Source organism: Rhodococcus sp. HM1 (assembly GCF_023218075.1).
Classification (GTDB): Bacteria; Actinomycetota; Actinomycetes; order Mycobacteriales; family Mycobacteriaceae; genus Rhodococcus.
Map to the genome: position 1 here is coordinate 57,672 of NZ_JALPTB010000013.1, position 57,482 is coordinate 115,153.

The following is a 57,482-nucleotide window of genomic DNA, read 5'->3' on the forward strand; positions in this document are numbered from 1 at the left end:
CGTCCGCATCCCCAGCGAGTACGAACTGCTGCTCGCCGAATCCGAATGCGGCGGACACGATCCCGCGACCTTCGCCGAGGTCGCCCGCAGCGGGCGGACGGTCGTCCGGGCGTCCGATCTCCCGAGTGCCGACGTCGCGCACAGTCTCCGGCACGGCGCGGTATGGAAACCGCTCGGACTCGACCGCGAGCTGCGGGTCGCTTTCACCGTCGACGGATACTGCTGGGGTGCAGCAGGATTCGTTCGTTCCGGAACGGACTTCAGCGACCGCGAGGTCGAGTTCCTGACGATGGTGGCCCCGGCCCTGGCTACGGCGACGCGCGCCGCCGCCGTGCACACGCTGCGGCCGCACCCCGGGGACGATCCGGGTCCCGCGGTGGTGCTGACCGACCCGTCCGGCGACCCCGTCGGGCTCACCGCGGCGGCCCGTCTCTGGCAGGACCGGCTGACCGGCCCGGTGCGGCTGGCGGTGCTGTTGCGCGCCGCGACGTTCGGGGCACGATCGAGTCCTTCCGGCGTCTTCCGCACGCATATCAGCGACGGGCACGGGTACTGGGTCCTGGTGCGCGCCACCGCGCTCGACTCCGACGGCGACGACAGCCGCACGGTGGTCACCCTCGAACCGGCCCCGGCGGACGAGTTCACCGATCTCCTGTTCGCGGCATACGCGCTCACCACGCGCGAACGGGACGTGTGCACCGACGTGCTGGCGGGTTTGTCGACGGCCGAGATCGCACGTCGCCGGGGTATCAGTGCCAATACCGCTCAGGATCACCTCAAGTCGGTGTACGCGAAGACGGGCGCGGGCAGCCGGGCGGAACTCGCCGCACTCCTGGCCGGACGGCAGGGCTGAGGCGCTTCGCGCCGGTGTGCCGTTGTGGCGGTTGGGACCGCCAGAAGGGCACACGGTTCGAGGCCGCCGGGGAGCTGGCGCCCGGGTCCGATGCGGTTCCGCTGCCCTAACAGATCGCCGTGGTTGCCGCCATCCGAATCTTCACCCCGGACGAGCGAACCGCGGCGGGAAAATGCGCCGAAAATCCGATTCGAGGCTCTCACCTGCGGCGATCCTCCGGGGTCGTGGGCACTGTGTCTTTTCTCCCACCTGGGCAACCTGATGAAGGATCTGCCGTTGTTACGGCTTATAGTGAGTTAGGTAAATGTCATGTAACAGTGTTCTCACAGTCAGGCAGGTGGGCGTGTCGACCTCGGACCGCATCGAAGAGATCTACCAGCAGGTCAAGGCTCGCAACGCAGGTGAACCGGAGTTCCATCAGGCGGCGGCCGAGGTGTTCGAATCTCTGCACGTCGTGCTCGACCGGCATCCCCGTTACTTCGAATCCGGACTCATCGAGCGGCTCTGCGAGCCCGAGCGGCAGATCATCTTCCGCGTGCCGTGGATCGACGACCAGGGCAACGTGCACGTCAACCGCGGTTTCCGCGTGCAGTACAACAGCGTGCTCGGCCCCTACAAGGGCGGCCTGCGCTTCCACCCGAGCGTCAACCTCGGCATCGTCAAGTTCCTCGGCTTCGAGCAGATCTTCAAGAACGCACTGACCGGCCTGCCGATCGGCGGCGGCAAGGGCGGCTCGGACTTCGACCCGAAGGGTCGCTCCGAGCAGGAGATCATGCGCTTCTGCCAGTCCTTCATGACCGAGCTGCACCGCCACATCGGTGAGTACACCGACGTTCCGGCCGGTGACATCGGCGTCGGCGGCCGCGAGATCGGCTACCTGTTCGGCCAGTACAAGCGCCTCACCAACTCCTACGAGTCCGGTGTCCTCACGGGCAAGGGCCTCACCTGGGGCGGCTCGCAGGTCCGTAAGGAAGCGACCGGTTACGGCGCGGCCTACTTCGTCAACGAGATGGCCAAGGCGGCCGGCAGCACCCTCGAGGGCCGCACCGCCGTCGTCTCCGGCTCCGGCAACGTCGCCATCTACGCCATCGAGAAGATCCACCAGCTCGGCGGCAAGGTCGTCGCGTGCTCGGACTCGTCGGGATACGTCCTCGACAAGGCCGGCATCGACCTGGACCTGCTCAAGGAGATCAAGGAGGTCCGACGGGGCCGCATCTCCGAGTACGTCGACGAGCGCGGCGACGCCGAGTTCTACTCGGGCGGCAACATCTGGAACGTGCCGTGCGACATCGCGCTGCCGTGTGCCACTCAGAACGAGCTCGACGAGGCGTCCGCGAAGGTGCTCGTCAACAACGGTGTCAAGGTCGTCGCCGAGGGCGCGAACATGCCGACCACGCCGGGTGGCATCGCGGTGTTCCGCGACGCCGGTGTCGCGTTCGCGCCGGGCAAGGCCGCGAACGCCGGTGGTGTGGCCACCTCCGCGCTGGAGATGCAGCAGAACGCCTCGCGCGATTCGTGGCACTTCGACTACACCGACGAGCGTCTGGCCGGCATCATGCGCGACATCCACAGCACGTGTGTCGAGACGGCCGCCGAGTACGGCAAGCCGGGTGACTACATCCACGGCGCCAACATCGCCGGCTTCGTGAAGGTCGCCGACGCGATGTTCGCACTGGGTGTCATCTGATCCACCCCGATCCACACGAAAGGCCCGCTCGTTCGAGCGGGCCTTTCGTGTCGGTGCAGGTCAGCCGGTGGTCTCGTCGTGGTCGAGTTGCGCCTTGCGCGCAGCCTCGCGCATCTCGATACCGTCGGAGATCCAGTTGCCGATCTCGCGGGTGACGTCCCGCACGGCACCGGCGATGATGCCGGCGATGTTCCCGACGTGCGTCGCGGCGGATTCCGTCAATTCCTGGACCGTGTCCTTGTTGCGTTCGAAGCGTCCAACCATGCGCTCTCCCCCTCAGACGGTGTCGTGGACGAGCGTACGCGCAGCACGGGCCCCTCGCGCTTCCTCGAACTCCTCGCCGGGCTCGGGCTCGACAACCGCCGGTTCCGGACGTGGGCGGCGCTCGATCACGACCGCGGTCTCACGCTGGTCGGACACCCAGGAGGGCGGAAGCGCCAGCCGGAAGATCTTGCCCCACACCGACGCGACCTGCCGGAGCAGTCCCCCGGTGTTGTAGGGCAGGCCGTGCTTCTCGCACAGAGCCCTCACCTGCGGTGCGATCTGCGGGTAGCGGCGGGCCGGCAGATCCGGGAACAGGTGGTGTTCGATCTGGTGGGACAGGTTGCCGGTCATCAGGTGCATCAGCGACGATCCGCTGATGTTCGCACTGCCGAGCAACTGGCGCACGTACCACTCGCCACGGGATTCGCCGGCGGTTTCCTCCTGAGTGAACGACTGGACGCCGGACGGGAAGTGCCCGCAGAAGATGACGGAGAACGCCCACACGTTGCGCACCAGGTTCGCGGTGGCGTTGCCGAGCAGGGTCGGAACGAACAGCGGGCCGCTGAGCAGCGGGAACACGACGTAGTCCTTGAGCACCTGCCGGCCGGCCTTGTGCCACCACCCGCGCGCGAGCGGCCCGAGTTCGCGGATGTCGCGTTTGCCTGCCAGCACGCGGTCGGCCTCGGCGTCGTGCAGCATCACGCCCCACTCGAACACCAACATCAGGACCGCCGCATAGAGCGGGTTGCCCAGGTAGTACGGCTTCCACGGTTGCGCCGGGTCCATGCGCAGGATGCCGTATCCGATGTCGCGGTCCATGTCGAGGATGTTGGTGTAGGTGTGGTGCACGAAATTGTGCGAGTGCCGCCACTGATCCGACGGGCACACCGTATCCCATTCGAAGACAAGAGAATTCAGGGAAGGCTCGCGCATCCAGTCGTACTGGCCGTGCATCACGTTGTGCCCGATCTCCATGTTGTCGAGAATCTTCGACACGCTCAGCGCGGCGACACCGGCGATCCACGCCGGGGGCAGGAATCCGAGGAACAGCAGGCCACGGCCGGCCACCTCGAATCCCCTCTGCGCCTTGATGACCCGGTAGATGTATTCGCGGTCCTCGGAGCCGAGCGAGGCGACGGTGCGCTCCCGCAGGGCGTCGAGTTCACGGCCGATCTCGTCGACCTGATCGCGGCTCAGGATCACCGGATCCGGGTCGGGGTCACGGTTTCCGGACAGGAACGGCAGGAAGGGTATCGCGGGTAGGGACAATCCGAACATGGTGTCCTCCAATGGTTTCGGGCCGATCGATATCGGCCGCGGCTACAGTTCGACCGCGACGTCACCGACCGGGGCGTTGACGCAGATCCGGATGCGCGTGTCGGGTTCGGCGTCGAGTTCACCGGTGCGGACGTCGCGGGTGCAACCGGATCGGCGGATCGAGGTGCAGGTGTGGCAGATGCCCATGCGGCATCCGTGATCGGGTCTCAGACCGGCGGCTTCGGCCTGTTCCAGCAGGGTGGCGCCGGTGTTGTCCGCGACCACGCCGGACGCGGTGAACCTGACCTCGCCGGTGGCGTCGCTCGTGTCGAGGACAGGAAGGGTGAATTCTTCGGTGCGCAAACGATGTTCGGCGCCGACCTCGCGGTAGACCTCGCGGACGCGTGCGGTCAGACCCGCCGGTCCGCACGCATAGGTGGGGGTACCGGCGAACCAGGGGACGACGGCGTCGAGGTGTTCGCGGCGGAAACGACCGCGCAGGTGGCCACCGTCCCCGCGGGTGTAGGCCAGGACGACCTCGACGTTGGCGCGTGCGGCGAGTTCGTCGAGTCGCGCACGTTGCGGCACGTCCGCCGGGGTGCGTGCGTAGTGCAGGAAGGTGATCGCGCCGGTGTGCCCCTCGTCGGCGAGGGTGTGCAGCATCGACAGCACCGGCGTGATGCCGCTACCGCCGCTGACCAGCAGCAACCGATCCGGACGGACCGGCGGGAGAACGAAGTCGCCGTCGGCCGCCCCGAGGTCGACAACGTCACCCGGCCGGGCGCAGTCGTGCAGGTAGCGGGACAACAGACCGTCCGGGTGGGCCCGCACAGTGAGGACGATCCGGTCGTCGTACTGCGAGTTCGAGGGCGAGTAGCAGCGGGTGTGCCGGACCCCGTCGACGACGACGCCGAGCCGGATGTGCTGGCCGGCTTCGAATCGGCAGCGGCGGGCCGGGCGCAGCGTGAGCGTGGCCATCCCGGGCACGGTGCGGTCGATGTCGACGATCCGCGCCCGCGTGTCCTGTGTGGTGAGGAGCGGATTCAGCAGCTCGAGGTAGCGATCCGGGTGGTGCGGCCAGGACATCAGCCGCAGCGCGCCGGTGACCGCCTTCGTGGTGCGGCGGGCAGCGATGGTGCGAGTGAGGGGTGAAGCGACCATGGCGGGACCTCCCGACCGATCGGATTTCTAGTGCACACTTGTACACTGAATCAGTGTTGCAGCACCCACCCGCCACCTGTCAACACGTGAGTGACCCCCGTTACACGGATTTTCGATTCGCGGATGACGCTCTGCATAGACTCGGACCCGTGTCCGTAGTTCCCGTCCCCGAACCCGCTACCCGGGCCGCCCGCAAGGAACGCACGCGCCGCGCGCTGCTCGACGCCGCACTCGAATTGTCGGCGGATCGGAGTTTCTCCACGGTGAGCCTGCGAGAGGTCGCCCGCCGGGCGGGGATCGTCCCCACCGCGTTCTACCGGCATTTCGCCTCGATGGACGAACTCGGCGTCACCCTGGCCGCCGACACGATGCGCGTGCTCCGGCAGGTGCTGCGCGACGCGCGCCGCGCCCGCAACGCCGGCGACAACGCCCGGGCGTCGTTGGCCGTCCTCGTCGAACAGATCCGCGCCCACGAGGCCTCGTTCCGCTTCCTCGCGCGCGAACGGCACGGCGGGCCGCCCGAGGTATCCCGCGCCGTCAACGACGAATTGCATTTGCTCACAGTGGAACTCGCTGTCGACCTCGGCAGCATGGCGGGGCTCGGCGACTGGAGCGACGACGACCTGGAGATGGCCGCCGCCCTGCTCGTCGTCGCCCTGCTCGAGGTGGCCGTCGACCTGCTCGCCGTCGAAACGGGCGGACCGGACGAGGCCGCGGTGGTCGCACGCGGTGAGAAGCAGATGCGCCTGATCATTCTCGGCATGGGGGCCTGGAAACCGGCCCACGAGTGACCGCTACACCGTACGGTGGCGCCATGTTCGAGATCAGCCGCGTCGCGCTCGGAGACCTCACATTCGACGTCCGCGTCGCCGGCCCCGACGACGGCCCTCCGCTAGTGCTGCTGCACGGCTTCCCCGAAACCGGGCGCAGCTGGGAACCGGCGGGCCGGTTGCTCGCCGACGCGGGCCTGCGGGTGATCGTCCCCGACCAGCGTGGGTACTCCCCCGGCGCCCGGCCCACCGAGGTGTCCGCGTACACGGTCGGTGAACTGGTCGGCGACGTCCTCGGCCTGCTCGACAGTTTCGGTATCGAGGCGGCGCACGTAGCCGGGCACGACTTCGGCGCGGTCGTCGGCTGGCATCTCGCGGCGCATCATCCCGATCGCGTTCGCACACTCACCGCGGTGTCGGTGCCGCACCCCGGCGCCTACAGCTGGGCGCTGCAGCACGATGCCGACCAGAAGTCCCGCTCCGCGTACATCAAGCTGTTCCGGATGGAGGGCACGGCCGAGTCGGCGCTGCTCGACAACGGCGCCCGGCGGCTGCGCGCGATGTACAACCCGATGCCCGATCGCGCTGCCGTGGACGAGTACGTGCGGGTGCTCACCGTGCCCGGCGCGATGACCGCCGCCCTGAACTGGTACCGCGCGTTGACCAGGGACTTCCGCAGCATTCCGTCGGTGAAGGTGCCCACCACCTACGTGTGGAGCACCGCCGACGTCGCGGTCGGCCGGGCCGGCGCCGAGCGGTGCGGCGAGTTCACCGAAGCGGACTACGACTTCGTCGTGCTCGACGACGTGAGCCACTGGATTCCCGAGGAGCAACCGGCGGCACTGGCCGAGTCGATCCGGGCGCGCATCGCGGGCTGACCGCCGCCCTCATTCGGTCGGCGTCACCGCTCCCGCGGCCCGGCACAGCAGTTCGAGTTCGCCGACGACCGCGTCGAGCGGTGCCGCACTGCGCTGCGCCTGCGCCAGGATCAGCCCGCCCTCGAGCGCGCTGACGAGCATCGTCGCGAGGGTCGCCGCGCGGGCCGGGTCGACTCCGTCGCCGACGAGCCGCGCGCCGATCATCTCGGTCCAGCGGGTGAACGAGACCCCGGCGATGTCGCGTGCCGACGCTTCGGTGCCGAGCGCCGCTGCCACGATCGGGCACCCTGCGACGTAGTCGGTGGCCTCGAGCACGCGTCGCCACAGGTCGACGATGGACCGGATCGCGGTGACGGTGTCGCCGGAGTCCAGGATCCGCTGGATTCTGTCGGTCAGCTGGTGCGCGGCCGAGCGCGTGGCTTCCTCGATCAACTGACTCTTGCCGCCGGGAAAGTGGTGGTAGATCGATCCTCGGGGGGCGCCGCTGTGGGCCAGGACATCGGCGAACGAGGTCGCGGCCACCCCACGTTCCCGCATCAGGGCCACGGCGCTGGCCGTCATCGCCGCGCGCGGTCCCCCGTCCTGTCGCCGTGCCATGACGCCCTCCTCGATCCGATGGGGATTGCCCTCTCGCATTATGTATGTTGTCATACTTAGAAGACCAGTTCCAGGACGTCAGGAGTCCACCGTGACCGAACTCGACACCACCCGCGACACCGACGTCTGCGGAACCGGCACCCACGTCTTCGACGACGCCGTCGCCCTCGTCGCCGCCGACGCACACCGCTACACGGGCCGCACGCACCCGGCGTACGCGAACATGGTCGGACCGTTCGGCGGCATCACGGCCGCGACGCTGCTGCGCGCGGTCCAGCAGCATCCCGAGGTTCTCGGCGTTCCCCTCTCGCTCACCGTCAACTACTGCGGTGCGCTGGCGGACGGCGACTTCGAGATCGTCGCTCGTCCGGTGCGCACCAACCGCTCCACCCAGCACTGGTCGATCGAGCTCTCGCAGGACGGGGCGGTTACGACCACCGCGACCGCGGTGTTCGGCACCCGACGCGAGACCTGGTCGTCGACCGAGGCCGTCGCACCCGACGCGCCCCCGGCGCAGGACGTTGCCCAGCAGTCGCTGCCGGAATTCATCGCCTGGGCGCGCAACTACGAGATGCGTTTCGTCGAGGGCGCGGTGCCAGACCCGGAGACCGGCGAGCACCCGGATTCGACGACGACGCTGTGGGTGCGGGACACTCCCCCGCGACCGCTGGACTTCGCGGCACTGACCGCGCTGTCCGACGTGTTCTACCCGCGGGTGTTCCTGCGCCGCGGCCAGTACATGCCCGCCGGAACCGTGTCGCTGACCGTGTACTTCCACGCCGACGAGCACGCCCTGGCCCGCCAGGCCGACGCGTCCGTCCTCGCGACGGCGCGCGCGCAGCGCTTCGGCAAGGGCTACTTCGATCAGTCCGGCGAGCTGTGGAGCAGCGACGGCGAACTGCTCGCCACCACTCACCAGCTGGTCTACTTCAAAGGCTGACCACGGCCTCCGGCCTTCAGTGGCTGTCCCACGGCCTCCGGTGCCCGCACGGCCAGCAGCGCCGCGAGGCCGGCGCCCAGCACCACGAGCAGCCCGGCGATGCCCGCGCGGTCCGTGCCGAAACCCCAGGCGAAGAACCCGAACAACGTCGGCGCCAGGAACGACACCGCCCGGCCTGTGGTGGCGTAGAGCCCGAACATCTGCCCTTCCCGGCCCGGCGGCGTGATCCGCGCCAGGAAGGTGCGTGCCGACGCCTGCGCGGGCCCGACGAACAGGCACAAAAGCAGCCCGAAGATCCAGAACAGCAATGGTCCGGACACCGCGAGCAGGACGACGCCGACGACGATCATCGCGGCGAGCGAGACGACGATGACCGCCTTGGGACCGACCCGGTCGTCGATGCGGCCCGCGACGAGCGCACCGAGCGCGGCCACGACATTGGCCGCGACACCGAACAGCAGCACGTCACCCGTCCCGATGCCGTAGACGGTCACGGCCAGTACCGCCCCGAACGTGAAGACCCCGGCGAGACCGTCGCGGAACAGCGCCGACGCGCCGAGAAACCAGACGGTGCGGCGATCCGCGGTCCACAGGTCCCGCAGATCGCGCCACAGCACCCGGTACGCCTCGGTGATGCGGCCCTTTTCGGCACCGGGGTGGACACCGGTCGGCGGCAGTTCGGGAACAGCGAGCAGCACCGGGATCGCGAAGATCCCGAACCACGCGGCGGCGAGCAGCGCGACCAACCGGATGTTGGTGCCGTCGTCGGTGCTCAACCCGAGGAATCCGCGGGTGTCGCCGTCACCGGCGATGAAGCCCGTGTAGCACAACAACAGCAGCACTATTCCACCGAAATAGCCCATGGACCAACCGAATCCGGAGACCCGTCCGATGTTCTGCTCGGTGGAGATCTGCCGCAGCATTGCGTTGTACGGCACCTGGGCGAGCTCGACGATCACCGATCCCACACCGAGCAGCACCAGCCCCAGCCACAGGTAGTGATAGTCGTCGCGCACGAAGTACATCCCGGCCATCGCGGCGACGGTGACGAACGTGAGCACCGCGAGGGAGCGTTTGCGACGGCCGGTCGCGTCGTAGTGTTGCCCGGAGATCGGCGCGGTGACCGCGATGACGAACCCCGCGATGCCCAGGGCCCAGCCCAACCACGTACTCGCCGAGACGGTTCCGGGCAGGTCGTCGCCGACGGCGTCGGTGAGATACACGGAGAACACGAAGGTGAGGATCACCGCGTTGAACGCGGCCGATCCCCAGTCCCACAGGCCCCACGCGAAGACCTGCCGCCGCGTCGTCGCCGTCCCGATTCCCGCCGGCGCGGCCGTGTGTGCGCTCATGCCCGCAGCCTAAACCGGCACTTCGAGAACCGCCCCATATGACGGTTGGTGTATCGATATTTCGTTACGCCAACCGTCATGTCCGTCTTGTACGTGCGCGGGCACGCTCGAAACGCTGTACGACGACGTCGAAGTGGTCCAGCTCCACCCAACTCCACCGGATGACCTCGAACCCGAGGTCGCGCAGGGCGTCCTCCCGGAACTTCTCGGCGACGAGGTCACGCGGGTCGGAGTACTTGCCTGTCCCGTCGAACTCTCCGACGATCCCGAACTCCTCCCAGAAGAAGTCGAGGCGGAAACGGCGACCGTCGCGTGTGACGACCTCGTGCTGGAGGTGTGGACGGGGCAGACCCGCGTCCTCGATCCGTACCCGCGACAACGACTCGCCGACGCTCTCGCTGCGCGCGTCCAGGAACCCTGCGACCGTCCGGGCTCGCGCGATGCCGTTGAGGCCGCAGGCGGAGTCGAGGATGCGCGGTAACGCGGCTGCCGCTGCGGGGTCGCTGCGCAGGAGCGCATCGCCGATGACGACCGCCTGCGGGCGTGGTGCGGTCCGCGCGACGTCCGAGATCGTCCGCGCCACCGACGTCACCGGCACGTCGTCGACGGTCGCGAGGTCTGCCTCCGACAACCGCGCCGCATGGAGATGCAATCGTCCCCGCCGTCGTGCGCCCGCGCTCGGTGGCCGCGACACGTGCACACGTGTGAGCGGAAGATTCCATACCGGCGCCCCGTGCAGGACCGCGGCGGAGACGTGGCTGATCACGTGTCCCGGGCTCAGCGTCGAGCCGAGATGCCGCGCGAGCACGCGGTGCCGGCCGGTGTTGTCGAGCGCGTCGTGGTCGCACCTTCGCAGATGGACGCCGTGCGCGATCGGAACCAGTTCACCGCGTCGAAGGTCGCGCGCGATCTCGAAGGCGGAGACGCCGGCCGCGAGTAGTTGTGCGCGCGTGAGCACTCGTGGATCCCCCATGCGGGTGATCGTGCCGCAGCGTCCGTCGGCGATTCGCCCGGAGACCACCGAATCCGCCGCGCCTGTGGACGGAGCAGCTGCCTGTGGACAACTTCCGGATGAGGACTGCGGCGCCCGAAACAGCGGGTGGTGTACCAGTATTTCGGTACACCAACCGTCGTTCTCGACCTGTCTAGACGGTGGCGCCGGCGAGTAGGCCTGCCACCGACTGCCGCATCACGGCGGTGGCCTCGTCGACCCCGAGCTGCAACTCGTCGCGCAGAACGGCCCACGAGCCCCAGGTCGCGGCAGCTCCGAGCGCGTAGACCAGGCGGTCGCGCCGGTCCCGGTCGAGGTTTGCGAGTTCTCGGGCGAACAGGATCTTCACCTCGTCGGTGACCCGCGCGATGCAGCGCGCGCGATGAATCTTGAGCGCTTCGGAGAACTGCTGGCGCAGGAGCGACGCCCGCGCATACGGAGCGATGAACTCGAGCAGCCACGCGCGCTGCCGGCAGAACCCGTCGATCCGTTCGGACAGCGGCAGGTGCGCCGGCACCGGCTCGAACATTTCGTCCTGGCGGCGCAGCATCTCCGCGCCGGTGAATGCCATCAGGGTGTCGAGGTCGTTGAAGTTGACCCACAGTGCCCGCAGCGAGACCCCGGCCTGTTCCGCGACCTGCGCGCCGGTGGGCTTGAGCATGCCCGCCCGGAGCAGCTCGATGTGTGCCTCCACCACTGCCCTGCGAGTGCGTTCCGCGCGGGCTGTTCGACCGTCCGTGACAGTTGTGACCACGATCCCTCACTTCGTTCGACCGCACCGAGCCGGGTAGGCCTCGGCAGCGCTTCGCAACCTGCCCTGCGAACAATACCGACCAACCTCCCCGTTTAGGAGAATTGGTTCGAACGACACGGCCGATGAGTTCCTGCCCGCGGCGACTAGGCTGACCCACCGTGACTCTGCCGAACCCCACCCCAGACGCCCGCGCGGTCGTGACCGGCGCCTCCTCCGGTATCGGTGAGGCCCTCGCCACCGAGCTCGCAGCGCGCGGCCACTCGCTCATTCTCGTCGCACGTCGCGGCGAAGTGATGGAAGAGCTCGCCACGACACTCCGACACAAGCACGGCGTCACCGTCGAGGTGCGCGCCTGCGACCTGTCCGACCGCGACGCTCGCGCCGAGCTGGTCGAGGAGCTGGCCGACCGTCACGTCAGCATCCTGTGCAACAACGCGGGTATCGCCACGTTCGGACCCGTATCCGGCCTGGACCCGGCGTACGAGCGCGCGCAGGTCGAACTCAACGCGGTCGCCGTGCACGACCTCACCCTCGCCGTGCTGCCCCAGATGGTCGAGCGACGGTCCGGTGCGATCCTCAACGTCGGATCGGCGGCGGGCAACATGCCGATCCCGAACAACGCGACGTACGCCGCGACGAAGGCGTTCGTCAACACCTTCTCGGAGTCGCTGCGCGGTGAGCTCAAGGGCACCGGCGTGAACGTCACCCTGCTCGCGCCCGGCCCGGTGCGCACCGAGACCCCCGATCCGGCGGACGCGTCGATCGTCGACAAGCTCGTCCCCGACTTCCTGTGGATCTCGAGCGAGCACACCGCGAAGGTGTCGCTCGACGCGCTCGCCGAGAACCGCATGCGCATCGTGCCCGGCCTGATCAGCAAGGCGATGTCGGTCGCGGGCAACTACACGCCGCGCGCGATCGTCGCCCCGATCGTCGGCACCTTCTACAAGAAGCTCGGCGGCTAACGCCGCTTGCGGCCGGTGCCGAAGATGCTGCGGGAGATCTCCCGGCCCGCAGCCGAGGCCGCCGACCGCAGGAAACTCTTCATCGCGGAGCTGCCCAGCACCTGTTCGACGATCGTCGGCCCCTCGTCCCGGGGGGCCGGCATCGTTTCGGACAGGTCCGGCAGTGGCGGCACGTCCAGCGGCGGATCGACGTTCGGCGCGCCCGCGACCTTCGCCGTCAGCATCTCGTACGCGGATTCGCGATCGATGGTCTGCCCGTACTTCGCGAACAGCGGATGGCCCTGGGCGGCGGTGCGGATCGCGTCGTCGCCGACGGTGTCCATCAGCGACCGTGGCGGCCGGATCCGGGTCCATGCGACCGGCGTCGGGGCGCCCTTCTCGGACAGCACGGTGACGATCGCTTCACCGGTCCCGAGCGAGGTCAGCGACTTCTCCAGGTCGTAGAACGCCGTCTTCGGGTACGTGCGGACCGTCTTGGTGAGCGCCTTCTGGTCGTCGGGCGTGAACGCGCGCAACGCGTGCTGCACCCGCGCACCCAGCTGGGACAGGATCGCGTTCGGGATGTCGGTGGGCAGCTGCGTGCAGAAGAACACGCCGACGCCCTTCGACCGGATGAGCTTGACGGTCTGCTCGACCTGCTGCAGGAACGCCTTCGACGCGTCCGCGAACAGCAGGTGGGCCTCGTCGAAGATGAAGACGAGCTTGGGCTTGTCCAGATCGCCTTCCTCGGGCAACGTCTGGAACAGGTCGGCGAGCACCCACATCAGGAACGTGGAGAACAGCACGGGACGCGCGGCCTGGGCGCCCAGCTCGAACAAGCTGATCACCCCGTTGCCGCCGAGGACGCGCAGCAGATCCTCGGTGTCGAACTCCGGTTCACCGAAGAACGTGTCGCCGCCGTCGGCCTCGAGGTTGACGATCGCGCGCAGGATGACGCCCGCGGTCGCGGCCGAGACGCCCCCGATGCCTTTGAGGTCGGCCTTGCCCTCGTCGCTGGTCAGGTACGCGATGACCTGCCGCAGATCCTTGAGATCGAGCAGCGCCATGCCCCGCTGATCGGCCCAGTGGAAGATCAGCCCGAGCGTCGATTCCTGGGTGGTGTTCAGGCCGAGCACCTTGCTCAGCAGGATCGGACCGAACGCCGTGACGGTCGCGCGCACCGGGATGCCGATGCCCTCGGTGCCGAGCGAGAAGAACTGCGTCGGGAATCCGGCAGGGGTCCACGACGGATCGCCGGTCTCGGCGGCGCGGGTGACGAGCGCGTCGCTGCTCTCCCCGCGCGCGGACAGACCGGACAGGTCACCCTTGACGTCGGCCATCACCACCGGCACGCCCGCGGCGGACAGCTGCTCTGCGATGCCCTGCAGGGTCTTGGTCTTGCCGGTACCGGTCGCGCCGGCGATCAGACCGTGCCGGTTCATCATGGCCAGCGGAATCCTGACCCGGGCGTTCGGAGCGACGACGCCGTCGTGCACGACGGTGCCCAGTTCGAGGGCGGCGCCGGAGAAGGCGTAACCGGCGGCGATCTCCGCGGCCGGGCCCGCGGGTTCGGCTGCCTCGGCGGGCGCACTCTCCGAGGTCGCTTCGGCCCCGGCCTCAGTCTTCTCGGTCCCGGCTTCGGCCTTCCCCGCTGCAGCGTCGGCCGCGGCCGCGGCGGCGGCCTCCTCGGCCTCGCGTTGGGCCCGTTCGGCTGCTGCGGCGGCTTCGGCGGCGACGCGGGCCGCTTCCTCGGCGGCCGCCTTCGCTGCCTTCGCCTTCTCCGCAGCGGACAACGCTTCGTCGGACCGGATCGGATCCACGGTCATGTTCAGCCCTCCTCGAACCAGCACGGCCGGCGTCGGTTTACACCGCAGACCTTATCCCTCTCACGCGGCTGACTAGTCTGTACTCTCGTGCAGGACAAACTTGTTTGGATCGATTGTGAAATGACCGGTTTGCGTATCGGCAGCGACAAACTCATCGAAATCGCCGCGCTGGTCACCGACAGCGACCTCAACGTGCTCGGCGAGGGCGTGGACATCGTGATCCACGCCGACGACGACGCGCTGGCCGCGATGCCGGATGTCGTGCAGCAGATGCACGAACGGTCGGGGCTGACCGAAGAGGTGCGCCGCTCGACAGTCACGCTGGCCGAGGCCGAGAAGCTCGTCCTCGACTACGTGCGGGCGCACGTGCCGGAGGCCGGTACCGCTCCCCTGGCCGGAAACTCCATCGGCACCGACCGGCAGTTCATCTCCCGGGACATGCCGGAACTCGACAACTACCTGCACTACCGCATGGTCGACGTCAGCTCGATCAAGGAACTGTGCCGGCGCTGGTACCCCCGCATCTACTTCGGCCAGCCCACGAAGGGCCTGTCGCACCGCGCTCTGGCCGACATCAAGGAGTCCATCCGGGAGTTGCGCTACTACCGGCGCACCGCGTTCGTCGCCCCGCCCGGGCCGTCGTCTGCGGACATCACGAGCGTCGTAAAGGATCTTGGACCGGCCTGACCAGGCGATTCGTCGTTTTCGGGTAGAGCAGGCTAGTATTTCAATCGCAGTCGCAACCGGCTCCGGCCGATAGCGGATGCGATGGTGAGTGTAGTTCAGTTGGTAGAGCACCAGGTTGTGATCCTGGCTGTCGCGGGTTCGAGTCCCGTCACTCACCCCCAGGAAAGGCCCCGACCGCACGGTCGGGGCCTTTCCTTTTCTGCGCCTTCTGCGCCGGCCTGCCGAGGACCGCGCCACAGCCGTCCGGGTATTCGACGAGATCCTGTCCGAATACCTCCCGAGGACGTCGCGACCGTCACGGGCTCGAGGGCTGCGACCCCGACGTGGAGCGGCATGTAGGTGGCCCCAGGCCGCCCCTGACCCCTTTACGACGACGGAGGGTGACCCGGATTCGGTCACCCTCCGTCGTTCGTCTCCGCGGTGCACAGCCCGCGCCCCGGGTCAGGTGTTGGCGTTGCCCGCCTTCCACGTCGACCACGGGATGTTCCAGTCGCCGAGACCTTCGGTTCCCTCCAGGACTCCGCCGACCGTGTTGCGCACGATGACGATGTCGCCGCGCTTGGTGTTGTCGAAGATCCACTTCGCGTTCGCCGGGCTGAGGTTCAGGCAGCCGTGGCTGACGTTGCGCACCCCCTGATCGCCCAGCGACCACGGCGCGGAATGGAAGAAGATGCCGCTGTAGGACATGCGCGTCGCCCAGTCCACAGGCGTGCGGTAACCCTGCGGCGAGTCGGCCGCCACTCCGTACGTGGACGAATCCATGATCATGTGGTCGAAGCGGTCGCCGATCGTGTAGACGCCGTTGGGGGTGGGCGTGCTGTCCTTGCCCATCGACGTCGGCATCGACATGATCGCGCTGCCGTTGCGGTTGACCACGACGGTCTTCGTGTTGTCGTCGACGTCGATGATCACCGCGTCGCCGATGGTGAACGACGAGTGCACGTCCGACTGGCCGAACAGTCCGTCACCGAGGTCCTTGCCGTACGCCTTCACGTCCACGGTCACGGTCGTGCCCGGCGTCCAGTAGTTCTCCGGCCGCCACCGCACCTCACGATTGCTGAGCCAGTAGAAGGCACCCTCGACGGGCGGATTCGTGACGATGGTGATGGCCGCCTCGGCCGCGCGCCGGTCCGGGATGTTCTCGTCGAACTGCACAGCGACGGGCTGGCCGATACCGACGACCGAGCCTTCACCGGGCAGCACGTAGGGCTGGGTGAGGTTGCCGGGGGCGCTCGTGGTGAACGTCGCGACGGACGTGGTCGCTCCGCCGAGCCCGTACGCGACCGTCTCGAGCGTGTACTTGCGGTTGTAACCCAGCGGTTCGGAGTTCGCCCAGGTGGTGCCGTCCGGCGCGAGCACGCCGGCGACCGCCTCCCCGTCGGGATTGCGGAGCGTGACGGAATCGAGCTTGCCGTTGACGACCGAGACGGTCACCGGATCGATCGGCGAGAAGCCGACACCGCCGTCGACGACGCTGGACGACACCGTGGGCTTGATGAGTGCGGCGAGGGGATTCGAATCGATGGGGACCTCGTCGGCACCGCCGGCCGAGCCGCCGGCACATGCAGTGACGAAGGTCATGACACCGACCAGTACCGCCCCCAACACCGCCACGGTCGTACGCCGGGAGCGGCGCCGCGGCGTCCGCACACTCTTCTCGATCACTCTCAACCCTCCGATTCCGGACCTCCCCCAGGCCGCAAAACTGCACGTCAATGCGTGTCTCATCGATGATGCCAGCCGGTGAAGACCGAGACCAAATCTGAAACCTCGGCGACGAATAACGTTCGAATACCAATCGCCCCGCCACCCACTCGCGTTACCCGCAGACATCGAGGAAATCGCCGTTGACCAGGCGATTTGGCGCCGTACAGCGGAGTGTGTAATCTTCTCTTCGTCGCCGGGACAACGGCCCGGAGACAAACCGCCAAGCGCCATTAGCTCAATTGGCAGAGCAGCTGACTCTTAATCAGCGGGTTCGGGGTTCGAGTCCCTGATGGCGCACAACAGAAGGCCCGCACCGAATTCGGTGCGGGCCTTCTTCGTTCGCTTGCTCAGCACGCGAAGAACGTCGACTCCGGTCCCGGAGAGCGCCGTCAGATCGACGACCGGTTCTCGACCGTCGGCCAAAAGAGTTCGAAGAGTCGTTGCCTCCATTCGCGTACGTGTCCGTGGCGCCCGTATTCGGCGACGTAGGCCCCGACGATGGCATCGATGAGCGCCTCGTTGTCGAGGTCGCCGCGGAACTCGCCGGCGTTCTTCGCTTCGTCGATCACTTCGGACACTTGTCGCCGATAGCCGACGAGCACCGACCGGAACAACTCGCTGAACTCGTCGTCCTCACCGGTGAGCAGGGCGGCCATGCCACCGAAACCGATGCCCTGTTCGACGGATGCGACCGCCCGCTCGAGAACCCACTCCAGGCGCTGCCGACCCCCGAGCGCTGCATCGGCCCGCGGCGGGGATGCCAGGGGTGCCAGTGCCGCCGTCAACATCTCGCGGCGATCTGCGTACCGCCGGTAGATCGTCGTCTTCGCCACGCCGGACAACGTTGCCACCGACTCGATCGTGACCGCGCTTGCTCCTCTGGACCGCAGCAGGTCCAGCACAGCGGCGACAATCCGGTCGTCGACGGTGGTGGTCGTGGGATGGGACATTGCTCTCCTTCGCACCGGGGCGTACCTGCTCGATTCTGTCACGCGCTACGTTGGACGTATCGCTACGCTTCGCGTATCGTAGTGTTGTGCGATGAAAGGAGTTCACATGCAGAGCGTGCGCCGAGCGGCCCGCACCATCCCGTTTCCTTTTCTGGGATACGTGCTGGGCGTCATCGGTTTGTTGTTCCTCGGGGGATTCGTCGGGGCACTGGCGAGCGGGTTCTCGTTCGCACCGGTGATCGGGATCGCGACCGCGGCACTCTTCGTCGGAATGGTGGCGTGTTTCCGGATCCGCGCCCATCAGATCGCCCAGGGAAATCGTGGCGACGTCGAACTCAGCATGGATCCGATGCGCCCAGCCGAGGATCCGGAAGCGACCGCGCGGTATCTGATGACCTATCGGGGGACGAACGCGCCGGCCTCGAGAGAAGGTGAATCGGGCCGGAAAACCGATTCCGGGCGGCCGCTGGCGGCGTGAGGTCGACCTCGCGTTCCGCGCGCGGAATCACCATTCGATGACGACCGGATCCCCGATCTTCACGTTCTCGAAGTACCACCGCGCGTTCTCGGTGCTCAGGTTGATGCAGCCGTGGCTGACGTTCGCGGAACCCTGCGAATCCACCGACCACGGTGCGGCGTGCACGAAGATTCCGCCCCACGTGAGACGGACCGCGTATTCGGTGTCGATCCGGTACCCCTCGGGGTCGTCGATCGGAACACCGTAGGTCGACGAGTCCATCACCAGGTTCCGGAACTTCTCGAGCACAGGGAAGGTCCCGGTCGGCGTCTCGTATCCGGGCTTGCCCATCGACGCCGGCATGGTCCGGACGATCTCCCCGTTCAGGGACACGGTGAACTGGTGCGTGGACAGGTTCGCGACCGCGACGAATTCGTCGCCGGTTCGGAACTGCGTCCGGGTGCCGCCGGCCAGTACGGTGACAGCGGTGTGGCCCGGCCAGAATCGGTCCGGAACCCACTCGAGGTGACGGTCGTCGCGCCACCGGAAGGCGCCGGCGACGGGCACGGACGGGATGACCGCGACGGATCGTTCGGCGGCGGCCCGATCGGTCACCGGGGCGCCGAAGCGGACGGTCACCGGCTGCGCGATACCGACCACGGCTCCGTCCGAGGGCGCCAGCGCGGCCACCGGGGGCCCGCCCGGGGGCACGATGCCGATGCGACCGGCGGAGGCGGCGGACCCCGTCGCCAGCGCGACGCTTGCGGCGAGGATCGCGACCAGGACGAGTCGTGCAACATGCTGCGCAGTCCGCATGACCGTCACCCCTTCGAAGACGAGACGATCGACGTCTTCTCAGTGAACCACGCCAAGATGTGAACCACGCCAAGATCGAAGTCGGAAGAAAGTGACAAGTCACAGCGACCGACGCAAAGACGAGGGCACCGCCGTCCGCGAACGGACGACGGTGCCCTCGGATCGACGGCCGTCAGCGCAGCAGTCTGCGCAGAACCAGAGCGCCCACGACGACGCCGACCGCGATGACGGCGTACTTGACGTTCGGCTGATTCACCTTGGCGACGAGCGTCTGCTTGGTGTTGGCAACAAGAGTCTTCGGATTGGTCCGCGCACTCAATTCGTCGAGCGTGCTCGCGAGCTGGTTGCGGGCGTTCTCGATGTCCCGCTCGATAGCCTCGGTGTCCCTACGCACGTGATCCTCCAGGAGTCGCTGTGTGTGCTGCGACCACGGTAGTGGACGCGCGGTCCACTACCGTGGCGGACGTGACGGATAACAGCAGACTCGCCCCCGGCGACCCCGCGCCCGAGCTCACCCTCCTCGACGCCGACGGCAACGAGGTGTCGTTGTCGGACTACCGCGGCCGCAAGGTGATCGTGTACTTCTACCCCGCCGCGAGCACGCCCGGCTGCACGAAGCAGGCATGCGACTTCCGCGACAACCTCGCCGAACTGAACGACGCCGGGCTCGACGTCGTCGGGATCTCCCCCGACAAGCCCGCCAAGCTCGCGAAGTTCCGCGACAAGGAGGAGCTGACCTTCCCGCTGCTCTCCGATCCGGAGAAGACCACGCTCACGGCGTGGGGCGCGTTCGGCGAGAAGAAGATGTACGGCAAGACCGTGACCGGCGTGATCCGCTCGACCTTCCTCGTCGACGAGGAGGGGAAGATCGAGGTGGCGCAGTACAACGTGCGCGCCACCGGGCACGTCGCGAAGTTGCGTCGCGACCTGTCGGTCTAACTCGCCGACCGCTCGGCTGTCGGTCTAACTCGCGGACCGCTCGGCTGTCGTTCTAACTCGCGGACCGCTCGGCCAGGGACCGCAGGAGCAGCGCCTCCGCGACGGCGAGGTTCTCGATCTCCGTCGGATCCACGCTCTCGTTCGGAGCGTGGATGACGCACCGCGGCTCCTCGACACCGATCAGCGCGATCTCCGCTCCCGGCACGGCCCGCTGCAGGGCCGTGCACAGCGGGATCGAGCCGCCCTGGCCGGCGGTTCCGACCTCGCGCCCGTACGCGGCCGCGAGCGCCGCGCGCAGGGCGGCGTATCCGGGGCCGTCGGTGGCCGCGCGGAACGGTTCGCCGAGGGCCTCGCGCTCGATGCGCAGGTGCGCACCCCACGGCACGTGCGCTTCGAGGTGGGCGACGAGGGCGTCCTGCGCGACCAGCGGGTCCAGACCCGGTGGCACCCGCAGATTCAGCCGCGCCGAGGCGCGGGGCGCGATCGCCGCCACCGAGCCGACGACGGGCGGTGCGTCGATGCCGAGGACGGTCAACGCCGGCCGGGCCCACACGGCGTCGGCGACCGTGCCGGTCGACAGCAGCGACACCCCGTCGAGCACACCGGCGTCGGCGCGGAACCGGTCTTCGGGATAGGGCACCCCGTCCCACTGCCCGAGGGTGTCGAGGCCGTCGACGACGGTGTTGCCGTGTTCGTCGCGCAGGGTGTTCAGCAACCGGACGAGGGCGGCGAGCGCATCGGGGGCGGCGCCACCGTACTGCCCGGAATGCACTTCCCCGGCAAGGGTTTCCACATGGACGACGACGTTCGCGATACCGCGCAGCGACGTCGTGACGGTGGGCCGGCCGACTTCCGCGTTGCCGCAGTCGCCGATCACGATCAGGTCAGCGGCGAACAGGTCGGGGCGCTCCGCGACGAGGTGTTCGAGCCCGGCCCCGCCCATCTCCTCGGACCCTTCGACGACGATCCGCACACCCACCGGCAGGGGCCCGTCGGCGAGGGCCGCGCGCAGCGCGAGCAGGTGCATCACGATGTTGCCCTTGCAGTCCGCAGCGCCCCGGCCGTACCAGCGACCGTCCCGTTCGGTGAGATCGAAAGGCGGCGTGAGCCACAGGCTTTCGTTACCCGGAGGCTGAATGTCGTAGTGGCTGTAGAGCAGAACCGTGGGAGCTCCGGCCGGGGCCGGACTGTGTCCGACGACGGCGGGGCAACCGTCGGACGTCTCGACGAGTTCGATGTGCTCGATACCGGCGGCGGCGAAGGCGTCCCGTACCCAGCGGGCGGCGGCGAGGCACTCCTCCGCGGGGAACTGTCGCGGGTCCGCGACCGAACGGAAGGCGACCAGGGTCGCGAGTTCGGTTCGGGCGGTGGGCATCGCGGCCCGGATCCGGTCGCGGATCCGCTGCAGGGTGTCGGTGTCGGTCACGCTCACACGCCTCCTCGATGTGTCGGACGAAGGTCTCACGATCGGGCACCGGTGCTCGTCCTGTTCGGTTCCCCTCGCAATCGTAGGATCGTGTGCCGCCCTCTGCCGTTCCGGTGCCGCACGGCGCGCCGACCGCGTAGCGTTGTTTCTCGACATCCGGGCCACCGTCGAACCAGTTCCGGCCCGTGGACGGAAAGGCACTGCGATGCCCACCGAACTGTCACCCTTCTACAAGCAGGTCCAATCCCACTACGACCTGTCCGACGAGTTCTTCGCCCTGTTCCTCGACCCGTCGATGACCTACAGCTGCGCGTACTTCGAACGGGACGACATGATGCTCGAGGAGGCCCAGCTCGCCAAGATCGACCTGGCGCTCGGCAAATGCGACCTGCAGCCCGGCGCGACCCTGCTCGACATCGGCTGCGGCTGGGGATCGACGATGTTCCGCGCGGTCACCCACTACGACGTCGACGTCGTCGGCCTGACCCTGAGCCGCAACCAGTACGAGCACGTCGCGGCCGAGGCCGCCCGGCTGCCCGGTCCGCGGACCGCGCGGGTCCTGTTGCAGGGCTGGGAGGAGTACACCGGCACCGCCGACCGCATCGTGAGCATCGGAGCGTTCGAGCACTTCCGCCGGGAACGCTACGACGAGTTCTTCGAACGGTGTCACCGGATGCTGCCCCCGGGTGGGCGGATGCTGCTGCACACCATCATCGGGCACACCCTCGCGACGCTGAAGTCCCGCGGCATCCCCGTGACCCGCGAGAACGCCCTGTTCCACCTGTTCATCAAGCGCGAGATCTTCCCCGGCGGGCAGCTTCCGCAGCCCGAGGTGGTCGTGGCGGGCGCCGAACGCGCCGGGTTCCGCGTCGAACGCGTCCATCCGCTCGGCCCGCACTACGTCCGCACCCTCGAGCACTGGGCCGCGGCGCTGGCGGACCGGCGCGCCGAAGCAGTCGCGCTGTCCTCCGAGGAAATGTACGAACGCTTCATGAAATACCTGCGCGGAGCGGCCGATCATTTCCGAACCGGACATATCGACGTCATGCAGTTCACCCTCGCCGCATGAGCACCGTGAGCACGCTCGGCCGTGTTTGCTGCGACTCGCCCTCACGGCAATCTCTCGGCATTCCCGCGCACTGCGGCTAGCCTGGGGCGCGTGGAGTCTGCAACGAACGTGCGCAAAGCACCGCGCCGGATCGATCCGGCGTTGGAAGTACAAACAGCGCCACAAGAACTCGTGCCGCGGCGGCGACCGACGCAGGAACGCAGCCGGCGCAAGTTCGATGCCCTGCTCGCCGCGTCCCGCGAACTGCTCACCGAGGTCGGATTCGAGTCGTTCACCTGCGAAGAGGTCGCGTCCCGCGCGGACGTGCCGATCGGCACGCTCTACCAGTTCTTCGCGAACAAGTACGTCATCGTCTGTGAACTGAACCGCCAGGACCTCGTGGGTGTGCAGGAGGAACTGGCCCAGTTCAACGGCAAGATTCCGTCGGTGGACTGGCTGCGGTTCCTCAACAGCTTCGTCGACCACATGGCCGGGCTGTGGACCACCGATCCGTCCCGCCGCGAGGTGTGGCTGGCGATGCAGTCGACCCCGTCGACCCGCGCGACCGGGGCGATTCACGAACGCAAGTTCGCCGAGCAGGTCGAGCGGATGCTCGCACCGCTCACGCCCGACACACCGAGGCCGCGCCGCAAGCTGATGGCCGAAGTCCTCGTCCACGTCGTCTACTCGATGCTGAACTTCTCCGTGCAGGACGATCAGACCCACGCCGACGCGGTCGTCGAACTGAAACGGCTGATGGTCGCGTACCTGCAGGTCGCCGAACAGGACTCGAGGGCCCGGGCGAAGAAGCGCAAGCGGCTGCAGGCCCGCGCGGAGGAAGCCGGAACCGGCGACGGGGACGGCAGCCGCGAGAAGGGCGAGGCCGCGGACGCGGACACGGTCCCCGAATCGGGCACGGCCCCGGAAACGAGTGAAGCCGAGGAGGCTGCAACCTCCCCGGCTTGAACCGGTCGACCGGATCTACGCGTCCGGTGCCTCCTCGAGAACGACGAACGCTCCGGCCATGTCACCGTCGTGGGTGAGCGAGACGTGGATGCTCATGCCCGCCAGATGCTCGGCGACGGCACCGTGCAACCGGATACCGGGCCTGCCCCACGCATCCGAGACCACCTCGATGTCGCGGTGGATGCCCTCCGGCAGCACCGGTGGGTGACCGAACAGTGACGCCGACCATGCCTTGATCAGCGCTTCCTTGGCCGCCCACCGGGCTGCGAAGTGGCGTCCCGGACGGGAGCTGCGGGTGTTCGCGTCGCGACGCTCCCCCGGCGTGAAGCTCGTGAGCATCGTGGTGCCGGGACGACCCAGCTGCTCCTCGAACTCCGTCACCGAGACCAGGTCGAACCCGACACCCGCAACTCCCATCCGGCGCTACTCGTTTCCTACTTGCAGCCGGGCAGACCCGAGCGGTACACGTCGTCGTCGCCGAGACGCGCGTCCGCGCTGAGCAGCACGTCCGCCTCGAGCTGACGCGACGCCGCCGCCGGAACCCCGTCGCCGCCGAGGCGACGATCAGCCGGACGCTGGTACAGCGCGGCACCACCGGTCATCGCGTCGGCCAGGCGGCGCTTGCCGGCGACCGTGCGCTGCTGCGCCTGCGCGAGGTAGGCCTCGCGCCGCTCGGCGGGGATCGCCTCGACGAACGCCTGCGGGTGCACCACCGCGATCAGGCCGGACACATGCCCGAACCCGAGGCTGGTCAGCAGACCGGCCTTGAGCGCGTACTGCTCGCCGAACCGGATCGGGGTCCGCGCCCACACCAGGTGCTCGAACTGGGCCATCTTGTCGTCGACGCAGTCCAGGCTGCGGTTCGGCGGGACGACGCCCTGGCTGAGGACCTGGCACAGGCCGATCAGCTGGAACGCTGCCGCGCCACCCTTGGCGTGACCGGTCAGGCTCTTCTGGGACACCACGAACAGCGGGTTGCCCTCGCTGCGGCCCAGCGCACCGGCCAGGCGTTCGTGCAGCTCGGCCTCGTTCGGGTCGTTCGCCGCGGTCGACGTGTCGTGCTTGGAGATCACGGCGATGTCGTCGGCGGTGACACCGAGCTTGCGCAGCTCCCGGGCCAGGCCGGACTCGAGCCCACCGCGACCGGCGCCGAGAGCACCGATACCCGGAGCCGGGATCGAGGTGTGCACGCCGTCGGCGAAGGATCCCGCCCAAGCGACCACACCGAGAACCGGCAGGCCCATCTCCAGCGCCAGGTCACCGCGCGCCAGCAGCACCGTGCCGCCACCGGCCGACTCGACGAACCCGCCGCGACGGCGGTCGTTGGCCCGCGAGAACCGGTTGTCGCTGATGCCCTTGGCGGTCATGTCCTCCGACTTGGCGGTCGCGGACATGTCACCGAAGCCGACGATGCCCTCGATGCCCAGGTCGTCGAAGCCGCCGGCCACGACCAGCTGCGCCTTGCCCAGCTTGATCTTGTCGACGCCCTCCTCGACCGACACCGCAGCCGTGGCGCACGCCGCGACCGGGTGCACCATCGCGCCGTAGCCGCCGACGTAGGACTGCACGACGTGCGCGGCGATGACGTTCGGCAGGGCTTCCTGCAGGATGTCGTTCGCGCGGGACTCGCCGAGCAGCGTGTCGATGTACAGCGACCGCATCGAGGACATGCCGCCCATGCCGGTGCCCTGCGTGTTCGCCACCAGCGACGGGTGCACCCAGCGCAGCAGTTCCGACGGGGTGAAGCCACCGGTGAGGAACGCGTCGACGGTGGTGACGATGTTCCACAGGCCGACCCGGTCCACCGACTCCGCCATGTCCGCGGGAATGCCCCACTTGGTGACGTCGAATCCGGTGGGGATCTGGCCGCCGACCGTGCGGGTCAGCTTCGCCTTGCGCGGCACGCGGATCTCGGTGCCGGCCTTGCGGGTGACCGTCCAGTCGCCGGACTCGGCGTCCACGGACGCGACCGTGTTCTCCGGGTCGGCATCGACGAACGCGCGGGCCTCGGCCTCGGAACCGACGACGAAGGACAGGTCCTTGTCGAGGAACACCGAGGTCAGCAGCGGTGCGGTGTTGTCGACCATGGCGCCGTCGTCGGCGTAGCGGCGGATGCCGCAGCGCTCGACCACCGCGTCGTGGTAGCGGTCGGCGATCTCCGCCTCCGGCACCAGTTCACCGGTCTCGGTGTCGTAGAAGCCGGGCTTCGGGTCGTTCTCCCACTCCACCAGGCCGGTCACCCAGGCCAGCTCGAGCACACCGGCGGCCGACAGTTCCTCGTCGACCTCCATCTCGAAGCGGGTGCGGGCCGAACCGTACGGGCCGAGCTCGCCGGCGCCGACGATCACGACCAGGTCGGCCGGGTCGACGTCGAGCTTCTCCCAAGCCGGGACGGGCAGGTCGACGTCGAGTCGCGGCGCGGACGGCAGGGCCGCGATGATGCCCGACTCGTCCTCGTCCTCGGTCTCGGTGGCCTCGGCCGCGTCCTGGGCCTGCTTCGCGAGGGCCGGCAGGTCGACGTCCGCCTCGGACAGTCCACCGGTCAGGTCCGCGACCAGCGGCTTGTCGGCGGCGAGGCGGCGGGCCTCCGGGCCGACCAGCTTCAGCAGCTCGGTGGCCATCTCCTGCGTCGACCAGGTGCGCACACCGGCCGCCTCGACAGCCTCGACCAGCGGGTCGTTGCCGCCCATCAGGCCGGTGCCGCGCACCCAGCCGATGAGAGCGTGCGCGAGGGTGACGCGCTCGGCCCACGTGCGCTCGGCGTTCCAGCGGTTGACCACCGCGTCGAGCGCGGCCTTGGCCTCACCGTAGGCACCGTCGCCACCGAACTTGCCGCGGTTCGGGGAACCGGGCAGCACCACGTGCAGGTGGGTGTCGACGTCGCGGTCGTTGCCGATCGCGGCGAGACCGGCGATGAGCCGCTCCACCGACCACAGCAGCACCCGCATCTCCATCTCGGCGCGGGCACCCGCGTCGGCGAGGGAACCGGCCACGCGCGGCGCGGCGAACGGGAACAGCAGCGTCGGGGTCAGCGCGTCCTTGATCAGCTTCTTGGCGCCGCCCGCGTTCTCCACGGTCTCGGTACCGATCCACTCGATGAGGGCGTCGACGTCCGCGTAGGACGCCATGTTCGCCGGGACCACCCACAGCGCCGCGCCGGCCCGTGCGCTCTTCGCGTACAGCTCCTTGTAGAAGCCGAGGCGGCTGTCGTTGAGGCTGGACGTGGTCACGACCACGGTCGCACCACCACCGAGCAGCTTCGCGGCGACGGCTGCGCCGATGCCGCCCTTGCTGGCGCCGGTCACGACCGCGACCTCGTTCGCGTATTCGGCGTCGGTGACCTCCGCGGCGACGGTCGCGATGCGGCCGAAGGTCTCGGCGAGCACGGTGCGGCCGGCCTCGGTGGCCTTGCGCTGCCAGAAGGTGGCGTGCGCGGCGACGGTCGCGCCGGCACCGGCGAACCGCTCGACCTCGATCTCCGCACCCAGCCACACGCGGGCCAGGTCCTCGCGGGCGGTGGCCCAGCGGTCGTCGATCAGCACGGCCTTGCGGGCGTCGAACGCCGGGGCGACCTGACGCGGCCAGTCGGAGCCGAGCTCCGCGGAGACCAGATCGACCAGTTCGCTGTCCGCCTTGTCGGCCAGACCCGAGGTCTGCTCGGCCAGGCCGAGCTGCTCGAGCACGAGGCGCGCGGCGTTGGCGAGCACACCGTCACGGCCGGTGATCTGCTCGGCGAACTCGCCGAGAGCAGCGGCGTCGACGGTCGCTCCCCCGCCGCCACCAGCGGCCGGCATGGACACCGCGATACCGCGGCGGCCGGCGACGGACTGCACGGCGGCGTCGATCAGGGTGTCGACGGCGGCGGCGTCGGAGAGGGCGCCCTGCGACAGGCCGCCCAGGTCGCCGCCACGGATGGAGGCGCCGTCACGGCTGCCGAGTGCGACCTCGGCGGTCACGTGCTGGGTCCAGCCTTCGCCCAGGCCCCATACCTTGGTGACGCGCTCGGCGATGTAGGCCGGGCGCTTGCCGGACGGTCCGAACACCTTGCGCAGGTGGTCGTTGATCGAGTCGGTCAGCACCGGGCCGAAGGGGCGGTAGGTGCGGGCCAGACGGTCGACGGTGGCTGCCAGCGCGCCCATGTCGGCGTCCGCGGCACCGTCGATCGCGCCGAGCGACAGCTCGGAGCCGAGGTCGACGAGCAGCTGGTTGCGGCGCGAGGACACGCCGTCGCACAGCGCCTCGATGGTGTCTGCGGGGCCGATCTGGTCCGGACGCAGCTTCGTCCACAGCGCGATGAGCACCTTGGTGGCGTCGGCGGCCTTGAACGCGATGTCGTCGGGACGCGGTCCACCGGCCGGGGCGGCGGCCGGAGCCGCTGCCGGGGCGGGAGCCGCGGCGGCCGCGGGGGCCGCCTCCGCTGCCGGAGCAGCGGGCTCGTCGTCCTCGACCGGAGCCGGATCGACGTCGGTCGAGTACACGATCGACGCCTCGCGCTCGATGTTGAGCACCTCGACGGGCTCGCCGAAGCGGCCGGGCAGCTTCAGGGTCTGCGACGCCAGGTTCGCGACGGTCGGGGCGGCACCGAGGCCGACCTCGACGAACCGCTCGACGCCGAGGCCACCGTCCTCCTCGGGGGCGAACAGCAGGTCCTGCGTCTCGATCCAGCGGACCGGCGACGCGAACTGCCACGCGAGGAGCTCGGCGAGCACGACGCGGGTCAGCTCGACCGGCTTCGCGGCCCAGGTGTCGAAGTCCGCGAGGACCTCGGCGAGGGGCTCCGAGGGAACCAGATCGGCGATCTCCTGGATGAACTCGCGGCCCAGGTTGAACGGCTTGGGCACGAGGTTCGGGATGTAGCGGCCGATGAGGATGTTCGGGTCGATCTGCTCCGGGAGCAGGTGCAGCAGACGCTCACGGAAGTCGTCCACGCCGCCGCGCAGGACGGTCGAGTGGAACGGCACGTCGATGCCGGGGACCAGGATGAACGCGCGCTTGCCGCCGAACTCGGCGACCTTGCGCTCGATCACGGACTCCAGGGCCTCGAGACCCGCGACCGTGCCCGCGATGGCGTACTGGGAGCCGCGCAGGTTCAGGTTCACGATCTCCAGGAACTCGCCGGCCTCCGCGGCGACACCGGCCACGAAGTCCTGCAGGTCCTCGTCGGCGACACCGAACTGCGACGGCCGGATCGCGGCCATGCGGTAGTTCGAGCGGCCGTGCTCGTCACGCGGGACGAGGGCGTGCATCGCCGAGCCGCGCTGGAACACGACCTCGAGCACCGCCTCGAGCGGCAGCACACCGGCGACAGCGGCGAGCGCGTTGTACTCACCGACCGAGTGGCCCGCGAGGAACGAGCCCTCGACGAACGCACCGGCCTCGCGGAGTTCGGCGATCTGCGCGACACCGAGGGTCGCCATGGCGACCTGGGTGAACTGCGTCAGGTGCAGCACGCCGTCCGGGTGCTTGTGGGTGACGCCGCGGGCCTTGAGCACGGTCGGGTTGTCGCGCACGACGGCCAGGATGGAGAAGCCCAGCGCCTTGCGGGTGTGCTTGTCGGCGCGGTCCCAGATCTCGCGGGCGGCCTTGCTGCGGGCGCGGGCGTCGAGGCCCATGCCGGGACGCTGGATGCCCTGGCCGGGGAACGCGTAGACGGTCTTCGGGGCGGCGGTGCGGCCGGTCGCGACCATCACCAGGTCGCCGTCGACGCGGCAGCCGACCTCGATGATCTCGGCGCCGTTGTCGGTGCCGACGCGGTCGACGCGGACGTCGATCTCCGCGCCCGGACGGACCATGCCGAGGAACCGGGCGGTCCACGCGGTCAGGCGGCGGACCGGCAGCTTCGCGTCGGCCTCGACCGCGGTCACCACCTGCTGGGCGGCGGCCGACAGCCACATGCCGTGCACGATCGGCGAGCCCAGGCCGGCGAGCAGCGCGGCGTTGTCCGAGGTGTGGATCGGGTTGTGGTCGCCCGAGACGCGAGCGAACGCGCTCATGTCGGTCGGGGCGACGATCACGGCATCGCGGCGGCGACGACGCGGGGTGTCCGCGGCGTTCTCCGACAGCGACCCACCGGCACGGACCGGGTCGGCGAGCTCGACGGTGCCGGCGCGGCCGCGGATCGCGAACCGCTCGATCAGCTGCGCGACGACATTGTGGCCGGAGCCGTCACCGCTGTCGGCGGTGATGACCACGTGCACCTCGACGACACGACCCAGGTCGGTGTCGGACACCCCGGTGACCTCGGCCTTCACACCCAGGAACGCCGGATCGGTCGGCAGACCGTTCTTGACGTCGATGGCGTGGTCGAGGTGGACCAGATCGAGCATGCCCTCGATGACCGAGAGGTTGTCGTCGGTCTTGGACGCGCCGAGCGCCGCGAACACCGCGGGCCAGCACGCACCGACAAGCACGTCGGGCACACCGTTCGGGCCGGTGGTCAGGTTGGCGGGCAGGCCGGCGCCGGTGACACCGGCGTGGTCGGCGATCTTCTCGGGCAGCCAGCCGAGGGTGATGCGGGCGGCGCCCTTCTTCACGGCGGGCAGTTCCTGCCCGGCGGCGACACCGAGCAGCGCGGACATCGACGCGGCGGCGTCCTCCTCGGTGACGACCGGCGCACCGCCGGTGCGGACGGAGGCCGGGACGGTGATGCGGATCTCGACGGCCTTGTCGCGCAGCAGCGGCACGCGCAGGCCGACGTGCTCGTCGTCGAGGACGCTCAGGGTCGCACCGGTCGGGGCGTGAACGGCGGCGCCGTCGGCCTCGACGGTCCACTCGGCGACGTCACCGAGACGGTGGACCGGGTTGAGGGTCTGACGGCCGGCCCACGCGACGTCCGGAGCGGACAGCACGGCGTCGAGCAGCCCGGCGGCGCGGTCCTGGTGACGACGCGCGACGACCTGCACCGGCTCGGCGCCGGCGGCGAGCAGCTCGTCGACGGTGGCCTTCTCGAAGCGGTCGAGCAGCTCACCGACGGGCTCGTCGGCGCGGGTGATGCCCGCGACGGCGACGGTGCCCGGGATGACGCAGACCTGGTCGGCGGTGTAGCGCGGGTCGTGCGCCTGCCACAGCGAGTCGGACCGCCACCAGCGACGCACGTCCTGGTCGACGACCGGCACGAAGTTCACCGGCTTGCCGGGGGTGCGGCACAGGGAGATGAAGAACGGCACGTCCGCCGGGTGCAGCACGACGTCACCGGCGTCCGGGTACTGCCCGGTCAGCGCCTTGAGCGCCGCGTAGGGACGCTCGAGCACGGCGTCGTCCGCGAACAGCGTCGGGATCGGGCCGCGGTCGACCGGATGCAAGCGGGCCTCGGCACGCTGCAGCATCTCGCGGAAACGCTCACGCCACGACACGTCCAGCCACGGGCTGGTGTGGGCCTCGGCGACGGCGTCGCCCAGGTCGGTGCCGCAGTCGAACTCGCACGCGGAATCGGTGCCGACCGCGAGCTCGAGGTAGCGGGTGAGCCACTGCAGGTAGGTCATCTCGGCGACGTCACCGAAGTACGGCTTCGCGGTGACGTCCAGCGCGGCGATGATCTCGTCCCGGCGCGCGGCGACGGCGTCGGCGTCACCGGCGACCTCGTCGAGCAGGCGGCCGGTGCGCGATGCGGCGTTGTCGATCTCGTGGATGTCGGCGCCGAGCTGGCTGCGGCCCGATGCCATTCCGCCGGACGCGGTGCCCGCACCGACCCAGTCGGGGGTGCCGGGGGTGTCGACGAGCAGCTGCTTGACCTCGGGAGCGGTGGTCGCCTCGAGGGTCGCCATCGCGGCGGTGCCGACGAGGATGCCGTCGAGCGGCATCGCCGGGAAGCCGTACTCGGTGGACCAGCGGCCGGTCAGGTAGTCGGCGGCCCGCTCCGGGGTGCCGATGCCACCGCCGACGCACAGCACCAGGTTCGGGCGGGTGCGCAGCTCGGCGTAGGTGTCGAGCAGCAGGTCGTCGAGGTCCTCCCACGAGTGGTGACCACCGGCGCGGCCGCCCTCGATGTGGACGATGACCGGGTAGTCGGGGACCTCGTTCGCGATGCGGATCACCGAGCGGATCTGCGCGACGGTGCCCGGCTTGAACGCGACGTGGCTGATGCCGGCCTCGGTGAGCTCCTCGATGATCGAGACCGCTTCCTCGAGCTCCGGGATACCGGCGGTGACGACGACGCCGTCGAACGGCGCGCCCGCAGCGCGGGCCTTCGGCACGAGACGCTTGCCGCCCACGTGGAGCTTCCACAGGTACGGGTCGAGGAACATCGAGTTGAACTGCACGGCGCGACCCGGCTCGAGCAGCTCCTTCAGCTCCTCGACGTGGTCGGCGAAGATCTGCTCGGTGACCTGGCCACCACCGGCGAGCTCGGCCCAGTGGCCGGCGTTCGCGGCGGCAGCGACGATCTTCGGATCCACCGTCGTCGGGGTCATGCCCGCGAGCAGGATCGGCGAACGGCCGGTCAGGCGGGTGAACGCGGTCTCGACACCGAGGCGGCCGTCGGGCAGAGCGACAGGCTTGGGCGCGAACTCGGTCCACGCACGCGGCACCTCGGGCTCGGCGCCCGGGGTCAGCAGGTTGCGCTGGCCACCGCGGGTTGCGGCGGCGATGATGCCGACGCCCTGGCCGCGCAGACCGGCGGAGGTCATGCGGGTGAGGAGCTCACCGGGGCCGAGGTCGAGGATCCACGAGGCACCGGAGGCGACGGCACCGTCGACGAGGTCGACCCAGTCGACCGGGTCGACGAGGATCGCCTGCGCGAGGGAACGGGCGAGCTCGACGTCGAGGTCGCAGCGCGACGCCCAGTCGGCGACCTGCTCGACCGCGTCCGCGAGGGCCGGGTGATGGAAGCCGACCTCGGCGGAAACCGGCTCGAAGGTCGGGTCGAACACGGCACCGCCGCGCTTCTTCGACTCGCGCTCGCGGGTCTCCGCGGCGGAGATCTCCTCGCAGCGCTGCTGGACGCGTGCGAGCGCGGCCGGCGGGCCGGACAGCACGACGCGACGGCGGCCGTTGCGGATCGCGACGACAGCGCTGCGCTCGGGGTCCTGGCCCTCGAACACGTCGGCGACGATGGCGCGCAGACGCTCGGGATCGACGCCGGCGACGGCGAGCATCGGGAAACGCTCGGCACCGGAGATGAGGCCGCGGCGGCGGCCGACGAGGGTCGCGGCAGCACCGATGAGCTGCGCGATCGCGAGGATCTCGGCGTCCTTGCGACCACCGGCTGCGACGGCCTCGACCGACAGCACACCCTGGGAGTGGCCGATCGCGGCGGTCGGCGCGTGCGCGGACACGTCGAGACCCTGGTTGGCCAGGGCGCGCAGGGCGGCGACCTGGGTGAGGAACACGCCGGGGAGGGACACCGCGGCGGAAGTCAGTGTGGCGGCGGACGGGCCCGCGGCCGGCTGCTCGTCCTCGTCAGCGACGTCCTGCTCGAGGATCCATGCGACGGGGTCGAAACCGGCGGGGCGCACGACCACCAGGTCGTGGGCGACCGGAGCGAGGGCTGCTGCGGCGGCGTTGACCAGGTCCGTCAGGACCGGCTCGAGGCCGTTGTCACGGCTGAGTTCGTCGAGCGAGCTGAGCCAGGGAGCACCCTGACCACCGAACGCGAGAGCGTAGGGCTCACCGGCGAGAATCTTGTCGACCAGTGCGCCGGACCGCGAAGTGGTGACCCCCCGTTCGTTTGTGCGTCGTGATGCCTTCGAGTTCCGTCCGTTGTCGGCTGGTGTGGTCTCGTCGATCGTCACGCGTGTTGTTCCTCTCCTGAACACCCCTGCGGTCGAGGCGTGAATCCTTTGGAAGCACTCGCCGTCGTTGGCGTGTTGCATGGGCTCTCATCTGCTCTTACGTGCGTGGCCCAGATTGACACAGAATCATGAGGAATTCCTCATGTTTTGTTTCGCGAAGAGTGTCGCGCGGTGCCCTGACCAGTGATTTGTCTCACAGTAACGGCGAAGGTAACCCGCGAGTAGGTGTCGTCCGCGCTGGCTGGGCCGGTGCGAGGACGTCCACGAACCCGAGGAAACCCTCACGTTTATTGTTATCTAATCGTTACTATCTTGACGAGCGAGCGGCGGCGTGCTCGAGCAGCGAAACTTGTCGGACCCGAGCGTTACCTTCACTTCGTTCGAACACACTTTCGATTCGAGGGGCGCAATGGTGAGACCGGTCAAGTACACGAAAGAGATGCTCGAGGAGGCCGTTCGGTTGTCAGCCAACCTCTCCGCTGCGATACGACTGATGGGCGGAAGACCCGACGGCGGCACGCACGCGCACATCTCAAGAAGGGGCAAACGACTCGGAATCGACACCTCGCACTTCACCGGAGAGAACCCGCAGAAAGGTCGTCCACCGAAGAATCGCCTCCGCTGGGACGAGATTCTGACGCTCAAACCCGTCGCTTCGAACCGCCAGGCTCCGAAGCGGTTACGGAGGGCTCTCATCGAGTCGGGACGACCCCACAAGTGCGAGGGGTGCGGAATCGGACCGGTGTGGTGCGACGAGCCGTTGGTATTTCACGTCGATCACATCGACGGAAACCATTTCGACTCCCGACCGCACAACGTGCGATTCCTGTGCCCCAACTGCCACAGCCAGACCCCCACGTGGGCGGGACGACGCAGGTTCAGCTTCGAATCGGAGCAGTCGGGTTCGTGACGTATTGTGTCCGTGGCGCGCGAGTGGCGGAATGGCAGACGCTCCAGGCTTAGAACCTGGTGCCCTTAAGGGCGTGGGGGTTCGAGTCCCCCCTCGCGCACACGTAGCAGTACCGTGAACTGCGGAAACGAGGTCACGAACTCCCGGGTTCGAGACCTCGTTTCGTTCACAACTGTCGAATACCGACTCGCGCGGGTTTCCGACCCATCGCTCACCCGGAAAATCCAGCGTGACCTGGCGCACGGCAACCGACCGGTCTTGGCAGGTCGGCGGCGCATTCGGGTACCGTCGATGTCGTGTCCGAAACTCGTCGTCCGCCCCGCCGGGTCGCGCTGATCGTCCTGGTCGTCGTCGCGGCGACAGGATGCCTCGCCCTCGGGTACTGGCAGTGGACCCGTTTCGAGGCAGTCGGCGGTACCGCCCAGAACCTGGGATACGCCTTCCAGTGGCCGGCGTTCGCGTTCTTCTGCGTCTACGCGTACCGACGGTTCGTGCGCCTCGAAGCCGAGGAGTCGGAGGCCGAGGAGACCGGGGATCCGCGGCCGTCCGCGTCGTCCGAGCCCACCGAGATTCCGGAACACCTGCTGCCCCCGCGGCCCGGCCGGAATCTCGAACCGGCCGACGACGCCGACCTCGACGACCCCGAGGCCCGGCAGACACTGGAGTACAACGAATACCTCGCGCAGCTCGCGCGCAGGTCCGGAAGGAGCGGTCAGTGAGCACCACCCCCGAGAAGACCGGCACAGCGCCGCGGACCCTCAGCGACGCCGACCGGAAGAAGATCTCCTCGGCGCTCCTGCGATACCGCGTCCTCGCCTACGCCACCGGTATCTGGCTGCTGGTGCTGGTCGGCGAGATGATCGCCAAATACGTCATCGGCATCGAGAACGTCCCGTCGTGGATCGCGATCGTGCACGGCTGGGTGTACGCGGTGTACCTGGTGCTCACGTTCGACCTGTCGATCAAGGTCCGCTGGCCGCTGGCCCGCACGATCGGAACGCTCATCGCTGGCACCATCCCCTTCCTGTCGTTCTTCGTCGAGCACAAGCGCACCCGGCAGGTGAAGGCCGACTTCGGGGTCTGACACCCGCCCCTGTGGCACCCGACCTGTGACACGCGAACCTTGGGACCCCGCGGCGGCGGGAGTCCTGCGCCTGCCGTCGGGCCGGCTCGTCCGGGGCCGCGGCCTGCGCCATCCGTTGCCCGACGGTCCGCTCCCGACGTTCGCGCTCTACCTGCAACGTCGCGAGCCCCCGCCGACACCGTGGCCGTCCCGCTGGGTGCGCTGGCCCGATTTCCGGCTCCCGACCGACCGCGTCGACGCCGCGGCCGCGATCCACGAGGCATGGGAACGCGCCGCCGGCGAACGGGTGGAGATCGCGTGTTCCGGCGGACTCGGACGCACCGGCACCGTCCTCGCCTGCCTCGCCGTCCTCGACGGCGTGCCACGCGACGAAGCGGTCACGTTCGTCCGCCAGCACTACTCGCCGCGCGCCGTCGAAACACCTTGGCAGCGAAGGTATGTCACTCGCTTCCGCTAGACGTTCAGCTTGCCGACGGTAGGCTCCGCGGCACCGAACTTCAGGCTCAGTTCGCGCCGCGCGGCGCGATCCCCCACCCGCTCGAGGAATCGCCGGCCCGCCGGGGTGCGGTTGATCAGCGTCGACTTGACGACGTTCCCCGCGATGACGGGCGCGACGGCCAGCGGCGGAACGGAGGGCAACCCCAGATCACGCAGGCCCTCGGCGCCGAGGAAGAAGCGGAGCATGCTCAGCAGGCGCAGTCGCTCGTAGTGTCCACGCAGTGTCGGGAACCGGCGGTAGTTCAGATCTCGCTGGCCGTCGACGAGGGCGCGGGACAGATCGGCACCGGCGGGCGTGACGTCGTCCTGCACGAGCACGACGTGGTAGTTGAAACGGTGCTGCTGACGTTCGCTGTCGAACAGCCACTCCTCGTCGATGCCCATGAGCCAGCCCACGTACTTCCACAGGTGCATGACCGCGCGGGATTCGTCGCGCGAAACCCGGTAACCGAGGGCGCGGACGCCGAGCAGCAGTGTGCCGTTGAACAGTCCGAGGGTCGCGGCCTGATCGGTCTGGTTGATGGGCAGGCCCCAGCGCTGGACGTCCCAGCGGCCGTTGGTCTCGAATCGGTGATTGACCAAGGCGTGCATGGCACGCACGTGCACGGTCAATTTGAATCCTTCACCGCCGCGACGCATTCCGCCCGGCTCGCCGACCGCGGTGCCCCACTTCTGGGTTTCGCCGAGTCGTCGCATGGCGGTGGAGCCGGTCAGACCTCCGGTCGCGACCAGCAGGTCCGGCGGGCCACCGAAGCGGTAGCCGCCGATCAGCGAGAGCTGGAGCAGCACGTCGTTGCGGCTGCGGCCCATGCGTCGGAACGCCCGCGCGCCCTTCTCGAGCAGGTCGAAGTCGACCCAGTCGGGCACCGTGTCGACGACGGCGAAGAACTCGCGCAGCGCCTCGGGAGCATCAGGGACGGTGTCGATTCCGTGTTCGAGGGCCTGATGGAACTGCCGCATGGTGACGCGTTGCGGGTCGGTGCGGTCGCGGCGCATCGCGTGCACGAGGGACGCCCCGAGCTCGTCGCGCGCGAACATGCGCCGGCCGATCCGATCGAGCAGTTCCTCGTCGACGGTGTCGATCCGCGCGAAGTGCTTCAGGGGCCGGCCGATGCGCTCGTTGCGCGGGCGAATTCCGGCGAACCGCGCAGGGTACGGACCGGCTTCGGCGTCCGTCGACAGCTCCCGTGTCATCATGCGGGTCATGTTCACACGAGCGTTTACTCGCGTTCAATTCGCATTTCGGGGGCACCTGTGACGACGCCCGACCGCCGGCAGATGCGGCGTACACCGCGACAGGACCGCTCCCGTGCGATGGTCGAGCGCATCGTCGACGCGGGCCGGGCAGTTCTGCTGGAACACGGCTACGAAGGCGCGTCGACGAATCGGATCGCCGCCCACGCGCGCATCAGTCCGGGGTCGCTGTACCAGTACTTCCCGAACAAGGACGCGATCGTCGCGGAGGTCGTCGATCGGTGGACGACGGAACTGCATGCTCGCATTTCGCGCGTGTTCACGACGGCACTGGAGGGACCCACCTGGTCGTCGTCGGTACGGGCCACGATGCTCGAACTGCTCGACGCGCTCGGCGAGAACCCGCGGCTGCTGCGGGTGATGATCGAGCAACTCCCCCGTACCTCGGGCAGCCGCCTCTCGGAGTTCGAGCAGCGCATCGAGACGCTGTTCGCGGTGTGGCTGCGTTCCAACCGCGCGCATCGTTCGGGCCGGCCTCTCGACACGATCGCGTGGATGCTGGTGCGGACCGTCGAGAACGTCGCGATCGCGTACGTCCTGGAGCAGCCCGACATCGATCGCGAGACGGTCGCGGACGAGATGACCGCGATGGTGACGACCTACGTGCAGACGGTGCTGCAGGGCGGCTCCGCCGCCCGTGTGCAGTAGTGGCGGCTCCGACCGCCAGAAAGGCACACCGGGGGTTTCATTCCCCTCCCCCTCGGGTACTTGCCCGAAATATCACTTTGCACCGAGGGGACTATTCGTGAAGACCGGTTCGGCAGACACAGCCCGGGAGCCTCGTCGAGAATCCCCGCGCCAGGTGCGGCGGGCCATCGGCGCGTCCGCGATGGGCAATTTCACCGAGTGGTTCGACTACGGCGTCTACGCCTACACCGCCACCTACATCGCCGACTCGTTCTTTCCCGGCGACCTCGAGTCCGCCACACTGCTCACGCTGGGTGTCTTCGCCGTCTCGTTCCTCGTGCGACCGCTCGGCGGCTTCGTGTGGGGCCCGCTCGGAGACCGGCTGGGCCGGAGGCAGATCCTCGCCCTCACCATCCTGCTGATGGGTAGTGCGACGGTGCTGCTCGGCGCCGTGCCCTCGTACACGTCGATCGGGTTCTGGTCGCCGGTGCTACTCGTCCTGCTCCGCATGATCCAGGGCTTCTCGACCGGCGGCGAATACGGCGGCGCGGCGACGTTCATGGCCGAGTACTCCCCCGACCGCAAGCGCGGCTTCTACGGCAGCTTCCTCGAGTTCGGCACGCTGGGCGGATTCTCGGTCGGCGCGATCCTCGTCCTGATGATCGACCTTCTCTCGACGGACGCATTCATGGCGACGTGGGGCTGGCGCCTTCCGTTCTTCGTCGCCGGTCCGCTCGCGCTGGTCGGCCTGTATCTGCGTTCCAAGCTCGACGAGACGCCGGTGTTCCGGGAACTCGAGGAGGCGCACGAGGAGGAGAGCAGCGTCGGTGCCGAGTTCAAGGACCTCATCGCCCGGTATTGGCGACCGATCGTCAAGCTCATGGGCCTGGTCGTCGCCCTGAACGTGTGCAACTACACGCTGCTGAGTTACATGCCGACCTACCTGGAGAACCGGATCGGGCTGACGAGCACGGCGTCGCTGGTCCTGGTGGTGATCGGCCAGCTCGCGATGATGGCGGTGATCCCGTTCTCGGGCGCGTTGTCGGACCGGGTCGGCCGCAAACCGCTGTGGGCGGTCTCGATGGGTGGCCTGCTGGTTCTCGCGATCCCGATGTATCTGCTGATGTCGGTGAACTTCGGCTGGGCGATCGTCGCGTTCACCACCCTCGGCCTGTTGTACGTCCTGCAGTTGTCGACCATTTCGGCGACGTTCCCCGCGATGTTCCCCACGCACGTGCGGTTCGCCGGATTCGCGATCTCCTACAACGTCGCGACGTCGCTGTTCGGCGGGACCGCCCCCGCGATCAACGAGTGGCTGGTCGAGCGGACCGGCAACGATCTCGTGCCCGCCTTCTACATGATGGGTGCGTGTGCGGTCGGCCTGGTCGCACTGTGCTTCGTGGCCGAGACGGCGGGCGCGTCGCTGCGCGGACGCGGCATCCCGGGCATCGACACCCCGGCGCATCCCACCGCCCTGGCGCAGACCTGACGAACCGGAAGCCGCTCCCCGCCCGCACATTCGGGCAGGAAGCGGCCACGTTCGGTCCCGGGCTCAGCCCCTGGTCAATGCCTCGAGCGCCGGCACCAGCAGCGCGAGGGCGCGCCCGCGATGCGACGCCGCGTCCTTCTCCTCCGCGCTGAGTTCGGCGGAGGTGCGTTCCTCACCTTCCGGCCGGAACACCGGGTCGTATCCGAAGCCGTTGGTGCCGCGCGGCGCGCGTTCGATCGAGCCGCGCCATTCGCCGCGCACCACGGTGACCGCCGCGTCGTTCCCGGCGGGAACCGCCAGCGCGCACGCCGACACGAACGCGGCGCCGCGCCGTTCGTCGGGAACGTCCGCGAGCTGGGCGAGCACGAGCGCGGTGTTCGCCTCGTCGTTGCCGTGCGCGCCGGACCAGCGCGCCGACAGCACACCCGGCATGCCGTTGAGGGCGTCGACCTCGAGCCCGGAGTCGTCGGCGACGCACGGCAGGCCGGTGGCGAGCGCACCGTCGCGGGCCTTCGCCGCGGCGTTCTCCTCGAAGGTCGCGCCGGTCTCCGGGGCCTCCGGGAAGGGCGGAACCTCGTCGAGACCGACCAGCTCGATACCGTCGATCCCGGCGCGATCCAGGACGCGCTGCAGTTCCCGCAGTTTCTTCGCGTTCCGGCTCGCGACGAGCACCTTCACCGTCATGTCAGGCCCCGAACTTCTTCTTCACGGGTTCGACGATCTCCGGCTCGGGAAGCACCCCCGGGTACGGCTGCGCGAGCACCTCACGCTGGATGCGGCACAGTTCCTCGATGCCGGCGAGCGCCGAGTCGAGCAGCCCGTCGAGCGTCGAGCGCGCGAAGGTCGCGCCTTCACCGGTGCCCTGGATCTCGACGAGGGTGCCGGTGTCGGTGGCGATGACGTTCATGTCGACCTCCGCGCGCGAGTCCTCCTCGTACGGCAGGTCGAGGCGGATACGGCCGTCGACGACGCCGACGCTGACCGCCGCGATCTGGCACGAGATGGGCTGCGGATCGGTGAGGCGGCCCGCGGCGCGCAGCCAGGTCACCGCGTCGCACAGCGCGACGTAGGCACCGGTGATCGCGGCGGTGCGGGTGCCGCCGTCGGCCTGCAGGACATCGCAGTCGAGCGCGATGGTGTTCTCCCCGATCGCCGCCAGGTCGATGCAGGCGCGCAACGAGCGGCCGACGAGTCGGCTGATCTCCTGGGTGCGTCCGCCGATCTTGCCCTTCACCGATTCGCGACCGCTGCGGGTGTGGGTGGCAGCCGGCAGCATCGCGTATTCCGCGGTGAGCCAGCCCAGGCCCGATCCCTTGCGCCAGCGCGGCACGCCTTCCTCGACGCTGGCCGTGCACATGACGCGGGTCTGCCCGAATTCGACGAGCACCGAGCCCGCGGGGTGATTGGTGAATCCTCGGGTGATCCGGATGTCGCGGAGCTGATCGTCCGCCCTGCCGTCTTCTCGTGTGGTCACCCGACGAGCGTAGGCGATCGGTCAGATGCGGTAGACGTCCCCGGCGGAGACGGCGTGCACCGGGCCCGAGTACTCCGCTTTCGCTTCGGCGATGACGTCCTCGCGCGACGTCCACGGCGGAATGTGGGTGAGCAGCAGCTCCCCGACCCCGGCCCGCGCGGCGACCTGGCCCGCTTCGGTGCCGGACAGGTGCATGTTCTCCGGTCGTGCCGCGGGGTCGTGGGTCCACGACGCCTCGGCGAGCAGCACGTCGGCGCCGCGCGCGAGGTCGACGACCTCGTCGCACATGCCGGTGTCGCCGGTGTACACGAAGGTGCGGCCGGAGTCGCTGGTGATGCGGAACCCGTATGCCTCGGGCGGATGGTTGACGCGACGGGAGCAAACGGACAGTGCCCCGAAGCGGAAGTCGCCGCCGTCGGTGAGGGCGTGGACGTCGAGGGTGTCCGACACGTCGTCGACCTCGCCGGCGCATTCGGCGGAGGCGACGCCCAGCCGGTGTGCGGCGTCGCCGGGCCCGTACAGCGAGACGCGGCCTTCGGGTCGGTTCGGGGAATAGCGACGCCACACGAGCAGACCGGGGATGTCGAGACAGTGGTCGGCGTGCAGGTGCGAGAGCAGGATGGAGACCTCGCCGGGATCGGCATGCCGCTGGAGTGCGCCGAGGACGCCGGGACCGAAGTCGATCACGAGCGGCGGGGTGTCCGGGGCGGTAAGCAGGTAGCCCGACGCCGGAGAATCGGGCCCGGCGACACTGCCCGAGCAGCCCAGAACGGTCATGCGCATAGAGGTCATGCTGCCACGTCGCACGTCCTCGTTGAAGCAGAGCCCGATTACGACCCGGCAACTCACAGTTACACGAACAATGTGACGTGGAGGTCGGGGAGGTGAACGGATCGTCTACGTCTCCGATCCGGAGGGTCCGCCGCTCCTCAGCGCGGCAGCGTGCCGGGCGGGATCGCTGCCCGGCGGGCCCGGCGGGCGTCGGCGGAGAGGACCCACGCGGCGAGGACACCGCCGATCGCCCCGAACAGATGACCCTGCCAGGACACGTGGGGGTCGCTGGGCAGCACTCCCCACAGCATGCTGCCGTAGACGAGCAGCACGACGACACCGATGACGATCTGTCCGGTGTGCCGAGTGAACCAGCCGCGGACGATCAGGTAGGTCAGCCAGCCGAACACCAGTATCGACGCACCGATGTGGATGTAGCCGGGACCGGCGAACAGCCAGGTTCCCACTCCCCCGACGATCCAGATGATCGCGGTCGCGGCGAGGCCCCGGGCGATCCCCGACAGCAGCACGAGGAATCCGAGGACGAGCAGCGGCACGGTGTTCGCCGACAGGTGCGCCCAGCCGTCGTGCAGCAGCGGCGCGAACAGCACTCCCGACAGGCCGTCGATGGAGCGCGGTGCGATCCCGGCCGCGTCCAGGTCCGCGGAGGTGACGGAGTCGACGCCTTCGATCCCGTAGAGCAGTCCGACGAAGCCACCGATCCACAGGGCGGCACGTTGCCACATCGGCCGGGTCACGGCGCCGGTTCCGGTCGGTTCGGTCATGGGTCCATTGTGCTGTGCGCGGCGGCCGCGCGCCGCGGTGCGACGGTCACCGCGCGTCGAACGCGGTGCCGTACACGTCGCGATAGGAGGGGATGCCGGCGAGCCCGGTCGCGCTGAGCAGCGCGTCGACGATCGCCCGTTGCACCACCTCGGCCGCGGCCTCGCACACCGCGGCGAGCACCGGCAGCTCCGACGCGAACGCGTCGGGCAGCAGTCCGGGCGCGGGAAGATCGGCGGTGCCGGTGGACAAGGCGAACAGGGTGTCCCCGTCCAGTGGTGAGTGGGCCGGACGGATCGCGCGGGCCAGGCCGTCGTGCCCGGCGACCGCGACGCGGCGGCACGCGGCCGTGCTCAGCGTCGCGTCGGTCGCGACGACCCCGATCGTGGTGTTCAGGACGGTGCCCTTGGCCCCGAGCAGGCGGCCGGTCTCGAGGTCTGCGGCGGTCGGTGCGGTCAGTCCGAGCGCTGCCGCCCGGCCGGGTCCCAGTCCCCAGGGCAGGCCGGTCTCGGGGTCGACGACGGACCCGACGGGGTTCGCGACGACCAGGGCCGCGACGGTCGCCCCGGCCGCGGCGCCGTCGCCGATGCGGACGCTCGCGGTCCCGACCCCGCCTTTGAGGCTTCCCGCGCGTGCACCGACGCCGGCGCCGACGCAGCCGCGCGGGACGCTCGTCGCTGCGTGCGCGGCCGCGGTCGCGGCGTATCCGCTGTCCGCGGTGGGCCGGGTCGACCAGTCCCCCACCGGCAGGTCGAAGATGACGGCTCCCGGGACGATCGGCACCACGAGCGGTGTCTCGCCGTCGAGGCCCATCACGATGCCGCGACCGTGTTCCTCGAGCCACCGCATTACCCCGTCCGCGGCGGCGAGGCCGTAGGCGCTGCCTCCCGTGAGCAGCACCGCGTCGACGCGTTGCACGGAGTGGCTGGGGTCGAGGAGGTCGGTTTCGCGGGTGCCGGGTCCGCCGCCGCGGACGTCCACGGCCCCGACCGCGGCCCGGTCGGCGAGAACGACGGTGCACCCGGTGGCGGCGCCGGAACCGGGCACGCCGGGCGCGGCCACGGTGACGGTGTCGTCGAGGAGGTGGTGGTGTCCGACGCGCAGGCCCGCGATGTCGGCGAGGGAATCGGTGGGGCCCGGTGACAGCGTCGGGCTCACGGCAGCAACGCCTGCACCAGCGAGTCCTGCATCCAGGTCAGCCAGTGATAGACGTCGAGGTGCGGCGCGCGGGGATCGTCCTCGTCGAGGGTGTCGGGGGTGTCGGCGTCGATGCCGAGGGTGGTGCCGAGCGCGAGGCGCACGTCGTTGAGCCCGTACAGCCAGGCTTCGGCCTGCTCGGGGTTGAGCACGACCTTGCCGCCGGTTTCCGGGACGGTCCGCAGGATCACCGCGCCGGCGGCGAGTTTCGCGTCGATGATGTCCGGTTCGTGGAGGCTGCGCAGGGCACCGTTGAGGTCGGCGGCTTCGTCGTCGGGATGCCTGGTGCTGTCGGCGTCGGCCCGGTGGAAATCCGGCAGCAGCCGCGCGAGGGCGGGCACGTCGGGCGGAGTGGAATTACCGGTGCGCAACCCGGTGATCACGGCGAGGTCGTCCTGCGGGGTCTCGGCGGCGCGTTCCTCGAGCATGCCGAGCACCGAGGCGACCAGGGATCGCAGGACCGACGCTTCGTGCGCGTCCATCTCGGACCGCAGTTTCACTCCGCTGAGCGAGTTCTTCCTGCTCCACTGACGCACGTCGCCCGGCTCCTCCTGTCGGTGCTCATTCGTCGCGCTGCATGGTGGCCCACAGGCCCGCCGCATGCAGGCGCTGGACATCGTGCTCCATCTTGTCACGCGACCCACTGGAGACGACCGCTTTGCCCTCGTTGTGCACTTTGAGCATGAGCTCGGTGGCCTTGGCCTTGCTGTACCCGAAGAGCTTCTGGAAGATGAACGTGACGTAGTGCATCAGGTTGACCGGATCGTCCCAGACCACGGTGACCCAGGGCCGATCCACCGCCTCGATTTCCTCGACGATCTCGGCTTCCGCCGGCATCGCCTGACCTGCCGCCATCACCGGGACGTCGAACGGTTTTGTCGTGGAACACGGCGCCATGTTTCCAGGGTACGGCGTTCCCGCGCGGTGAAAAACCCGCCTCGGCATCCGCAATCTAAGGTGATCGGGTGGCTGCAGACCGTATCGACTCCAACACCACTGGCCCCGTGAGCACCGCGCTGTTCACCGACATGTACGAGCTGACGATGCTCGAGGCCGCGCTCGCGGACGGTACCGGGCATCGGCCGTGCGCGTTCGAGGTGTTCGCGCGGCGACTGCCCGCGGGCCGTCGGTACGGTGTCGTCGCCGGGACGGCCCGTCTGCTCGACGCCCTCGCCTCCTTCCGGTTCGGTGACGCCGAGCTCGACGTCGTCTCCCGGTTCCTGTCGCCGTCGACGGTCGAGTGGCTGCGCGCCTACCGCTTCTCCGGAGACATCGACGGTTACGCCGAGGGTGACTTCTACTTCCCCGGCTCGCCGATCCTGTCGGTGCGCGGCTCGTTCGCCGAGTGCGTGCTCCTCGAAACCCTGGCCCTGTCGATCCTCAATCACGACAGCGCGATCGCGTCGGCTGCGGCCCGCATGGTCAGCGCCGCGGACGGGCGCACCATGATCGAGATGGGCTCGCGCCGCACCCACGAGGAGTCCGCGGTCGCCGCGGCACGCGCCGCCTACCTGGCCGGGTTCGACTCGACGTCGAACCTGGAAGCGGCACGGCGCTACGGGATTCCGGCCGCGGGCACCGCGGCGCACGCGTTCACGCTGTTGCACACGACGACGGCCGGCCGCAACGAGGAGTCCGCGTTCCGCAGCCAGATCGAATCGCTCGGCGTCGACACCACGCTGCTCGTCGACACCTACGACATCACGGCGGCGGTGCGCACCGCGGTCGAGGTCGCCGGTCCGCAGCTCGGCGGGGTCCGCATCGACTCCGGTGATCTCGGTGTGCTGGCCCGGCAGGTCCGCGAGCAGCTCGATTCGCTGGGTGCGACCGGCACGAAGATCGTCATGTCCGGTGACCTCGACGAGTACGCGATCGCGGGACTGCGCGCCGAACCGTGCGACGTGTACGGCGTCGGGACGTCGGTGGTGACCGGTTCCGGCGCCCCGACCGCGGGCATGGTCTACAAGCTGGTCGAGGTCGACGGCATCCCCGTCGAGAAGCGCAGCGCGCACAAGCAGTCGCGGGGCGGCGCCAAGCGCGCGGTGCGGTTCGCGCGGCCGACGGGCACCCTCACCGAGGAAGTGATCTACTCGGCGCACTTGCCGGCACCGACCGGTGAGGGCACCGCGCGCGAGCTGATGGTGCCGCTGGTGCGCGGTGGCGAACTCGTCGAAGGGCTTCCTACCCTGGAAGAGAGCCGGGCGTTCCTGGCGGCCGGCTTGGTGAGCCTGCCGTGGGAGGGCCTGATGTTGTCCGAGGGCGACCCGGCAGTTCCCACCCGTTTCGTCGGTCAGGGGTGAGGACGATGACACGCGCTCTGATCATCGTCGACGTACAGAACGACTTCTGCGAGGGCGGTGCGCTCGCGGTCGCGGGCGGTGCCGCGGTCTCGGCGGACATCAGCAACTACGTTGCCGAGAACTCCGGCCTCTACGCCCACGTGGTTGCGACCCGCGACCATCACATCGATCCGGGCGACCATTTCTCCGAGGAACCCGATTTCGTCGATTCGTGGCCGCCGCACTGCCGGGTCGGGACGGCAGGCGCCGAGTTCCACCCGAACCTGGACCTCACGCGGGTCGAGGCTGTGTTCTCCAAGGGTGCGTTCGAGGCCGCCTATTCGGGGTTCGAGGGCACCGGTGAGGTCGGCGAGTCGCTCGCCGACTGGCTGCGCGAGAGCGGGGTCACCGCGGTCGACGTGGTGGGCATCGCCACCGATCACTGTGTGCGCGCGACCGCACTCGATGCCGTCGAAGCGGGTTTCACCACCCGCGTCCTGTTGCGCTACACCGCGGGTGTGTCCGATGTGACGGTCGAGGCGGCGTTGGAGCGGCTGCGCGCGGCGGGCGTGGAACTGGTCGGTCAGGTCGGCGCACGAACCTGACGGTGGGGACCGATACCCTGACCCGGTGCCCGAACTCCCCGACGTCCCCGAACTCCTCCGGACCGCGGTACACGCGTTGGGGGGCACGGAGCGGCGCAACCAGCTGACGATGGCGTCGGCGGTCGCGCACTGCCTCGACACCGGGGAGCACCTGGCCGTGCAGGCCGGCACCGGTACCGGTAAGTCGCTGGCCTACCTGGTGCCGAGCATCCGCTATGCCGTGCGCACCGGGCGCACGGTGATCGTCTCGACGGCGACGATCGCGCTGCAGCGGCAGCTGGTGGACCGCGACCTGCCGCGCCTGGCCGACGCCCTGCACGAGTCGCTCGGGCGACGCCCACGCTTCGCGATCCTCAAGGGTCGCGGAAACTACCTGTGCCTCAACAAGATCCACACCGGGCTGGCCGAGGAGCCGCCGGTCGGCGAGCAACTGTTCGACGCGTTCGCGCTCTCCCGGATCGGCCGGGAGGTGCGGCGCGTCACCGAATGGTCGTCGAGCACCGAGACCGGCGACCGCGACGACCTGACCCCGGGCGTGTCCGATCAGGCGTGGCGGCAGGTCAGCGTCACCGCCCGCGAATGCCTCGGCAAGGCACGGTGTCCCGTCGGCGAGGACTGCTTCGCGGAGATCGCGCGCGCCGAGGCCTCCCAGGTCGACATCGTCGTCACCAACCACGCGCTGCTCGCGATCGACGCGATCACCGGCATCGCGATCCTGCCCGAGCACGATGCGGTGATCATCGACGAGGCACACGAACTCGTCGACCGGGTGACCGGGGTCGCGACCGCGGAACTGTCCGGCGGCACGATCTCCGCGGCCGCGCGCCGCTGCACCAAGCTCGCCGAGGACGAGGACGTCGACAAGCTCGAGAGCGCCGCCGAGAACTGGGAGATGCTGCTCGAGGAACTTCCGCCCGGCCGGTGGGACGTGTTGCCGGACGGGGCCGCCGCCGCGCTCGCGGCGGTGCGGGACGCCGCGTGGTCGCTGCGCACGGCCGTCGGTCCGGCCAAGCCGGGGATGGACGCCGAGGCCGCCGCGGCACGCACCCAGGCGGTCGCCGAGGTCGACGAGGTGCACGACGGCGCGGTGCGCGTGCTCACCGCGTTCGACGAACCGGACCCGGCGAAACGGCAGGACGTGGTGTGGCTGGCCGCCGACGAGTTCCGCGGTGCGGTGCGCCGCACGGTGCGGATGGCTCCGCTGTCCGTCGGCGGGCTGCTGCGGTCCCGGTTGTTCGGTGAGGCGACGGTCGTGCTCACCTCGGCGACGTTGACGGTCGGCGGCTCGTTCGACGGCCTGGCCGTGAACTGGGGACTGCCCGCGCAGGCGCCGACGCGCAGCGACACCGGCGCGGCCTCCGGCATCGAACCCCCGTCCGACGACGGCGACCTGAAGTGGAACGCCCTGGACGTCGGGTCGCCGTTCGACCACGCCAAGGCCGGCATCATGTACATCGCCAAGCACCTGCCGACCCCGGGACGCGACGGCCTGTCCCCCGCCTACCTCGACGAGATCACCGAGCTGATCACCGCGGCCGGTGGCCGCACGCTCGGGTTGTTCTCGTCGATGCGCGCGGCGAAGGCCGCCACCGAGGCGGTGCGGGAGCGGCTCGCCACCCCGGTGCTGTGCCAGGGCGACGACGCGACCGGTGCCCTCGTCGAACGGTTCGCGGCCGACGAGGCGACATCGCTGTTCGGCACGCTGTCGCTGTGGCAGGGCGTCGACGTGCCGGGGCCGTCCCTGTCGCTGGTGATCATCGACCGCATCCCGTTTCCGCGGCCCGACGACCCGCTGCTCGTGGCGCGGCAGCGCGCCGTCGAATCCCGCGGCGGCAACGGGTTTCTCGCGGTCGCCGGGAACCACGCGGCGCTGCTGCTCGCCCAGGGCGTCGGCCGGCTGCTGCGCAGCACCAGCGACCGCGGGGTCGTCGCAGTCCTCGATCCGCGGCTCGCGACGGCCCGCTACGGCGGTTACCTGCGGGCGTCGCTGCCGTCGTTCTGGGAGACCACCGACCCGGAGATCGTGCGCAAGGCCCTGACCCGGCTCCGGGACTGACCGCATCGGGTCGGCCTGCCGGTGCCGGGCCGCACCCGGCCTACGGCAGCACGACCAGCCCGAGTTCGGCGGGCGTGGCGAGCAGTTCGTGCTGCGGCAGCACCCGCACGGTGTATCCGACGGCGCCGGCGAGCGGCAGCGCGACCTCCGCCTCGAAGACGTCGCCGGCACCGTCGGTGCCGCTGTGCCGCATCGGCGTGGTCGTGATGTCGCTGAGGGTGTCGTCGACACCCACCCGGCCGATCACCACCTGCACCAGCACGTCCGCGGGGTTCAGCCCGCCGAGGTGCACGTGCGCGGTGAGCGACAGCCGCGCGCCGATCTCGGCGCTGTCGGGCAGCCCGTCGCTGTCGACCTGTGCGACCCGCACCGACGGCCACGCCGCCTCGATCCGGTGCCGGTAGTCCGCCAGCGCCTTCGCGCCGGTGAACCCGTCGGCGACGACCGCGCGGGCCGCCTCGGCGGCCGGGGCGTAGTACTGCACCGCGTAGTCGCGGACCATGCGCGACGCGAGCACCTTCGGCCCGAGGTTCTCGAGGGTGTGGCGCACCATCGCGATCCAGCGGGTCGGCACCCCGTCGGTGTCCCGGTCGTAGAACCGCGGCAGCACGGACCGTTCGAGCAGCTCGTACAGGGCGCTGGCCTCGAGGTCGTCGCGCCGGTGTTCGTCGACGACCCCGTCTGCGGTCGGGATGGCCCAGCCGTTCTCCCCGTCGTACATCTCGTCCCACCAGCCGTCGAGGATGGACAGGTTGAGGCCGCCGTTGAGCGCGGACTTCATCCCGGAGGTGCCGCACGCCTCGAGCGGACGCAGCGGGTTGTTGAGCCACACGTCGCAGCCCCAGTAGAGGAAGCGGGCCATCGACATGTCGTAGTCGGGCAGGAACACGATGCGGTGCCGCACGTCGTGCCGGTCCGCGAACCGCACGACCTGCTGGATCAGCGCCTTGCCGCCGTCGTCGGCGGGATGGCTCTTGCCGGCGACGACGAGTTGCAGGGGCCGGTCCTCGTCGAGGAGCAGCGACCGCAGCCGGTTCTCGTCGCGCAGCATGAGCGTGAGCCGCTTGTAGGTCGGCACGCGCCGCGCGAAGCCCACGGTGAGCACGTTCGGGTCGAACACTTCGTCGACCCAGCCGAGTTCGGCGGCGGTGGCGCCGCGTTCGATCCAGGACGCGCGCAGCCGTCGCCGCACCTCCGCGACGAGCTGCCCGCGCAGCGTGTTGCGGGTGTCCCACAGTTCCTGCGACGGAACGGTCTGCAGCAGTTCCCAGCCGCGGGCCTCCTCGACCCGGTCGGGACCGGCGAGCCGGTTCGCCAGGGCGATCCATTCGCGGGCGGCCCAGGTGGGGGCGTGCACACCGTTGGTGACCGAGCCGATCGGCACCTCGTCGGCGTCGAAGCCGGGCCACAGCCCGTCGAACATGCCGCGGCTGACGCGGCCGTGCAGCGCGGAGACGCCGTTGCTGCGCTGACCGAGCCGCAGACCCAGGTGCGCCATGTTGAACACGTGCGGGTCGGATTCACGGCCGAGCGCGAGGATCCGGTCGACGGTCAGGCCGGGCAGCAGCGACGACTCGTTCTCCCCGTTCGGTCCGGAGAAGTAGTGCCGCACCAGGTCGATCGGGAACCGGTCGATGCCGGCGGGGACCGGGGTGTGGGTGGTGAAGACGGTTCCGGCGCGCACGGCCGAGAGTGCTTCGTCGAAGTCGAGGCCCGTGGTGGTGACCAGTTCGCGGATGCGCTCGGCGCCCGAGAAACCGGCGTGGCCCTCGTTCATATGGAAGACCTCGGGGTCGGGCAGCCCGTGGATGCGGGTGTAGGCGCGCACGGCCCGCACGCCGCCGATGCCGGCGAGGATCTCCTGCTTGATGCGGTGGTCCTGGTCGCCGCCGTAGAGGCGGTCGGTGACACCGCGCAGTTCCTCGTCGTTGGCGGCGATGTCGGAGTCGAGCAGCAGCAGCGGCACCCGCCCGATCTGTGCGATCCACACGCGCGCGGCCAGCTCGCGGTTCCCGGGCACGGTGACGGTGACCAGTGCGGGACTGCCGTCGGATTCGGTGAGCAGCCGCAGCGGCAGACCCTGCGGGTCGTAGGCCGGGTAGTGCTCGCTCTGCCAGCCGTCGGCGGTCAGGGACTGCCGGAAGTAGCCGGAGCGGTACAGCAGTCCGATACCGACGAGCGGCAGCCCGAGGTCGGAGGCCGCCTTGAGGTGGTCACCGGCGAGGATGCCGAGGCCACCGGAATAGTTGGGCAGGACCTCGCTGACACCGAATTCCATGGAGAAGTAGGCGATCCCCGTCGGCATGTCCTTGCCGCGGGCCTGCTGTTGCTGGTACCAGCGCGGCCGGGCCAGGTACTCGTCGAGGTCCGCGGCGGCGGCATCGAGCCGCTGCACGAAGTCGGGGTCGGCGGCGAGTTCGTCGAGCCGCGACGGCGGCACCTCGCCGAGCAGCCGGACCGGGTCGTGCCCCACGAGTTCCCACAGGGCCGGGCCGACGGTGGCGAACAGGTCCTGGGTCGGCGGATGCCAGGACCACCGCAGGTTGGCGGACAGTCTTTCGAGCGCGGCCAGCCGCTCAGGAAGGTGGGCTCGTACGGTGAACCGACGCAAGGCTTTCACCCCGCGAAGACTACCGAGTTTCCGGCGTTTCGCGAGGCAACGGGCTGTGACGTCCGTCCGGGTGCCGAACCGCCGCCGGGCGGGCCGGTGAGCGCCCCGCGGATTCCCGCGCGGGACAGGCAAACCGGCCGCATGGTCGGCCCTGAATCCGCACCTCGATTACGGTTGAGTGCGAACCCACCGCGCGGTTCGCGTCCGGTTCCCCACCGGCCCGACACGGAACGGAGTACATGTGACAGGTCGTCTCGCCATCGACGACGTCCAGCCCCAGATCGCGGGTGGACGCTATCCGGTCAAGGCCGTCGTCGGCGAAGTCGTGCCGGTGTCCGCGGTGGTGTGGCGGGAGGGGCACGACGCGGTCGCCGCGACACTCGCCGTGCGCGGACCGGGGACCGATCCGGAGACCGAGGGCAGGCTCGTCCGCATCCCGATGGTGCCCGGGACGATGCCCGACACCTTCCACGCGACGTTCACCCCGACCAGCCCGGGTACGTGGAACTACCGCGTGGAGGCGTGGAGCGATCCGGTGACGACCTGGCGGCACGCGGTGGATGCGAAGATCTCCGCCGGTCAGGGCGCCGAGGACCTCGCGAACGACCTCGAGATCGGCGCCGCGTTGTTCGAGAAGGCCGCGAAGACGGTGCCGCGCGGCAACCGGCCCACGCTGCTCGCCGTCGCCGCGGCGCTCCGGTCGCCGCGGGCGCTCGCGGAACGGGTGGCGCCGGCCTTCGCCGCGGACATCACCGAGATCCTGCGCGCGCATCCGCTGCGCGAGCTGGTCACCCGCGGGCGGGCGTACACCGCGCTCGCGGACCGCCGACGCGCCCTGTTCGGCTCCTGGTACGAGTTCTTCCCGCGGTCGACGGGCGGCTGGAACGAGGACGGCACCCCGCGGCACGGCACGTTCGCGACCGCCGCCGCGGATCTGCCGCGGATCGCGGCGATGGGCTTCGACGTGGTATATCTGCCTCCGATCCATCCGATCGGCAAGATCAACCGCAAGGGACCGAACAACAGCCTCGTCGCCGGCCCCGGGGACGTGGGTTCGCCGTGGGCCATCGGATCCGACGAGGGTGGCCACGACGCGATCCACCCGGAACTGGGCACCGATCGGGACTTCCGCGACTTCGTCTCCCGCGCAGCCGAACTCGGCCTCGAAGTGGCATTGGACCTGGCTTTGCAGTGCGCGCCCGACCATCCGTGGGCGGCGGAGCATCCCGAGTGGTTCACGGTGCTGCCGGACGGCACCATCGCCTACGCGGAGAACCCGCCGAAGAAGTACCAGGACATCTACCCGGTCAACTTCGACAACGACCGCGACGGCATCTATGCGGAGGTGCTGCGCGTGGTGCGGCACTGGGTCGACCGCGGGGTGAAGATCTTCCGGGTCGACAACCCGCACACCAAGCCCCCGGACTTCTGGGAATGGCTGATCGCCGAGGTCAAGCGCACCGATCCCGACGTACTGTTCCTGTCCGAGGCATTCACCCGGCCCGCCCGCATGTACGGGCTGGCCCGCCGCGGATTCACCCAGTCCTACACGTACTTCACGTGGCGGGAAACCAAGTGGGAACTCACCGAGTTCGGGCAGGAACTGGCCGCGAAGGCGGACGAGGCCCGGCCGAACCTGTTCGTGAACACCCCGGACATCCTGCACGAGACGCTGCAGCGCGGCGGCCCCGGGATGTTCGCGCTGCGCGCGGCCCTGGCCGCGACCCTCGCCCCGACGTGGGGGATGTACTCCGGGTACGAGCTGTACGAGCACGTCGCGCTGCGACCGGGCAGCGAGGAGTACCTGGATTCGGAGAAGTACCAGCTGCGGCCCCGACGGTTCGAGGAGGCACGCCGCCGCGGTGAATCGCTGGAACCGTGGATCGCGGCGCTGAACCGGATCCGCCGAGCGCATCCGGCGCTGCAGCAGCTGCGCAACATTCATTTCCACCACATCGACAACGACGCGCTGATCGCCTACTCGAAGTTCGATCCGACGACGGGAGACGCGGTGCTCACCGTCGTCAACCTCGATCCGTACGCCGCCGAACAGGGCACTCTGTGGCTGGACATGCCGGCGATCGGACGGGACTGGCACGAACACCTCACCGTCCACGACGAGGTCAGCGGGGAGGAATACCACTGGGGCCAGGCGAATTTCGTGCGACTCGAGCCGTGGCGGGCCGTCGCCCACATTCTCGTGTTGCCCCCGATCGGGGTGCCTGCGCGCACCACCCTCGCCTACAGGAGGTAGCCGTGACCCCGGAGAAAGGTTCCACCCCGAACCGAGCGGACTCCCCCGCCGTCTCGACCCGCCGGCACGCACCGGCACCCGAGGATCTGGCGCGCCTCGCCGCCGGTGAACATCACGACCCGCATTCGATTCTCGGGGCGCACCCGCACGCGGAGGGCACCTTGATCCGCACGCTGCGTCCCGGCGCGGAGAAGGTCGCGGTCCGCATCGGCGGCGTCGACCACCCGCTCGAGCCGGTCGGGTCCGACGTGTTCAGCGCGCTCGTTCCGGTGCACGATCCGGCCGACTACCGGCTGGTGGTGACCTATCCGTTCGACCACACCGTCGTCGTCGCCGACGGTTACCGGTTTCTCCCGACGCTCGGCGAACTCGATCTGCACCTGTTCGCGGAGGGCCGCCACGAACGGCTGTGGGAGATCCTCGGCGCGCACCCCCGCTCGTACGACACCCCGGACGGCACGGTCACCGGCACGTCGTTCGCGGTGTGGGCGCCCGGGGCGCGCGGGGTGACGGTGACCGGCGACTTCGACATGTGGGGCGGACGGACCGCACCGATGCGGGTGCTCGGGTCGAGCGGCGTGTGGGAACTGTTCGTCCCCGACGTCCACCCCGGCGCCCTGTACAAGTTCCGGGTGCACGGTCGCGACGGCTCGGTGCGCGAGAAGGCGGATCCGATGGCCTACGCGGCCGAGGTCCCGCCCGCGACCGCGTCGGTGGTGACGACGTCGCGGCACACCTGGCAAGACGACGAGTGGCTCGAAGCGCGGGCAGGCTCCCAGCCGTGGCAGGAACCGATGAGCGTCTACGAGGTGCATCTCGGATCCTGGCGGCCGGGCCTGGGCTACCTCGAACTGGCCGACCAGCTCGCCGAGTACGTGACCGAGACGGGGTTCACCCACGTCGAGCTGCTCCCCGTCGCCGAGCATCCCTTCGGTGGCTCCTGGGGTTACCAGGTCACGTCGTACTACGCCCCGACCTCCCGGTTCGGCACGCCGGACGAGTTCCGCGAGTTCGTCGACCGGCTGCACCGGGCCGGGATCGGCGTGATCATGGACTGGGTTCCCGCCCATTTCCCGAAGGACGACTGGGCGCTCGCCCGGTTCGACGGGAGCCCGCTGTACGAGCATCCCGATCCCACGCGCGGCGAGCAGCTCGACTGGGGCACCTACGTGTTCGACTACGGCCGGCGCGAGGTCCGCAACTTCCTGGTGGCCAATGCCCTCTACTGGGTCGAGGAGTTCCACATCGACGGCCTGCGGGTCGACGCGGTCGCGTCGATGCTGTACCTGGACTACTCGCGGCCGCACGGTGGCTGGACCCCGAACATCCACGGCGGTCGCGAGAACCTGGAGGCGGTGGCATTCCTGCAGGAACTCAACGGCACCGTGCACAAGCTGCATCCGGGTGTGGTCACCATCGCCGAGGAGTCCACGGCGTGGCCCGGGGTGACGCGCCCGACCAACGTGGGCGGGCTCGGGTTCGACATGAAGTGGAACATGGGCTGGATGCACGACACGCTCGGCTTCGTCTCCCGCGATCCCGTGCACCGCACCTACCACCATCACGAGATCACCTTCTCGCTGATGTACGCGTGGAGCGAGAACTTCATGCTGCCGATCAGCCACGACGAGGTCGTACACGGCAAGGGCACGCTGTGGACCCGGCTACCCGGCGACGACTTCACGAAGGCAGCGGGACTGCGCACCCTGCTGGCGTACATGTGGGCGCACCCAGGCAAGCAGTTGCTGTTCATGGGGCAGGAATTCGGGCAGGTCGCGGAGTGGTCGGAGGAACGGGGCCTGGACTGGTGGCAGCTCGACGACGAACACACCGGTGCTCTGCACGGCGGGATCCGGCAACTGGTCGGCGACCTCAACCGCACCTATCGCGACCATCCCGCGCTGTGGACGCTGGACACCTCCCCCGGCGGGTACTCGTGGATCGACGCGAACGACGCGGTGAACAACGTGCTCAGTTTCCTCCGGTACGGCAGCGACGGCTCGATCGTCGCGTGCCTGTACAACTTTTCCGGGAGCACTCACGCCGACTATCGTGTCGGATTACCCGAAACGGGTCGGTGGGTGGAAATCCTCAACACGGATGCGACCGCCTACTGCGGCAACGGGACCGGAAATCTCGGTGCCGTGACGGCGACGGCGCACTCCTGGCACGGGCGCCCGGCATCGGCTCGGGTGACCCTGCCCGCCCACGGTGCGATCTGGCTGGCACTGCACCGGTGACCGCGGTCCTCCGACGACAGGAGCGATCGTGACAAGGACGGGCTGGGCTGCGCGGTTGGCGCTCGGAGCGCTGGCGACTGCCCTGCTGGCGGGGTGTGCGGGCAAGGTCGAGGGCACTGCCGTCTCGATCTACGACAACCCCTTCACCGTCGCCGGTCTGCCCGTGTCGTCCGGCCCGTCCGGTCCCCGAGGTGGGGTTCCGGACGCGGAGGTCACCATCGTTAACGGCGACGGCGGCGAGGTCGACGCCCTGGTGGGCAACGCGATCACCGACATCGAGGCGTACTGGGAACGCACCTTCGGGTCGATCGCGAAGGGGTCGTTCGAACCCGTCTCGACGCTGCTGTCCTGGGATCCGTCCGAACGGCGCGGACCCGATTTCTGTGGCGAATCCACCTTCGACTTCATCAATGCCGCGTACTGCGCCGGCGACGACGTGATCGGCTGGGACCGGGAGTTCCTGCTGCCCGAACTGATCGACACGTTCGGTCCGATGTCGGTGGTGATGGTGCTGGCCCACGAGTACGGGCACGCCATCCAGTACAAGTCCGGCATCGTCTCCGACGACGACCCGGGCATCGTGTTCGAGCAGCAGGCGGACTGTTTCGCCGGCGCGTTCATCCGCCACGTCGCCGAGGGCAACGCGGAGCACTTCCAGCTCAACACCTCGGACGGGCTCAACTCGGTGCTCGCGTCGATGGTGCTGTTCCGCGACATCGATCCCAACGATCCCGATGCCGTTCACGGTTCGGCGTTCGAGCGCGTCACCGCCATGCAGATCGGGTTCTCCGACGGCGCCCGCTCCTGCACCCGCATCGACGCCGCCGAGATCGAGTCCCGCCGCGCCGATCTTCCGCAGTTCTTCGACAGCAGCGACGACGGGGAGCTTCCCGTCACCGCCGACTCCGTCCAGCAGATTCTGCGCTCGTTCGACTACGTGTTCGATTTGTCGTCGCCGCCCGAGCTGGATCTGTCCGGTTCCGATCTCGGCTGCCCCGACGCAAAGGCGACCGCACCGGTGTCCTACTGCCCGGCGACGAACACGATCGGCGTCGATCTGGAGGAGCTCGCCGAACGCGGGGCTGCTCCCGAATCCGGGTCGGGTCCGTTCGAGGCGGACGTCCGCGGCGACTACAACGCCTATGTGCTGCTCGCCTCGCGATACGCGCTCGCGGTGCAGCGGGAGGCCGGGGCCTCGTTGACCGACCCGCAGACCGCGCTGCGGACGGCGTGCCTGGCCGGCGCGATCAGTGCCGCGCTGAGCCCGACGAACACCGACCTGACGAACAACCCGGACGAGGACCTGGTGTGGTTGTCACCCGGGGATCTCGACGAGGCCGTGTCCGGTCTGCTCAGCGACGGTCTCGCCGCGAGCGACGTCAACGGCAACACCATTCCCAGCGGCTTCGCCCGCGTCGACGCCTTCCGCACCGGTGTGCTCCGCGGTGAGGCGGGCTGCACCGGCCGCTACCACTGACGGCAGTGACAACAGGCGAACGGCCTGGCCACGGCAGTGCCGTGGCCAGGCCGTTCGCCTGAGTGCCGGTGTTCAGTACAGCGCGGACGCCAGCTTCCGTCGCGCGGCGACGACGAACGGCTCGGCGGGATCGAAGAGCTCGAACAGCTCCAGCAGCCGGGTGCGCGCGGCCGTCTTCTCGTCCCCGGCGCTGCGGGCGACGAATGCGATCAGCCGGGCGAAGGCCTTCTCCGGGTCCTGCGCGAACAGCTCGGCGTCGGCGGCGGCGAGCTGGGCGTCCAGGTCGGCCGGCGCGGCGTCGGCACGCTCGATCGCGTCGGCGGGCACCTCCTGGGCGCGCGCGAGGAACCGCACCTGGCGCACCGCGGCGAGCGCCTCGGTGTTGTTGGGCTCGGAATTGAGGATCAGGTTGTAGGCGGCTTCGGCACCGGCCAGGTCGCCGGCCTCGAGCGCCTGCTCCGCCGCGACGAACCGCGGGTCGGGCGGGGTCTCCTGCGGTTCGCCCGTCGGCGGACCCGACAGCTTCCCGGCAACCGCGTTCTGGATCGCGCCGATCCATTCACGCAGCGCCGACTCGGGCTGCACCCCCTGGAAGTCGGCGAGCGGCTGGCCGGCGGCGATCGCGACGACCGTCGGCACCGATTGGACGCCGAACGCCTGGGCGATGCGCGGGTTGGCGTCGACGTCCACCTTCGCGAGCACCCAGGTGCCGCCGCCCTCGTGCGCGAGCTTCTCGAGGACCGGGGACAGCTGCTTGCACGGCTGACACCAGGTCGCCCACAGATCCACGATGACCGGGACCTGCATGGAACGCTGCAGCACCTCGGCCTCGAACGTGGCCTCGGTGACGTCGATGACGGGCGCGAGCCCACCGGGGG

Annotated in this window: 47 protein-coding genes and 3 tRNA genes (1 of these 50 only partly in view); 25 read left to right on the forward strand and 25 right to left on the reverse strand. The window is 69.4% G+C overall.

What is annotated here, in order from left to right; translation table 11 throughout:
• Positions 1-853 carry the 3' portion of a helix-turn-helix transcriptional regulator gene (locus M1M07_RS09695; protein ID WP_248673966.1) on the forward strand. The gene continues 185 nt to the left of window position 1, outside the view, so the window shows 853 of its 1,038 coding nt (coding positions 186-1,038); its start codon lies beyond the left edge, outside the window; its stop codon occupies positions 851-853.
• Between the two features lie 343 nt (positions 854-1,196).
• The gene (gene gdhA, locus M1M07_RS09700) at positions 1,197-2,540 is read left to right on the forward strand and encodes an NADP-specific glutamate dehydrogenase (protein WP_197256804.1); all 1,344 of its coding nucleotides are present in this window, start codon (positions 1,197-1,199) and stop codon (positions 2,538-2,540) included.
• Positions 2,541-2,600: 60 nt separating this feature from the next.
• On the opposite strand, the gene M1M07_RS09705 is transcribed toward gdhA, so the two are convergent.
• Genes M1M07_RS09705 through M1M07_RS09715 form a run of 3 tightly spaced genes read right to left on the reverse strand, consistent with a single transcriptional unit; the run spans position 2,601 to position 5,147 of the window.
• On the reverse strand, positions 2,601-2,804 hold the full coding sequence (locus tag M1M07_RS09705; protein WP_197256773.1) for a hypothetical protein: 204 nt from the start codon (positions 2,802-2,804) through the stop codon (positions 2,601-2,603).
• A 12-nt stretch (positions 2,805-2,816) separates the two neighbouring features.
• Positions 2,817-4,082, reverse strand: coding sequence for an acyl-CoA desaturase (locus M1M07_RS09710; RefSeq protein ID WP_248673967.1), 1,266 nt, complete (start codon positions 4,080-4,082; stop codon positions 2,817-2,819).
• Positions 4,083-4,124: 42 nt separating this feature from the next.
• A complete protein-coding gene (locus M1M07_RS09715; RefSeq protein WP_248673998.1) occupies positions 4,125-5,147 on the reverse strand; it encodes a ferredoxin reductase in 1,023 nt (340 codons plus the stop codon).
• A gap of 224 nt (positions 5,148-5,371) precedes the next feature.
• Between M1M07_RS09715 and M1M07_RS09720 the strand changes: the two genes are divergently transcribed.
• Together M1M07_RS09720 and M1M07_RS09725 are read left to right on the forward strand one after the other, a co-directional pair.
• The gene (locus tag M1M07_RS09720; protein WP_248673968.1) at positions 5,372-6,013 is read left to right on the forward strand and encodes a TetR family transcriptional regulator; all 642 of its coding nucleotides are present in this window, start codon (positions 5,372-5,374) and stop codon (positions 6,011-6,013) included.
• Positions 6,014-6,036: 23 nt separating this feature from the next.
• Positions 6,037-6,870 (forward strand): alpha/beta fold hydrolase, encoded by an 834-nt coding sequence (locus M1M07_RS09725; protein WP_248673969.1) that lies wholly within the window; start codon positions 6,037-6,039, stop codon positions 6,868-6,870.
• Between the two features lie 9 nt (positions 6,871-6,879).
• Here M1M07_RS09725 and M1M07_RS09730 read toward each other — a convergent pair whose 3' ends face one another.
• Positions 6,880-7,467, reverse strand: coding sequence for a TetR/AcrR family transcriptional regulator (locus M1M07_RS09730; RefSeq protein WP_248673970.1), 588 nt, complete (start codon positions 7,465-7,467; stop codon positions 6,880-6,882).
• 91 nt (positions 7,468-7,558) lie between these two features.
• Here M1M07_RS09730 and M1M07_RS09735 point away from each other — a divergent pair, with 91 nt between their 5' ends.
• Entirely contained in the window at positions 7,559-8,407 is an 849-nt protein-coding gene (locus tag M1M07_RS09735; protein ID WP_248673971.1) for a thioesterase family protein, read from the forward strand.
• On the opposite strand, the gene M1M07_RS09740 is transcribed toward M1M07_RS09735, so the two are convergent.
• From M1M07_RS09740 to M1M07_RS09750, 3 genes are all read right to left on the reverse strand, one after another.
• Positions 8,392-9,759 carry an MFS transporter gene (locus M1M07_RS09740; protein WP_248673972.1) on the reverse strand — a complete coding sequence of 456 codons (1,368 nt, stop codon included), beginning with the start codon at positions 9,757-9,759 and terminating at the stop codon, positions 8,392-8,394. The genes M1M07_RS09735 and M1M07_RS09740 overlap by 16 nt on opposite strands.
• 76 nt (positions 9,760-9,835) lie before the next feature.
• Entirely contained in the window at positions 9,836-10,732 is an 897-nt protein-coding gene (locus M1M07_RS09745) for a type IV toxin-antitoxin system AbiEi family antitoxin domain-containing protein (RefSeq protein ID WP_248673973.1), read from the reverse strand.
• A gap of 172 nt (positions 10,733-10,904) precedes the next feature.
• Complete coding sequence (locus M1M07_RS09750; RefSeq protein WP_248673974.1) at positions 10,905-11,447, reverse strand: TetR/AcrR family transcriptional regulator; 543 nt, start codon at positions 11,445-11,447, stop codon at positions 10,905-10,907.
• 215 nt (positions 11,448-11,662) lie between these two features.
• On the opposite strand from M1M07_RS09750, the gene cmrA reads away from it, so the two are divergent.
• Positions 11,663-12,466 carry a mycolate reductase gene (cmrA, locus tag M1M07_RS09755; protein ID WP_248673975.1) on the forward strand — a complete coding sequence of 268 codons (804 nt, stop codon included), beginning with the start codon at positions 11,663-11,665 and terminating at the stop codon, positions 12,464-12,466.
• On the opposite strand, the gene M1M07_RS09760 is transcribed toward cmrA, so the two are convergent.
• The gene (locus tag M1M07_RS09760) at positions 12,463-14,271 is read right to left on the reverse strand and encodes a helicase HerA-like domain-containing protein (protein ID WP_248673976.1); all 1,809 of its coding nucleotides are present in this window, start codon (positions 14,269-14,271) and stop codon (positions 12,463-12,465) included. The two genes, cmrA and M1M07_RS09760, sit on opposite strands and share 4 nt — an antisense overlap.
• A gap of 87 nt (positions 14,272-14,358) precedes the next feature.
• On the opposite strand from M1M07_RS09760, the gene orn reads away from it, so the two are divergent.
• Positions 14,359-14,958: an oligoribonuclease gene (orn, locus tag M1M07_RS09765; protein WP_248673977.1), complete on the forward strand. Its 600-nt coding sequence runs from the start codon at positions 14,359-14,361 to the stop codon at positions 14,956-14,958.
• An 83-nt stretch (positions 14,959-15,041) separates the two neighbouring features.
• A tRNA-His gene (locus M1M07_RS09770) sits at positions 15,042-15,119 on the forward strand.
• Positions 15,120-15,399: 280 nt separating this feature from the next.
• Here the strand turns inward: M1M07_RS09770 and M1M07_RS09775 are convergent.
• On the reverse strand, positions 15,400-16,539 hold the full coding sequence (locus tag M1M07_RS09775) for an Ig-like domain-containing protein (RefSeq protein WP_248673999.1): 1,140 nt from the start codon (positions 16,537-16,539) through the stop codon (positions 15,400-15,402).
• 350 nt (positions 16,540-16,889) lie between these two features.
• Here M1M07_RS09775 and M1M07_RS09780 point away from each other — a divergent pair.
• A tRNA-Lys gene (locus M1M07_RS09780) sits at positions 16,890-16,962 on the forward strand.
• Between the two features lie 92 nt (positions 16,963-17,054).
• On the opposite strand, the gene M1M07_RS09785 is transcribed toward M1M07_RS09780, so the two are convergent.
• Positions 17,055-17,615, reverse strand: a complete 561-nt coding sequence (locus M1M07_RS09785; RefSeq protein ID WP_248673978.1) for a TetR/AcrR family transcriptional regulator — start codon at positions 17,613-17,615, stop codon at positions 17,055-17,057.
• Positions 17,616-17,721: 106 nt separating this feature from the next.
• Here M1M07_RS09785 and M1M07_RS09790 point away from each other — a divergent pair, with 106 nt between their 5' ends.
• Positions 17,722-18,093, forward strand: coding sequence for a hypothetical protein (locus tag M1M07_RS09790; protein WP_248673979.1), 372 nt, complete (start codon positions 17,722-17,724; stop codon positions 18,091-18,093).
• A 27-nt stretch (positions 18,094-18,120) separates the two neighbouring features.
• On the opposite strand, the gene M1M07_RS09795 is transcribed toward M1M07_RS09790, so the two are convergent.
• Together M1M07_RS09795 and M1M07_RS09800 are read right to left on the reverse strand one after the other, a co-directional pair.
• Positions 18,121-18,888, reverse strand: a complete 768-nt coding sequence (locus M1M07_RS09795; protein WP_248673980.1) for a L,D-transpeptidase family protein — start codon at positions 18,886-18,888, stop codon at positions 18,121-18,123.
• A 172-nt stretch (positions 18,889-19,060) separates the two neighbouring features.
• A complete protein-coding gene (locus tag M1M07_RS09800) occupies positions 19,061-19,282 on the reverse strand; it encodes a DUF3618 domain-containing protein (protein WP_197256744.1) in 222 nt (73 codons plus the stop codon).
• 71 nt (positions 19,283-19,353) lie between these two features.
• Between M1M07_RS09800 and bcp the strand changes: the two genes are divergently transcribed.
• On the forward strand, positions 19,354-19,827 hold the full coding sequence (bcp, locus tag M1M07_RS09805) for a thioredoxin-dependent thiol peroxidase (protein ID WP_248673981.1): 474 nt from the start codon (positions 19,354-19,356) through the stop codon (positions 19,825-19,827).
• Positions 19,828-19,879: 52 nt separating this feature from the next.
• On the opposite strand, the gene M1M07_RS09810 is transcribed toward bcp, so the two are convergent.
• Positions 19,880-21,259, reverse strand: a complete 1,380-nt coding sequence (locus M1M07_RS09810) for a dipeptidase (RefSeq protein WP_308200789.1) — start codon at positions 21,257-21,259, stop codon at positions 19,880-19,882.
• A 199-nt stretch (positions 21,260-21,458) separates the two neighbouring features.
• Here M1M07_RS09810 and M1M07_RS09815 point away from each other — a divergent pair, with 199 nt between their 5' ends.
• Positions 21,459-22,322, forward strand: coding sequence for a cyclopropane mycolic acid synthase family methyltransferase (locus M1M07_RS09815; protein WP_248673982.1), 864 nt, complete (start codon positions 21,459-21,461; stop codon positions 22,320-22,322).
• 90 nt (positions 22,323-22,412) lie between these two features.
• Positions 22,413-23,267, forward strand: a complete 855-nt coding sequence (locus tag M1M07_RS09820; protein WP_248673983.1) for a TetR/AcrR family transcriptional regulator — start codon at positions 22,413-22,415, stop codon at positions 23,265-23,267.
• Positions 23,268-23,282: 15 nt separating this feature from the next.
• On the opposite strand, the gene M1M07_RS09825 is transcribed toward M1M07_RS09820, so the two are convergent.
• Positions 23,283-23,684 carry a holo-ACP synthase gene (locus tag M1M07_RS09825; protein WP_248673984.1) on the reverse strand — a complete coding sequence of 134 codons (402 nt, stop codon included), beginning with the start codon at positions 23,682-23,684 and terminating at the stop codon, positions 23,283-23,285.
• A 17-nt stretch (positions 23,685-23,701) separates the two neighbouring features.
• Entirely contained in the window at positions 23,702-32,995 is a 9,294-nt protein-coding gene (locus M1M07_RS09830; RefSeq protein ID WP_248673985.1) for a type I polyketide synthase, read from the reverse strand.
• Between the two features lie 927 nt (positions 32,996-33,922).
• Here M1M07_RS09830 and M1M07_RS09840 point away from each other — a divergent pair.
• The 4 genes from M1M07_RS09840 (at position 33,923) to M1M07_RS09855 (ending at position 35,446) form a co-directional block, all read left to right on the forward strand.
• Positions 33,923-34,005: transfer RNA gene (locus M1M07_RS09840), tRNA-Leu, on the forward strand.
• A gap of 196 nt (positions 34,006-34,201) precedes the next feature.
• Positions 34,202-34,624 (forward strand): transcriptional regulator, encoded by a 423-nt coding sequence (locus M1M07_RS09845; RefSeq protein WP_248673987.1) that lies wholly within the window; start codon positions 34,202-34,204, stop codon positions 34,622-34,624.
• Positions 34,621-34,989, forward strand: coding sequence for a DUF3817 domain-containing protein (locus M1M07_RS09850; RefSeq protein ID WP_248673988.1), 369 nt, complete (start codon positions 34,621-34,623; stop codon positions 34,987-34,989). Before M1M07_RS09845 ends, M1M07_RS09850 begins: the two co-directional genes overlap by 4 nt.
• A 25-nt stretch (positions 34,990-35,014) precedes the next feature.
• Complete coding sequence (locus tag M1M07_RS09855) at positions 35,015-35,446, forward strand: protein-tyrosine phosphatase family protein (RefSeq protein WP_248673989.1); 432 nt, start codon at positions 35,015-35,017, stop codon at positions 35,444-35,446.
• Here M1M07_RS09855 and M1M07_RS09860 read toward each other — a convergent pair.
• Positions 35,443-36,684 carry an oxygenase MpaB family protein gene (locus tag M1M07_RS09860; protein ID WP_248673990.1) on the reverse strand — a complete coding sequence of 414 codons (1,242 nt, stop codon included), beginning with the start codon at positions 36,682-36,684 and terminating at the stop codon, positions 35,443-35,445. The genes M1M07_RS09855 and M1M07_RS09860 overlap by 4 nt on opposite strands.
• Positions 36,685-36,801: 117 nt before the next feature.
• Here M1M07_RS09860 and M1M07_RS09865 point away from each other — a divergent pair, with 117 nt between their 5' ends.
• Positions 36,802-37,389 (forward strand): TetR/AcrR family transcriptional regulator, encoded by a 588-nt coding sequence (locus tag M1M07_RS09865; protein WP_197252924.1) that lies wholly within the window; start codon positions 36,802-36,804, stop codon positions 37,387-37,389.
• 181 nt (positions 37,390-37,570) lie between these two features.
• Positions 37,571-38,857, forward strand: coding sequence for an MFS transporter (locus M1M07_RS09870; RefSeq protein ID WP_248674001.1), 1,287 nt, complete (start codon positions 37,571-37,573; stop codon positions 38,855-38,857).
• A gap of 63 nt (positions 38,858-38,920) precedes the next feature.
• On the opposite strand, the gene rdgB is transcribed toward M1M07_RS09870, so the two are convergent.
• The 7 genes from rdgB to clpS all read right to left on the reverse strand — a co-directional run bounded on the left by rdgB (position 38,921) and on the right by clpS (position 43,979).
• A complete protein-coding gene (gene rdgB, locus M1M07_RS09875; RefSeq protein ID WP_248673991.1) occupies positions 38,921-39,541 on the reverse strand; it encodes an RdgB/HAM1 family non-canonical purine NTP pyrophosphatase in 621 nt (206 codons plus the stop codon).
• A 1-nt stretch (position 39,542) separates the two neighbouring features.
• Entirely contained in the window at positions 39,543-40,331 is a 789-nt protein-coding gene (gene rph, locus M1M07_RS09880; protein WP_197256199.1) for a ribonuclease PH, read from the reverse strand.
• 21 nt (positions 40,332-40,352) lie between these two features.
• Entirely contained in the window at positions 40,353-41,114 is a 762-nt protein-coding gene (locus M1M07_RS09885) for a cyclic nucleotide-degrading phosphodiesterase (RefSeq protein WP_248674002.1), read from the reverse strand.
• A 146-nt stretch (positions 41,115-41,260) separates the two neighbouring features.
• Positions 41,261-41,887, reverse strand: coding sequence for a rhomboid family intramembrane serine protease (locus tag M1M07_RS09890; RefSeq protein ID WP_197256203.1), 627 nt, complete (start codon positions 41,885-41,887; stop codon positions 41,261-41,263).
• Between the two features lie 46 nt (positions 41,888-41,933).
• Positions 41,934-43,043, reverse strand: a complete 1,110-nt coding sequence (locus M1M07_RS09895; RefSeq protein WP_197256205.1) for a P1 family peptidase — start codon at positions 43,041-43,043, stop codon at positions 41,934-41,936.
• Positions 43,040-43,618, reverse strand: coding sequence for a DUF2017 domain-containing protein (locus tag M1M07_RS09900; RefSeq protein WP_197256207.1), 579 nt, complete (start codon positions 43,616-43,618; stop codon positions 43,040-43,042). The genes M1M07_RS09895 and M1M07_RS09900 overlap by 4 nt, the downstream gene beginning before the upstream one ends.
• A gap of 25 nt (positions 43,619-43,643) precedes the next feature.
• The gene (gene clpS, locus M1M07_RS09905) at positions 43,644-43,979 is read right to left on the reverse strand and encodes an ATP-dependent Clp protease adapter ClpS (protein WP_197256209.1); all 336 of its coding nucleotides are present in this window, start codon (positions 43,977-43,979) and stop codon (positions 43,644-43,646) included.
• A 68-nt stretch (positions 43,980-44,047) separates the two neighbouring features.
• On the opposite strand from clpS, the gene M1M07_RS09910 reads away from it, so the two are divergent.
• From M1M07_RS09910 to M1M07_RS09920, 3 genes are read left to right on the forward strand one after another with little or no spacing between them, the layout of a single operon-like run.
• A complete protein-coding gene (locus tag M1M07_RS09910) occupies positions 44,048-45,382 on the forward strand; it encodes a nicotinate phosphoribosyltransferase (RefSeq protein WP_307846540.1) in 1,335 nt (444 codons plus the stop codon).
• A gap of 5 nt (positions 45,383-45,387) precedes the next feature.
• Complete coding sequence (locus M1M07_RS09915; protein WP_248673992.1) at positions 45,388-45,966, forward strand: isochorismatase family protein; 579 nt, start codon at positions 45,388-45,390, stop codon at positions 45,964-45,966.
• Between the two features lie 25 nt (positions 45,967-45,991).
• Entirely contained in the window at positions 45,992-48,022 is a 2,031-nt protein-coding gene (locus M1M07_RS09920; protein WP_248673993.1) for an ATP-dependent DNA helicase, read from the forward strand.
• Positions 48,023-48,062: 40 nt separating this feature from the next.
• On the opposite strand, the gene glgP is transcribed toward M1M07_RS09920, so the two are convergent.
• On the reverse strand, positions 48,063-50,642 hold the full coding sequence (gene glgP / locus M1M07_RS09925; RefSeq protein WP_197253054.1) for an alpha-glucan family phosphorylase: 2,580 nt from the start codon (positions 50,640-50,642) through the stop codon (positions 48,063-48,065).
• A 232-nt stretch (positions 50,643-50,874) separates the two neighbouring features.
• On the opposite strand from glgP, the gene M1M07_RS09930 reads away from it, so the two are divergent.
• The 3 genes from M1M07_RS09930 (at position 50,875) to M1M07_RS09940 (ending at position 56,604) form a co-directional block, all read left to right on the forward strand.
• Positions 50,875-52,887: an alpha-1,4-glucan--maltose-1-phosphate maltosyltransferase gene (locus M1M07_RS09930; protein ID WP_248673994.1), complete on the forward strand. Its 2,013-nt coding sequence runs from the start codon at positions 50,875-50,877 to the stop codon at positions 52,885-52,887.
• An 86-nt stretch (positions 52,888-52,973) separates the two neighbouring features.
• Complete coding sequence (glgB, locus tag M1M07_RS09935; RefSeq protein WP_231610882.1) at positions 52,974-55,127, forward strand: 1,4-alpha-glucan branching protein GlgB; 2,154 nt, start codon at positions 52,974-52,976, stop codon at positions 55,125-55,127.
• 28 nt (positions 55,128-55,155) lie between these two features.
• Positions 55,156-56,604 carry a metallopeptidase gene (locus M1M07_RS09940; protein ID WP_197253056.1) on the forward strand — a complete coding sequence of 483 codons (1,449 nt, stop codon included), beginning with the start codon at positions 55,156-55,158 and terminating at the stop codon, positions 56,602-56,604.
• Positions 56,605-56,676: 72 nt separating this feature from the next.
• On the opposite strand, the gene M1M07_RS09945 is transcribed toward M1M07_RS09940, so the two are convergent.
• Positions 56,677-57,482, reverse strand: an 806-nt coding sequence (locus M1M07_RS09945) for a tetratricopeptide repeat protein (RefSeq protein ID WP_248673995.1), incomplete at its 5' end; no start/stop codon positions are given.

Bases quoted from the DNA above. Each gene is read 5' to 3' on its own strand.
- M1M07_RS09915 (WP_248673992.1), top strand. From the start codon at position 45,388: ATGACACGCGCTCTGATCATCGTCGACGTACAGAACGACTTCTGCGAG.
- M1M07_RS09870 (WP_248674001.1), top strand. From the start codon at position 37,571: ATGGGCAATTTCACCGAGTGGTTCGACTACGGCGTCTACGCCTACACC.
- M1M07_RS09730 (WP_248673970.1), bottom strand. From the start codon at position 7,467: ATGGCACGGCGACAGGACGGGGGACCGCGCGCGGCGATGACGGCCAGC.
- M1M07_RS09865 (WP_197252924.1), top strand. From the start codon at position 36,802: ATGGTCGAGCGCATCGTCGACGCGGGCCGGGCAGTTCTGCTGGAACAC.
- rdgB (WP_248673991.1), bottom strand. From the start codon at position 39,541: ATGACGGTGAAGGTGCTCGTCGCGAGCCGGAACGCGAAGAAACTGCGG.
- M1M07_RS09890 (WP_197256203.1), bottom strand. From the start codon at position 41,887: ATGACCGAACCGACCGGAACCGGCGCCGTGACCCGGCCGATGTGGCAA.
- M1M07_RS09785 (WP_248673978.1), bottom strand. From the start codon at position 17,615: ATGTCCCATCCCACGACCACCACCGTCGACGACCGGATTGTCGCCGCT.
- M1M07_RS09885 (WP_248674002.1), bottom strand. From the start codon at position 41,114: ATGCGCATGACCGTTCTGGGCTGCTCGGGCAGTGTCGCCGGGCCCGAT.
- M1M07_RS09745 (WP_248673973.1), bottom strand. From the start codon at position 10,732: ATGGGGGATCCACGAGTGCTCACGCGCGCACAACTACTCGCGGCCGGC.
- M1M07_RS09740 (WP_248673972.1), bottom strand. From the start codon at position 9,759: ATGAGCGCACACACGGCCGCGCCGGCGGGAATCGGGACGGCGACGACG.
- M1M07_RS09825 (WP_248673984.1), bottom strand. From the start codon at position 23,684: ATGGGAGTTGCGGGTGTCGGGTTCGACCTGGTCTCGGTGACGGAGTTC.
- clpS (WP_197256209.1), bottom strand. From the start codon at position 43,979: ATGGCGCCGTGTTCCACGACAAAACCGTTCGACGTCCCGGTGATGGCG.
- M1M07_RS09860 (WP_248673990.1), bottom strand. From the start codon at position 36,684: ATGATGACACGGGAGCTGTCGACGGACGCCGAAGCCGGTCCGTACCCT.
- M1M07_RS09790 (WP_248673979.1), top strand. From the start codon at position 17,722: ATGCAGAGCGTGCGCCGAGCGGCCCGCACCATCCCGTTTCCTTTTCTG.
- M1M07_RS09715 (WP_248673998.1), bottom strand. From the start codon at position 5,147: ATGTCCTGGCCGCACCACCCGGATCGCTACCTCGAGCTGCTGAATCCG.
- M1M07_RS09725 (WP_248673969.1), top strand. From the start codon at position 6,037: ATGTTCGAGATCAGCCGCGTCGCGCTCGGAGACCTCACATTCGACGTC.
- M1M07_RS09710 (WP_248673967.1), bottom strand. From the start codon at position 4,082: ATGTTCGGATTGTCCCTACCCGCGATACCCTTCCTGCCGTTCCTGTCC.
- M1M07_RS09760 (WP_248673976.1), bottom strand. From the start codon at position 14,271: ATGACCGTGGATCCGATCCGGTCCGACGAAGCGTTGTCCGCTGCGGAG.
- M1M07_RS09775 (WP_248673999.1), bottom strand. From the start codon at position 16,539: ATGACCTTCGTCACTGCATGTGCCGGCGGCTCGGCCGGCGGTGCCGAC.
- M1M07_RS09795 (WP_248673980.1), bottom strand. From the start codon at position 18,888: ATGCGGACTGCGCAGCATGTTGCACGACTCGTCCTGGTCGCGATCCTC.
- M1M07_RS09705 (WP_197256773.1), bottom strand. From the start codon at position 2,804: ATGGTTGGACGCTTCGAACGCAACAAGGACACGGTCCAGGAATTGACG.
- M1M07_RS09815 (WP_248673982.1), top strand. From the start codon at position 21,459: ATGCCCACCGAACTGTCACCCTTCTACAAGCAGGTCCAATCCCACTAC.